The sequence below is a fragment of the Pseudonocardia tropica genome, assembly GCF_040105315.1.
GTDB lineage: Bacteria > Actinomycetota > Actinomycetes > Mycobacteriales > Pseudonocardiaceae > Pseudonocardia > Pseudonocardia alni.
Genome location: NZ_JBEDNP010000004.1, coordinates 281,231 through 337,476 on the forward strand (window position 1 = coordinate 281,231; position 56,246 = coordinate 337,476).

53 protein-coding genes and 1 pseudogene (2 of these 54 running past the window's edge) are annotated in these 56,246 nt (G+C 75.7%); 28 read left to right on the forward strand and 26 right to left on the reverse strand.

All coding sequences use genetic code 11. From position 1 onward, the window contains the following. Window positions 1–288, reverse strand: the 5' portion of a protein-coding gene (locus tag WHI96_RS09165; protein ID WP_345652167.1) for an AMP-binding protein. The gene continues 1,410 nt to the left of window position 1, outside the view; the window shows 288 of its 1,698 coding nt (coding positions 1–288); the start codon lies at window positions 286–288; its stop codon lies beyond the left edge, outside the window. A gap of 209 nt (window positions 289–497) precedes the next feature. Here WHI96_RS09165 and WHI96_RS09170 point away from each other — a divergent pair, with 209 nt between their 5' ends. Beyond that, entirely contained in the window at window positions 498–1,154 is a 657-nt protein-coding gene (locus WHI96_RS09170) for a hypothetical protein (RefSeq protein WP_345652164.1), read from the forward strand. A gap of 245 nt (window positions 1,155–1,399) precedes the next feature. Further along, window positions 1,400–1,825 carry an SsgA family sporulation/cell division regulator gene (locus tag WHI96_RS09175; protein ID WP_226357858.1) on the forward strand — a complete coding sequence of 142 codons (426 nt, stop codon included), beginning with the start codon at window positions 1,400–1,402 and terminating at the stop codon, window positions 1,823–1,825. 81 nt (window positions 1,826–1,906) lie between these two features. Here WHI96_RS09175 and WHI96_RS09180 read toward each other — a convergent pair whose 3' ends face one another. After that, complete coding sequence (locus WHI96_RS09180; protein ID WP_345652161.1) at window positions 1,907–2,476, reverse strand: DUF5709 domain-containing protein; 570 nt, start codon at window positions 2,474–2,476, stop codon at window positions 1,907–1,909. A 171-nt stretch (window positions 2,477–2,647) separates the two neighbouring features. On the opposite strand from WHI96_RS09180, the gene WHI96_RS09185 reads away from it, so the two are divergent. After that, complete coding sequence (locus tag WHI96_RS09185; RefSeq protein WP_345652158.1) at window positions 2,648–3,232, forward strand: TetR/AcrR family transcriptional regulator; 585 nt, start codon at window positions 2,648–2,650, stop codon at window positions 3,230–3,232. Here the strand turns inward: WHI96_RS09185 and WHI96_RS09190 are convergent. From WHI96_RS09190 to cobF, 4 genes are all read right to left on the reverse strand, one after another. Continuing rightward, on the reverse strand, window positions 3,222–4,205 hold the full coding sequence (locus WHI96_RS09190; protein ID WP_345652156.1) for an SDR family NAD(P)-dependent oxidoreductase: 984 nt from the start codon (window positions 4,203–4,205) through the stop codon (window positions 3,222–3,224). The genes WHI96_RS09185 and WHI96_RS09190 overlap by 11 nt on opposite strands. A 40-nt stretch (window positions 4,206–4,245) precedes the next feature. After that, entirely contained in the window at window positions 4,246–5,886 is a 1,641-nt protein-coding gene (locus WHI96_RS09195; protein ID WP_345652153.1) for a hypothetical protein, read from the reverse strand. A 403-nt stretch (window positions 5,887–6,289) separates the two neighbouring features. Further along, a complete protein-coding gene (locus WHI96_RS09200; protein WP_345652150.1) occupies window positions 6,290–6,781 on the reverse strand; it encodes an SRPBCC family protein in 492 nt (163 codons plus the stop codon). A gap of 30 nt (window positions 6,782–6,811) precedes the next feature. After that, window positions 6,812–7,618, reverse strand: a complete 807-nt coding sequence (gene cobF / locus WHI96_RS09205) for a precorrin-6A synthase (deacetylating) (RefSeq protein ID WP_345652147.1) — start codon at window positions 7,616–7,618, stop codon at window positions 6,812–6,814. Window positions 7,619–7,828: 210 nt separating this feature from the next. On the opposite strand from cobF, the gene WHI96_RS09210 reads away from it, so the two are divergent. Beyond that, window positions 7,829–9,016, forward strand: coding sequence for a glycosyltransferase family 4 protein (locus WHI96_RS09210; protein WP_251785173.1), 1,188 nt, complete (start codon window positions 7,829–7,831; stop codon window positions 9,014–9,016). Window positions 9,017–9,042: 26 nt separating this feature from the next. Here the strand turns inward: WHI96_RS09210 and WHI96_RS09215 are convergent, their stop codons facing one another. Then, window positions 9,043–9,813, reverse strand: a complete 771-nt coding sequence (locus tag WHI96_RS09215) for a fumarylacetoacetate hydrolase family protein (protein ID WP_345652142.1) — start codon at window positions 9,811–9,813, stop codon at window positions 9,043–9,045. A 4-nt stretch (window positions 9,814–9,817) separates the two neighbouring features. Next, window positions 9,818–10,834 (reverse strand): heterodisulfide reductase-related iron-sulfur binding cluster, encoded by a 1,017-nt coding sequence (locus tag WHI96_RS09220; RefSeq protein WP_345652139.1) that lies wholly within the window; start codon window positions 10,832–10,834, stop codon window positions 9,818–9,820. Between WHI96_RS09220 and WHI96_RS09225 the strand changes: the two genes are divergently transcribed. Then, entirely contained in the window at window positions 10,818–11,030 is a 213-nt protein-coding gene (locus WHI96_RS09225) for a hypothetical protein (protein ID WP_345652137.1), read from the forward strand. The genes WHI96_RS09220 and WHI96_RS09225 overlap by 17 nt on opposite strands. Further along, window positions 11,027–11,785 (forward strand): enoyl-CoA hydratase, encoded by a 759-nt coding sequence (locus WHI96_RS09230; protein WP_345652134.1) that lies wholly within the window; start codon window positions 11,027–11,029, stop codon window positions 11,783–11,785. The genes WHI96_RS09225 and WHI96_RS09230 overlap by 4 nt, the downstream gene beginning before the upstream one ends. Before the next feature lie 79 nt (window positions 11,786–11,864). Here the strand turns inward: WHI96_RS09230 and WHI96_RS09235 are convergent, their stop codons facing one another. Next, on the reverse strand, window positions 11,865–13,232 hold the full coding sequence (locus WHI96_RS09235; RefSeq protein WP_345652131.1) for a glycosyltransferase family 2 protein: 1,368 nt from the start codon (window positions 13,230–13,232) through the stop codon (window positions 11,865–11,867). Between the two features lie 742 nt (window positions 13,233–13,974). On the opposite strand from WHI96_RS09235, the gene WHI96_RS09240 reads away from it, so the two are divergent. Continuing rightward, window positions 13,975–15,099: a C40 family peptidase gene (locus tag WHI96_RS09240; RefSeq protein WP_251785181.1), complete on the forward strand. Its 1,125-nt coding sequence runs from the start codon at window positions 13,975–13,977 to the stop codon at window positions 15,097–15,099. 191 nt (window positions 15,100–15,290) lie between these two features. Here WHI96_RS09240 and galT read toward each other — a convergent pair whose 3' ends face one another. Beyond that, the gene (gene galT, locus WHI96_RS09245; RefSeq protein ID WP_425571710.1) at window positions 15,291–16,349 is read right to left on the reverse strand and encodes a galactose-1-phosphate uridylyltransferase; all 1,059 of its coding nucleotides are present in this window, start codon (window positions 16,347–16,349) and stop codon (window positions 15,291–15,293) included. Between the two features lie 35 nt (window positions 16,350–16,384). Next, a complete protein-coding gene (locus WHI96_RS09250) occupies window positions 16,385–17,176 on the reverse strand; it encodes a DeoR/GlpR family DNA-binding transcription regulator (RefSeq protein ID WP_208822112.1) in 792 nt (263 codons plus the stop codon). A 315-nt stretch (window positions 17,177–17,491) separates the two neighbouring features. Between WHI96_RS09250 and WHI96_RS09255 the strand changes: the two are divergent. From WHI96_RS09255 to WHI96_RS09275, 5 genes and pseudogenes are all read left to right on the forward strand, one after another. Then, window positions 17,492–19,176, forward strand: a pseudogene (locus WHI96_RS09255) (sodium:solute symporter family protein). 13 nt (window positions 19,177–19,189) lie between these two features. Beyond that, a complete protein-coding gene (locus WHI96_RS09260; protein ID WP_345652128.1) occupies window positions 19,190–19,483 on the forward strand; it encodes a hypothetical protein in 294 nt (97 codons plus the stop codon). 311 nt (window positions 19,484–19,794) lie between these two features. Continuing rightward, window positions 19,795–20,421, forward strand: a complete 627-nt coding sequence (locus WHI96_RS09265; protein WP_345652125.1) for an IMPACT family protein — start codon at window positions 19,795–19,797, stop codon at window positions 20,419–20,421. 4 nt (window positions 20,422–20,425) lie between these two features. Further along, window positions 20,426–20,911 (forward strand): GNAT family N-acetyltransferase, encoded by a 486-nt coding sequence (locus WHI96_RS09270; RefSeq protein WP_345652122.1) that lies wholly within the window; start codon window positions 20,426–20,428, stop codon window positions 20,909–20,911. A gap of 95 nt (window positions 20,912–21,006) precedes the next feature. After that, window positions 21,007–22,275, forward strand: coding sequence for an Nramp family divalent metal transporter (locus WHI96_RS09275; RefSeq protein WP_345652120.1), 1,269 nt, complete (start codon window positions 21,007–21,009; stop codon window positions 22,273–22,275). A 1-nt stretch (window position 22,276) separates the two neighbouring features. On the opposite strand, the gene WHI96_RS09280 is transcribed toward WHI96_RS09275, so the two are convergent. Both WHI96_RS09280 and WHI96_RS09285 read right to left on the reverse strand, forming a co-directional pair. Next, a complete protein-coding gene (locus tag WHI96_RS09280; protein ID WP_345652117.1) occupies window positions 22,277–23,080 on the reverse strand; it encodes a crotonase/enoyl-CoA hydratase family protein in 804 nt (267 codons plus the stop codon). Window positions 23,081–23,089: 9 nt separating this feature from the next. Then, complete coding sequence (locus WHI96_RS09285) at window positions 23,090–23,980, reverse strand: alpha/beta fold hydrolase (protein ID WP_345652114.1); 891 nt, start codon at window positions 23,978–23,980, stop codon at window positions 23,090–23,092. A gap of 129 nt (window positions 23,981–24,109) precedes the next feature. Between WHI96_RS09285 and WHI96_RS09290 the strand changes: the two genes are divergently transcribed. From WHI96_RS09290 to WHI96_RS09310, 5 genes are all read left to right on the forward strand, one after another. Further along, complete coding sequence (locus WHI96_RS09290; protein WP_345652111.1) at window positions 24,110–24,676, forward strand: hypothetical protein; 567 nt, start codon at window positions 24,110–24,112, stop codon at window positions 24,674–24,676. A 155-nt stretch (window positions 24,677–24,831) separates the two neighbouring features. Further along, on the forward strand, window positions 24,832–26,619 hold the full coding sequence (locus WHI96_RS09295; protein ID WP_345652108.1) for an SDR family oxidoreductase: 1,788 nt from the start codon (window positions 24,832–24,834) through the stop codon (window positions 26,617–26,619). A 24-nt stretch (window positions 26,620–26,643) separates the two neighbouring features. After that, entirely contained in the window at window positions 26,644–27,570 is a 927-nt protein-coding gene (locus WHI96_RS09300) for a metal-dependent hydrolase (protein WP_345652105.1), read from the forward strand. Beyond that, window positions 27,567–28,616 (forward strand): PDR/VanB family oxidoreductase, encoded by a 1,050-nt coding sequence (locus tag WHI96_RS09305; protein ID WP_345652102.1) that lies wholly within the window; start codon window positions 27,567–27,569, stop codon window positions 28,614–28,616. Before WHI96_RS09300 ends, WHI96_RS09305 begins: the two co-directional genes overlap by 4 nt. Window positions 28,617–28,643: 27 nt before the next feature. Then, a complete protein-coding gene (locus tag WHI96_RS09310; protein ID WP_246352729.1) occupies window positions 28,644–29,294 on the forward strand; it encodes a TetR/AcrR family transcriptional regulator in 651 nt (216 codons plus the stop codon). On the opposite strand, the gene WHI96_RS09315 is transcribed toward WHI96_RS09310, so the two are convergent. The 4 genes from WHI96_RS09315 to WHI96_RS09330 all read right to left on the reverse strand — a co-directional run bounded on the left by WHI96_RS09315 (window position 29,252) and on the right by WHI96_RS09330 (window position 34,442). Continuing rightward, window positions 29,252–30,508, reverse strand: coding sequence for a phosphodiester glycosidase family protein (locus tag WHI96_RS09315; protein ID WP_345652099.1), 1,257 nt, complete (start codon window positions 30,506–30,508; stop codon window positions 29,252–29,254). The genes WHI96_RS09310 and WHI96_RS09315 overlap by 43 nt on opposite strands. Before the next feature lie 235 nt (window positions 30,509–30,743). Next, window positions 30,744–32,108: an LLM class flavin-dependent oxidoreductase gene (locus tag WHI96_RS09320; RefSeq protein WP_345652096.1), complete on the reverse strand. Its 1,365-nt coding sequence runs from the start codon at window positions 32,106–32,108 to the stop codon at window positions 30,744–30,746. Next, window positions 32,105–33,442 carry an MFS transporter gene (locus WHI96_RS09325; RefSeq protein WP_345652093.1) on the reverse strand — a complete coding sequence of 446 codons (1,338 nt, stop codon included), beginning with the start codon at window positions 33,440–33,442 and terminating at the stop codon, window positions 32,105–32,107. Before WHI96_RS09325 ends, WHI96_RS09320 begins: the two co-directional genes overlap by 4 nt. A gap of 292 nt (window positions 33,443–33,734) precedes the next feature. Then, complete coding sequence (locus WHI96_RS09330) at window positions 33,735–34,442, reverse strand: DUF1990 family protein (RefSeq protein WP_345652090.1); 708 nt, start codon at window positions 34,440–34,442, stop codon at window positions 33,735–33,737. 104 nt (window positions 34,443–34,546) lie between these two features. On the opposite strand from WHI96_RS09330, the gene WHI96_RS09335 reads away from it, so the two are divergent. Genes WHI96_RS09335 through WHI96_RS09345 form a run of 3 tightly spaced genes read left to right on the forward strand, consistent with a single transcriptional unit; the run spans window position 34,547 to window position 35,956 of the window. Continuing rightward, on the forward strand, window positions 34,547–34,777 hold the full coding sequence (locus WHI96_RS09335) for a hypothetical protein (protein ID WP_062403384.1): 231 nt from the start codon (window positions 34,547–34,549) through the stop codon (window positions 34,775–34,777). A gap of 56 nt (window positions 34,778–34,833) precedes the next feature. After that, window positions 34,834–35,499 (forward strand): DUF1990 family protein, encoded by a 666-nt coding sequence (locus WHI96_RS09340; protein ID WP_345652087.1) that lies wholly within the window; start codon window positions 34,834–34,836, stop codon window positions 35,497–35,499. A 34-nt stretch (window positions 35,500–35,533) separates the two neighbouring features. Then, complete coding sequence (locus WHI96_RS09345; RefSeq protein WP_345652083.1) at window positions 35,534–35,956, forward strand: DUF5313 family protein; 423 nt, start codon at window positions 35,534–35,536, stop codon at window positions 35,954–35,956. Window positions 35,957–36,100: 144 nt separating this feature from the next. On the opposite strand, the gene WHI96_RS09350 is transcribed toward WHI96_RS09345, so the two are convergent. Continuing rightward, the gene (locus WHI96_RS09350; protein WP_345652889.1) at window positions 36,101–37,243 is read right to left on the reverse strand and encodes a Glu/Leu/Phe/Val family dehydrogenase; all 1,143 of its coding nucleotides are present in this window, start codon (window positions 37,241–37,243) and stop codon (window positions 36,101–36,103) included. Between the two features lie 323 nt (window positions 37,244–37,566). Here WHI96_RS09350 and WHI96_RS09355 point away from each other — a divergent pair, with 323 nt between their 5' ends. From WHI96_RS09355 to WHI96_RS09385, 7 genes are all read left to right on the forward strand, one after another. Beyond that, entirely contained in the window at window positions 37,567–38,517 is a 951-nt protein-coding gene (locus tag WHI96_RS09355; protein ID WP_345652080.1) for a LysR family transcriptional regulator, read from the forward strand. 124 nt (window positions 38,518–38,641) lie between these two features. Continuing rightward, window positions 38,642–40,180 (forward strand): molybdopterin-dependent oxidoreductase, encoded by a 1,539-nt coding sequence (locus tag WHI96_RS09360; protein ID WP_345652078.1) that lies wholly within the window; start codon window positions 38,642–38,644, stop codon window positions 40,178–40,180. Between the two features lie 132 nt (window positions 40,181–40,312). Further along, a complete protein-coding gene (locus tag WHI96_RS09365) occupies window positions 40,313–40,987 on the forward strand; it encodes a fasciclin domain-containing protein (protein ID WP_345652075.1) in 675 nt (224 codons plus the stop codon). A 69-nt stretch (window positions 40,988–41,056) separates the two neighbouring features. Beyond that, window positions 41,057–42,598, forward strand: a complete 1,542-nt coding sequence (locus WHI96_RS09370; RefSeq protein WP_345652072.1) for a sulfite oxidase — start codon at window positions 41,057–41,059, stop codon at window positions 42,596–42,598. A gap of 50 nt (window positions 42,599–42,648) precedes the next feature. Then, window positions 42,649–45,813, forward strand: a complete 3,165-nt coding sequence (locus WHI96_RS09375) for an arabinosyltransferase domain-containing protein (protein WP_345652069.1) — start codon at window positions 42,649–42,651, stop codon at window positions 45,811–45,813. Between the two features lie 48 nt (window positions 45,814–45,861). Then, a complete protein-coding gene (locus WHI96_RS09380) occupies window positions 45,862–46,296 on the forward strand; it encodes a VOC family protein (RefSeq protein ID WP_345652066.1) in 435 nt (144 codons plus the stop codon). Window positions 46,297–46,558: 262 nt separating this feature from the next. Further along, complete coding sequence (locus WHI96_RS09385) at window positions 46,559–47,047, forward strand: beta-class carbonic anhydrase (RefSeq protein ID WP_345652063.1); 489 nt, start codon at window positions 46,559–46,561, stop codon at window positions 47,045–47,047. A 31-nt stretch (window positions 47,048–47,078) separates the two neighbouring features. On the opposite strand, the gene WHI96_RS09390 is transcribed toward WHI96_RS09385, so the two are convergent. Then, window positions 47,079–47,915, reverse strand: coding sequence for a helix-turn-helix domain-containing protein (locus tag WHI96_RS09390; protein WP_345652060.1), 837 nt, complete (start codon window positions 47,913–47,915; stop codon window positions 47,079–47,081). 46 nt (window positions 47,916–47,961) lie between these two features. Between WHI96_RS09390 and WHI96_RS09395 the strand changes: the two genes are divergently transcribed. Next, window positions 47,962–48,882 (forward strand): TIGR03564 family F420-dependent LLM class oxidoreductase, encoded by a 921-nt coding sequence (locus WHI96_RS09395; protein ID WP_345652057.1) that lies wholly within the window; start codon window positions 47,962–47,964, stop codon window positions 48,880–48,882. A gap of 119 nt (window positions 48,883–49,001) precedes the next feature. On the opposite strand, the gene WHI96_RS09400 is transcribed toward WHI96_RS09395, so the two are convergent. From WHI96_RS09400 to WHI96_RS09430, 7 genes are all read right to left on the reverse strand, one after another. Then, window positions 49,002–49,205 carry a hypothetical protein gene (locus tag WHI96_RS09400; RefSeq protein WP_345652054.1) on the reverse strand — a complete coding sequence of 68 codons (204 nt, stop codon included), beginning with the start codon at window positions 49,203–49,205 and terminating at the stop codon, window positions 49,002–49,004. A 119-nt stretch (window positions 49,206–49,324) separates the two neighbouring features. Then, window positions 49,325–51,001, reverse strand: coding sequence for a dipeptide ABC transporter ATP-binding protein (locus WHI96_RS09405; protein WP_345652051.1), 1,677 nt, complete (start codon window positions 50,999–51,001; stop codon window positions 49,325–49,327). Beyond that, window positions 50,983–51,894, reverse strand: coding sequence for an ABC transporter permease (locus WHI96_RS09410; RefSeq protein ID WP_345652048.1), 912 nt, complete (start codon window positions 51,892–51,894; stop codon window positions 50,983–50,985). Before WHI96_RS09410 ends, WHI96_RS09405 begins: the two co-directional genes overlap by 19 nt. Then, window positions 51,891–52,841 (reverse strand): ABC transporter permease, encoded by a 951-nt coding sequence (locus tag WHI96_RS09415; RefSeq protein WP_345652045.1) that lies wholly within the window; start codon window positions 52,839–52,841, stop codon window positions 51,891–51,893. Before WHI96_RS09415 ends, WHI96_RS09410 begins: the two co-directional genes overlap by 4 nt. Further along, window positions 52,838–54,472: an ABC transporter substrate-binding protein gene (locus WHI96_RS09420; protein ID WP_345652042.1), complete on the reverse strand. Its 1,635-nt coding sequence runs from the start codon at window positions 54,470–54,472 to the stop codon at window positions 52,838–52,840. The genes WHI96_RS09415 and WHI96_RS09420 overlap by 4 nt, the downstream gene beginning before the upstream one ends. Beyond that, entirely contained in the window at window positions 54,469–55,848 is a 1,380-nt protein-coding gene (locus WHI96_RS09425; RefSeq protein ID WP_345652040.1) for an NtaA/DmoA family FMN-dependent monooxygenase, read from the reverse strand. Before WHI96_RS09425 ends, WHI96_RS09420 begins: the two co-directional genes overlap by 4 nt. Next, window positions 55,845–56,246 carry the 3' end of an LLM class flavin-dependent oxidoreductase gene (locus tag WHI96_RS09430; protein WP_345652037.1) on the reverse strand. 864 nt of this gene lie beyond the right edge of the window, so the window shows 402 of its 1,266 coding nt (coding positions 865–1,266); its start codon lies beyond the right edge, outside the window; the stop codon is at window positions 55,845–55,847. The genes WHI96_RS09425 and WHI96_RS09430 overlap by 4 nt, the downstream gene beginning before the upstream one ends.

Here is a 56,246-nt window from a genome sequence, read left to right on the forward strand (position 1 = left end):
GGCGACGCCCTGCTCGCGCAGCCAGTTCGCGACCCGGTGGGACCGCTCGGACAGCTCCGCCCACGTCCAGTGCGCCTGCGAGCCGTCCTGTTCGACGATCCACAGCGCCGTGCGCGCGCCCCGCTCGGGGTCGGCGGCGACGACGTCGAAGTGGTCGAGCGCGAAGTTGAACTCCTCGAGGTCCGGCCAGCGGAAGTCGCGGTAGGCCGTGTCGTAGTCCTCGCGGTGGGTCAGCAGGAAGTCGCGGGCGGCGAGGAACTTCTCCGTCGCCGGGCTGCCGGTCGCCATGGGGTGCACCTCGGTGGGCTCGTGCGGGGGGCCCGTGCCCCGGGCCCGTCGTGCGGGGCCGCCCCGTGCGGCCGTACCGCGACCCTAGTCACTCCGCCGGTGGGTCGGCAGGGTCCCGCGGGCCGGGCGCGGCCGGTGCGGCGCCGATCACGCGATGGTGGCGGCGAGGCCGGCCGTCCCGGACGGGCCGGTGATCGTAGGGTGCCCGCGTGACCGTGCCGAACCTGCCGAAGGTGACGACCCCCGACGTGTCGGTGTCCCGCCTGCGGGTGGGCCGGTACGGGCCGCGGCTGCTGCTGCGCGGCCTGCTCGTGGGGCTCGCGCTGGTGATCCTCGTACTGCTGCTGGCCGGCTGCGGCAACGCCGAGCTGCCCGCGGCGTGGCGCACCCCGTCGCCGGTCCCGACGACGTCGCCGACCGCCACCCCGACACCGACCCCGACGCCCACGCCGACGACGACCCCCACGCCGAGCCGCACCGCCGACCCGTCCCGCACGACGGCCGCGCCCGCACCCGGGCGCGGCGGCACCGACGGCGGCGGCACCGGGTCCGGCCGGACCGACGCCCCGGGGGCGGCCGCGGCGACCTCGCCGATGTGGCCCGCGGGCGACGCGGCGACCGCGCGGCGGATGCAGCAGCAGTCCGACGCCGGCGGCGACCCGTGGCTGCTCGACCCGGAGGAGGTCACGATCTCCTACGTCGGCAGCGAGCTCGGCTACCGGAACCCGACCGTCACCCGCCTCGGCAACGGCGTGTACGCCGCAACCGACGGCCGGTCGGCGCAGCGCTCGACCATCCGGCTCACCCAGCCGGTCCGCTCCGGCACCGGCGGGATCTGGGTGGTCGACCGCGTCGACCGCGGCTGACCCCGAGCGGACGCCACGCACCGGGACCCAGCGTCACCGGGACCCGCACCGGACGGTGCCGCTCGCCGGAACCCGGCCTCGCGTTACACCCTTTGCGCGCCTTGGGTACCGTGAGGTGAATGACAGTTGGCGCGAACGAGTGAAAACCGGCGCCGGGTGCAGCGTCCGGGCCCGTTCCGACGATGTTCCGTGTGAGGCCGTCGCGGTACCGCGGCGGTCGGGGGGTCCAGGAGAGGCGGAGCACGATGGCCAGCGAGTCGGTCCAGCAGGACGTCTTCACCGTGTTGCACGGGCAGGCGTCGCCGATCGTGAGCCGCTGGGCGTACCGCGCCTCGGACCCGTTCGCGATCTCGTTCTCGGTGCGCCGCTCCTCCGACCGCTGGATCGAGTGGCTCGTCGCCCGCGACCTCGTGATCGAGGGCCTGACCACTCCCACCGGCATCGGTGACATCCGGATGGCGCCGCGGCGGATCGACGGCTACGACGTCGTCGAGCTGGAGATCCGCTCCGACGGCGGGTCCGCCGTCCTGGAGGTCGACCGCGACCTGCTGGCCCAGTTCGTCGACTCGACGCTGGAGATCGTCGACCTCGGTGAGGAGCACGACCACCTCGACATCGACGGTGCCATCGCCCGCCTGACCGGCAGCGCGGCGGGTCCCACCACCCCCTGAGCACCGACCCCGACCGACGACGAGGGCCCCGGACCGCACGACGCGGTACCGGGGCCCTCGTGTCCGCGGGTGTCCCGGCGCTCAGCCGTTCTGCTCGGCCCACTCGGGGTCGGTCCTGTGCTCATACTCGTTCCGCAGGCTTCTCTCGGCGTCCCGCTCGGCGTCGGCCGCCGCCTCGTCGGCGTGGTCGGCGTCGCGCGCGAGCTGGTCGCTGACCTCCGGATCCCCGACCGGGGACTCGTCGACCACCGGCACGATGCCCTCGTCGACGTCGTGCACGGCGGCCTCCTCGGCGCTGGCCGCGCCGCCGTCGATGCCCACGTCGGTCCCGGCGCCGTCGACGGCCGGGTCGTCCGCGGCGGAGTCGGTGGCGGCCGTCAGCCGCCCGGAGCGGGCCGGGTCGCCCTCGGGCAGCTCGTCGGGCAGCTCCCGGGCCAGCCGCGCCTCGTGCGACTCGCCCTCCTCCTGGCCCGCCGCGGTCACCGCGTTGTCCTCGACGCCGTAGGGGCGGTCCGGCGGGACGTAGCCGGAGTCCAGCGGGTCGGTGTCCGACGGACCGGTCAGCGCCTCGTCGGTGTCCAGCTGCATCGCCGACGCCATGTCCGGCGCCTCCGGCTGGAACTCGTTCTCGTCACCTGAAGCGGATGCCATCGGTCGCGGGTCTCCTCGGTGTGGCCGTAGGTCGGACGGTGTTCGGTATCGACCGTGCGTACCCCGCGTCGTGCCGCGGCATGCGCCGACGACCGGACGCTACGGTCGCCGACACCGGGCCCGCCGTGACCGGTCCCCCGCCGCACCCGTCGTACGAAGGAGCACTCCCCCGTGACCGCCGCCCCGTCCGCCCGTTCCGGTGACAGCACCCGCAGCGCCCTGCTCGCCGCCGCCGCGGACCTGTTCACCGAGCACGGCTACGACCGCACCTCGGTCCGCGCGATCGCCGACCGGGCCGGGGTGAACCAGGCGCTGCTCTTCCGCTACTTCGGCAGCAAGGACGCCCTGTTCGCCCGCGTCGCCGCCGAGCGCGCCCTCGCCGTGCTGCACGACGGCCCGCCCGAGGAGCTCCTGACCCGCCTGCTGCGGTCGATCCTCGACGGCGGCGACGGGCCCGAGCGCGACCTGTTCGGGCCCGTCGTGCGCTCGGCCGGGACCTCGGAGGCGGCCGCGGCCGTGCGGGTGGAGCTGGCCGGGGCGTTCACCGAGGCGTTCGCCGCGCAGGCCGCCGGCGCCGCCGACCGGGCCGACGCCGAGCTGCGCGCCGAGCTGGTCCTGACCTGGCTGCTCGGGCTGAGCCTGGTCCAGCCGCTGCTGCCCGGGGGCGCGGTCGGGCGGGCCGACCCGGACGCGGTGCTGGACCACGTCACGCGCGCCGCCCGCACCCTGCTGGAGACGCCCGGGCTCAGCCGGTGAGCCGGCCCACCTCGGCGCGGAACCGCTCGCGCTGGGCCGGGGTCTCCCGGGTCCGCGACAGGTAGTGCGCCGGGCGCGGCGTGCGGTCGTGCCAGAACCGGCCGGTCCCGACCGCCGACGACGGCGCGGCCGCGAGCCACACCGCGGTGTCCGCGCCCTGGGCCGGGGTGCGCAGCACGGGGCCGACGACCTTGTCGAACAGCGGCAGCGACCCGGTGACGCCCGGGGTGCGGGCCCAGCCGGGGTGCAGTGCGTGCACGGTGACGTGCCGGGGGGCCAGCTCGTCGGCGAGCAGCCCGGTCAGGACGACCTGCATCCGCTTGGTGCGGGCGTAGGCCGCGGTGCCGCCGTAGTCACCGGTGCGGAACTGCAGGTCGTCGTCGCGCAGGGGCTGGGCGTACATGCCTCCCGACGACATGATGATCACCCGGGAGTCGGTGCCCGAGCGTTCGGCGCCCGCCGCCAGGGTGTCGGCGAGCAGCCGGGTCAGCAGCAGCGGTCCGAGGACGTGCACGGCCAGGGTCAGCTCGTTGCCCTCGGAGGTCTCGCTGCGCTCGGCCGGGAGCAGCCCGGCGTTGTGCACCAGCACGTCCAGGGCGTCGACCTCGGCGGCGAACCGGGTCGCGAACGCGCGCACGTCGGCGAGCTCGCCGAGGTCGCAGACCTGCACCGGGAGCCGGTCGCGGGACAGGCCCGGCACGGCGGCCAGGATCCGGTCCTGCGCCGCGACGCCCTTGTCCCGGGAGCGGACGAGCAGGTGCACCGTCGCGCCGAGCCGGACGAGCCCGGTCGCGATCGCCTCCCCCAGCCCGCCGCCCGCACCGGTGACGAGCGCGGTGCGTCCGGCCAGGGCGCCGCGGGGCGGGTCGGCGCGGTCACCGCTCCACCCCGGGCGCCGCAGGAGGTACCCGATCCGCGAGTAGCCGGGGACCAGGGTGCGGTCGAGGACGGTGTCGAGAGCGCTGCCGAGCACGGACCGATCCGACCACAGCGCCGCGCTGCCCGCGCGTCGATCAGCCCTGCAGACCCGGACCGGAGACGTAGGGGGTGCCGGGGACGTTCGCCGTCGGGAGCTTCGGGACGGCGTCGGTGACCGGGTCGGCGGTGGAGATCCGCTCCATGGCGCCGCAGCTGGACAGCGAGTACGACAGCGGGTTCACCGGCGGGGCGGTGGCCTTGTCGAAGCCGTGCTCGACCTTGCGGATCGACATGGTGCCGCCGGTCAGCTTGTACATGTTCCCCGACGGGTTGGGCGCCTCGAGGGTGCCGTTGCCGTTCTCGTCGACCTCCCACTCGCCGACGGTCTGGCCGCCGGGCAGCGGGTTGGTGCCGTCGAGGATGCAGGGGTTGTTGTTGGTGGCGCTGGAGGTCGCGCCGTAGAAGAACGACACGTAGCGGGCGTCCGGGTCCATGCCGGTCGCGGTACCGGACACGGTGTCGGAGTCGACGGTGGCGGTCCCGGCGACGCCGTCGGTGTTCTTCGACGCCAGGTCGACCTGCGTGGGCCCGGTGCTCGGCCCGCCGACGACCCCGGCCACGTCCGGCAGGCCGCCGAGCCCCGAGTAGTCGGGCAGGCCCGCCGTGCGCGCGACGCCGGACAGGTCCGGCAGCGGGCCGTCCCTTCCGGTCAGCGGGGTGGTGTCGGGCAGGCCCGCGATCTCGTTGAGGCCCTCCAGTGGGCCGCCCGCGGTGACGCCGGGGACGTCCGGGAGCTCGTCGGTGCTGCCGTCGGTGACGCCGGGGACCGACGGCAGCTCCGGCAGGACGTCGCCGAGGCCGGTGAGGGTGTCGGTCGGGCCGGCCGGCGGGCTGTTGCCGGTGTCGGTGCCGACGACGGTGCCCGCGGTGCCCACCGCGGTGTCGACCAGCGAGCCGGCCTGCCCGGCGCCGGGCACCGAGGCACCGGCGTCGGACAGGGTCTGCGCCGGGTCGGGCAGCGACGTCAGGGGCTTCGTGGGGGTGTTCAGGTCGACGCCCTCGCCGAGGCCGCCCGTGAGGTCGCCGAGGCCGGGGACCGCGTCGAGCGGACCGGTCGACGGGGCGGCGGCGTCCTCCGTGCCGGACGGGGCGGCGGAGTCCGTCGAACCGGACGAGCCCGCGGAGTCCCGGTCCGACCCCTCGGACTCCTGGTCCGACTTCCCGGAGCCCTTCCCCGACTTCCCGGAGGCCTCACCCGACTTCCCCGAGCCCGTGTCCGACTTCCGGGAGCCCTCGTCCGACGTGTCGCGGCCCGGGCCGTCGTCGGCCGAGGAACCCGAGGAACCCGAGGAACCCGGGGAGCCCGATCCCGCGCCGTCCGTTCCCAGCACCGAGCCGACGACGTCCGCCCCGGTCACCAGGTCACCCGGGCCCCCGGAGGAGGATCCCGACGAGTCCGCGGAGTCGGAGCAGGACCCGCCGACCGGACCGGTGCCCTCCGGGCAGTCCGCCGCGGCTCCCGGCGAGTCGTCGTCGGAGCCCGTCCCGGCGAACGCCGTCCCGGCCGTCCCCCCGGAGGTCAGCAGCAGTGCCGCGAGCGCGGCGGGGGCGGCGACCCGGCGCGCGGTGCCGGTGGAGGGAGCGGCGTGCCTGCGCCGCCCGCGGAGGGACCTGCCGGCGGCCACCGCCGCGGCGACGCCGGTCGAACGGTGGCCGGTCCGGGTGTGCTTGCCCATCTCGAGCGGTCCTTCCGCCTCGCCGCGGGCGAGGGTGCTGGGGAGCGGTGGAGGACGGCGCGGGCACCGGCGCGGCCGGGGTGCGGGGGGCACCCCCGGGGAGCGGCCGGATCGTGCCGGGTCACCCGGCTCGTCCGGTTCGGGACGTTACGAAACGGTGACCCGTCGAGGTTGCTTTCCTGAGAGGACATCGACGACCCGGGCGATCACGGGTCGGCTCCGGACGCCGAGTGACGGGCCAGCTGGACCGAACGGCTCAGCGATCTACGACGAACACGCTCCGTGTTCTCAGGATCGCCGGAGGACCCCTCCGTTCAACGAGCGGGCGACGCCGGCGTGACGGGTCGGCGCAGATCCGCCACCGCTCGTACTCGCGGCGCGTGGCCGCCGCCCGGACGGGGGACTAGCCGAGGCGCTCGCGGACGGCGTCGAGGTTGCGTTCCATCCCCGTCCGCCACTCCCGCAGCCGGCCCTCGACGATCCGCTCCTCCTTGTCCGGCCACCGCTCGATCGCCTGCGTGAGACCCGACGGCCCCGGGCCCATCCGGGCCCACTGGCGCAGCGCGGTGCCGTCGCCGTCGGGGGTGAGCTCGAACCGCCACACGGCGGTCTCCCCGCCGTCGGCATCGGCCTCGACGGTCCACTCGAACAGCCGCCCCGGCTCCCAGCCGGTCACGGTGGACACCGTGGTCCAGCCGCCGCGGGCCTCGTGGTGGTGGTGCCCGCGCAGCTTCGACCCGGGGCCCGGGACGTCGCCGTCGAGCCACTCGGCGCGCTGCATCTCGGTCGACACCCGGGCCAGGAACTCCGGGTCGGTCACCAGCTCCCACACCGCCTCGGGCGGTGCGGCGACCCGGGCGGTGGCCTCGGTGGTGGGTCCGTCGGCGTAGCGCATGCGACCTCCTCGTCGTCGGGCCGCGGCGGGTCAGCGCTCGTCGGCACCCCGGCGCAGCAGGTAGGTGTCCATGATCCACCCCTTGTTCTCCCGGGCCTCGGCCCGAACCTTCAGGATCTCGTCGGTCACCTCGACGAGCGGCCCGGCGACGAGCAGCTCGTCGGGCGTGCCCAGGTAGGCGCCCCAGAAGATGTGCAGCTCACGGCGCTGCTCGTCGGGCAGCGTGGCGAAGGCGGTGCGGCCGTCGAGCATCACGACGACGTCGTCGACGTCGGTGGGCATCCCCTCGGCGATCCGGCGCCCGGTGGTGATCAGGACGGGGCGCCCGACCCGGTTCAGGATCAGCCGGTGGGCGGCGGCGAGGGCGGCGACGCTGGAGATCCCGGCGACCGACTCGACCGACCACTGCTCCCCCGCGCCGGCGAGGACCCGGTCGAGCAGGCGCAGTGTCCCGTCGTAGAGGGAGGGGTCGCCCCAGACCAGGAACGCACCGGTCTGCCCGTCGGCCAGCTCGGCGTCGAGCATCTCGCGGTAGAGCCGGGCACGGCGGTCCTGCCAGTCGACCACGACGTCGCGGTACCGCTCGTCGTCGCGCTCGACCTCGGTGCCGCGGTCCCGGCCCACCTCGGGCGCGGTGACCAGCCGGTACCCGCCGTCCGGGCGGTGGCGGCGCAGGATCTCCGTGCGCAGGGCCAGCAGATCGTCCTGCGCCCCCCCGGCGTCGAGCCCCTTGTCGATGACGAAGACGACGTCGGCCTGCTGCAGTGCGTGGACCGCCTGGAGGGTGAGGTGGTCGGGGTCACCTGCCCCGATCCCGATCACGAGAACCGTGCGCACCGGTGTGACCGTAACGGACCCCGCGCACTCCCCGGCACTCCCCCGATCGGCTGGTACCCCCGCCCGGTGTCGCCCGATGCGCGCAGCGTCCGACCCCGTCACGCGGCGTCGTCACTCGGTAGTGTCATGGTGACCGGCGAGCCACGACCGGGTCACCGGCCGACCGCCGACGACCGACCCCGCAGCGCCACCCCGGGAGGCCACGTCACCGTGCCCACCAGCGAACACAGCAGGACCCTGACGATCGGACACCTCGTCGAGTCGCTCGACGACCGTGGCGTCGCCGCCGCGCTCGGTGACCTCGCCGCCGCGGCCCCGGACGCCGGGTTCCGGGTGGTGGTCGTCGCGCTGGCCCCGTCCGGGCACTCCGACGTCGCCGAGCGCATGGCCCGCGCCGGGGCGCCACCGGTCGAGCTGAACGTCGCGCCGTGGGACCCGCGTGCCGTGCTGAAGGTCCTCGCCGCGTTCCGGGAGCACGGTGTCGACCTGGTGCACACCCACGGCGCCCGGCCCGACGTCGTGGGCTCGGCCGCCGCGGCCCGGCTGCGGGTGCCCGCGGTGTCCACGCTGCACCACATCCACGAGCACCCCGCCGACCGCGGCGACCAGCTCCGGCGGACCGCGAAGACGTTGGCGCGCAAGCGGTTCATGAATCGCACGATCGCGACGTCCGCCCTGCAGCGCGACTGGTACCGCCGCGCCGCCGGGTCCACCGAGGGCCTGTCGGTGATCCCGGACGGCGCCGCCGACCCGGGCGAGGGCACGCCCGAGGAGCGGGAGCGTCTGCGGCGCGGGCTCGGCGTGGACGACCACGAGGTCGTCGCCGTCTCGGTCGCGCCGATGCGCCGCGGCCAGGGGCAGGACATGCTGCTCGACGCCGTCGCCGGGATCGGACCGGACGAGCCGCTCACCGTGGTGCTCGGCGGCGACGGGCCGCTGCGGCCGTGGCTGGAGTCGCGCGTCGCCGCCGACGAGGCCCTGTCCGGCCGGGTGGCGTTCCGCCGCAGCACCGACCCGGTCGCGCTGCTCCGCGCCGCCGACGTGCAGCTGCACACGACCCGGCACGACACGATGCCCCGCATGCTGTTGCTCGGCCACGGCACCGGGACCCCGGCGGTCGCGACGCGGGTCGGCGGGATCCCGGAGATCGTGACCCGCGAGACCGGGCTGCTGGCCCCGGTCGACGCCACCCGGATCGCCGACGAGCTGGTGCGGCTGACCCGCGACGCCGAGCTGCGCGCCCGGCTCGGGGCCGGGGCCCGGCGGCGGTTCCTCGACCGGTTCGCGGCGGCGCCGTGGGCGGCCCGGCTCGGCGACGTCTACCGCAGCGCGGCCGGGGTGGCGGGCGCGCCCGCTCCCGCCGAGCTGGACACGCCGGAGCCGGTGGGCCGGGGCTGAGCCGAGCTGCGGCGGGCCGGGCCGGCTCAGTGCGGGACGGGCGCGGGCCGGTCGGCGACCGGGTTCTCCAGGGTCCCGACGCCGTCGATCTCGACGGTGACCCGGTCCCCCGCGGTCATCGGCCCGACCCCGCCGGGGCTGCCGGTGAGCACGACGTCACCGGGCTGCAGCGTGATCCAGCGGGTCACGTGGGCGAGGATCCGCGCGACGTCGAAGATCATCGCCCCGGTGTCGGACTCCTGGACGGTGCGGCCGTTCAGCGTGGTCCGCAGCCCCCACGGCCCCGCGCCCGGCTCGGTCTCGATGCACGGCCCGAGCGGGCAGAAGGTGTCCGCGCTCTTCGCCCGCGCCCACTGCCCGTCGGCGCGGTAGTCGTGCGCGGTGACGTCGTTGGCGCAGGTCAGGCCGAGCACGTGCGACCAGGCGGTGCGTTCGTCCAGGTCACGGGCCCGGCGGCCGATCACCACCGCGAGCTCGCCCTCGTACTCCAGCCGCTGCACCCCGGCCGGGCGCAGCACCGGCTTCCCCGGTCCGACGACGGCATTGGGCGCCTTGAGGAACAGCGCGGGCCGCTCCGGGCGGGGGCGCCCCTTCTCGGCGAGCTGGCAGGGGTAGTTGCTCCCGACGCACACGATGGTGCGGGGGTCGCAGGGGGCGAGCAGGACGACCTCGGCGAGCCGCCCGGCGACCGCCCCCGGCCCGGACGGGCCCAGCTCGCGGACGACGTCGCCGTCGCCGCCGGTCTCGACCCGCCCCGTGCGGGGGCCCTGGCCGGAGTCGTAGCGGACCAGTCGCATCCGCTCACACCGTCCCGGCCGGGCCGAGTGCCTCGCGCACCAGCTCCAGCGGGTGCCAGGCGGTGCGCCCGGCGCCGTGGAAGATCTGCTGGCGGCAGGAGACGCCGGTCGCGGCGACCAGGGTGTCGGCGGACTCGGCGTCGATCGCCGGGAGCAGCCGGTCCCGCCCGACCTCCATCGAGGTCGCGTAGTGCTCGGCCTCGAAGCCGAACGAGCCCGCCATCCCGCAGCAGCCGGAGTCGATCTCGGAGACCTCCAGCCCGGGGATGCGGCGCAGCAGCGCGAGCGTCGCCGCGGTCCCGACCTCGGCCTTCTGGTGGCAGTGCCCGTGGTAGGCCACGCGCCGCCCGCTCAGCGCCGACCGCTCCGGCAGGACCAGACGGCCCTCGTCGAGCGCCTCGACGAGCAGCTCCTCGACCTGGCGGACCCGCTCGCCCACCGACCGGGCCTCGGCGCTGTCCGGGAGCAGGGCGAGGGTCTCGTCGCGCAGGGTGAACACGCACGACGGCTCGCAGCCGACGATCGGTGCGTCGGCCGGGGTGTCCCGGGCGAGCGAGGTGACCAGGCCGGTCGCCTTGCGGCGGGCGTCGTCGAGCAGTCCCTTGGACAGGCTGGACCGGCCGCAGCAGCCGCCGCCGGCCAGCTCGACCCGCCACCCGGCGCGCTCCAGCAGGCCGATGGCGGCCCGCCCGATGTGCGGCTCGGTGAAGGTGGTGAACGAGTCGGCCAGCCACACGACGGTCCCGGCCGGTGCCCCGGCCCGCGCGGGGTCACGGCGCCGGTACCACCGCACCAGGTTGTCCCGGTCGAAGCGCGGCAGCGGGCGGCGCGCGGTGATCCCGACGGTCCGCTCGGCGAGCCGGCGCAGCACCCCGACCCGGCCGGGCAGGTTGGACAGCGGCGCGGTCGCCGACCCGAGCCGGTTCAGCGTGCGGATGGCGCCGAACAGCCGCGAGCGCAGCGGCGTGCCGTGCACCGCGTGCTGCTGGTGGAGCGCCTCGGCCTTGGGCGAGGTCTTCACCGATCCGCTGCTCACCGGCCGGGACTTCTTCTGGGACGCCCCGCACCCGACCCTGCCCGCGGTCCGCCAGCTGGGGTCGCCGATGCGCTTCTCCCGCACCCCCGCGCGGCGGGGCACCGCCGGGCCCCCGCTCGGCGCGGCGACCGACGACGTCCTCGCCGAGCTGTCCGACCCCGCCCGCGGGGGCCACGCGTGAGCCCGGAGGTGACCGCGGAGCTCGCGGCCGGGGTGCTCACCGTGACCTTCCGCCGTCCCGAGCGGCGCAACGCACTGACCTGGGACATGTACGAGGGGCTGGTGGCGGCGTGCGAGCGGGCCGATGCCGACCCGGAGGTCCGGGCGCTCGTCGTGCGCGGCGAGGGCGGCCGGGCCTTCGCCGCGGGCACCGACATCGGCCAGTTCCGCGCGTTCGCCTCGGGCGCCGACGGGGTGGCCTACGAGCGCCGGGGCACCGCCGTGCTCGACCGGGTCCGCGCCGTCGGCGTGCCCACCGTGGCCGCGGTCGCCGGGTACTGCGTCGGCGGCGGGCTGGGCATCGCCTGCGCGGCCGACCTGCGCATCGCGACGCCCGGGTCCCGGTTCGGCGTGCCGATCGCCCGCACGCTGGGCAACTGCCTGTCCGCGCGGACCCTGGACCTGATGGTCGAGGCCCTGGGCCGACCGCTGACGGCGGACCTGCTGCTCACCGCGCGGATGCTGGAGACAGTGGAGGCCGCGCGGGTGCCGGGGTTCCTGCACGCCGTCGTCGACGACCTCGACGCGGGACTGGACGCGCTCACCGGGCGGCTCACCACCGGCGCACCGCTGACGATCTGGGCGACCAAACGGCTGCTGGACGACCGGTCCGCCGACGACACCGCGGTGGTCGACCGGGTCTACGGATCGACCGACTTCCGCACGACGGTCGCCGGGTTCGGGCAGGGCGGCACCCCGAGCTGGACCGGGACCTGATCCCGGGCTCCGGCCCGCCGTCGGACCGCCGACCCCGGGGCCGGCGCCCGGTGGCGGGCCCGCCGGGCCCGGACCGCGGTCAGCGCCGCCGCAGCGGCCGGGCCGGGCCGGTCAGCGGCGGGGTCGTCCCACCCTCGGCCTGCACCTGGCGGCGCGCCTGGAGGTAGAGCACCGGACCGGACACCAGCCCGCGCAGCTTGCGGGCGCCCGCGCCGCCCGGCAGCGCGGCGACGTCCTGCGGCGCCGGGCGCTCCTCGGTCGCGATCGGGGCCGGACCCGGGGTCGGGCCGGGCGCGCCGACCGCGGTGGGCGCGGGCTCCTGCCGGGCCCGCGCGACCGTGGCCGGCGTCGAGGACTCGCGGCGCACGATGTCGCGCAGCCGCCCCAGCGCGGCCGGGAACCGGCGCACCGCCAGCCGGCGCGCCCGCGGATCCAGCGCGACCTTGCCCAGGAACGCGCCCAGACCCAGCGCATAGCCGCCCATCTGCTCACGCAGCTCCCCCGGCGACGGCCGGTGGTGGTGCCACACCCAGGCCGAGGGCAGGTAGGCCAGGGTGCCGCCGTCGAGCACGATCCGGACCAGCAGCTCGATGTCCTCGCCTCCGCGGGTGGGCCGGCCCGGGCCGAGCGCCTCGTCGAACCCGCCGAGCGCACGGACCGGCTCGGCACGCACCGCCAGGTTGGCCCCGATCCCGAACAGGCCCGGGGAGAACGGGAACACCGGGGAGTCCGCGGGCGGGTCGTCGAGCCGGAACCGGCGCGGCAGGAAGCCCTTGTTCCAGGCCAGCGCGACGTCGGCGGCCCGCTCCTCGGGCGTCTCCAGCCGCGCGGCGAGCACCGGCCCGCTCAGCGCGGTGAGACCGGGGTCCTCGGCGAAGGACCCGGCGATCCGCGACGCCCACCGCGGGTCGGGCTCGGTGTCGTCGTCGGTGAACGCGACGACCGCGGTGCGGGCCTCGGCGAGGCCGCGGTTGCGCCCGACCGAGACACCGCGGCGCGGCTCGCGGACGTAGCGGACCCGCGGGTCCGCGCAGTCACGGACGACCTCGCGGGTGCGCTCGTCGGGCGGATCGTTGTCGACGACGAGCACGGTCACGTCCGGGTGGTCGCCTGCCAGCACCGCGGCCAGGCAGCGGCGCACGCTGTCCGGCCGCCCCCGCGTCGCGACCACGACGGTGAGCGGCTCGGCCGACACCGCAGGCTCCCCCGGCGGCTCACGCCCGGCGACGGCCGCGGCGGCCCGGGCCAGGTCGGCGGCGCGCGCCCGGCCCTCGTGCAGCGGGACGTCGGCCTGCCCGACGGGCACGCCGCCGTCGGTCACCAGCAGCCGGGCCGAGCCGAACCGCGGCGGGACGACGAGGTCACCGGCCACACGACCCGTGCCGTGCACGGCACGGTGGTGGGCGAGCTCGCCCACCCAGACGGGGCCGCCTGCTCGGTCCGGCACTGCTGCGACCTCCCGGGTCGTGGGTCCTCGTCGGTGGGTCCGTGTCGGTGGTCCGGCCCCGGGACCCGTCCGCCCGCGGACGTGACCCCGTGTGCCTACGTCGCGGACCGCCGCCCGGTTCACCGTGTGCGGCCGACGTCACGTTGCGCCGCACCGGGCACCGGACCACGGCGTCGAGCCGGCCGGTGCGCGCCGCACCGGTCACGGCCGGCACGCGCCCCGATCGTCCCAGAGCACCCGGCACCCGCGCTCACCAGGCACGGGACGCCTCCCGCGTGCTGCTCCGTCCGCCACGGTCCGGACCGCCTCCCGGCGCAGTCACCGGACGGGGTGCCGCCCGGGCGCCGCCGGCGGGTGTGCCGGGTTCGTGACGAGCTGGTCCGTCCGGGGCTTTTCCCGGTCACGGTGCGCACCGCGACACCGGCCCGGACGCACCGTTCGGCGCAGCACACCGACCGTACGACCCGAACGGCGCACCGCACCCACCGTTGGACGTGGGTCCGGTGCGTGGGTCGCTCCGGACCGGCCGTTCGCCGCACACCCGGCGAGCCCGGTCGGTGTGCGTGTCACGGAGCGGTTACGGTCCCTCCTGGCTGGTCGACGAGATGTCGGCTGGTGCGCCTGGTCGGTCCCCCGCTCCCCGCTGGCCGACACTCCCCCTGGCGCCCACCCAGCACGCAGCGGGCGGAGCCGTGTCCGGTCACGAGGACCGGGGCGGATCCGGGGTGGCGAGGACCCCCGAATGACCACTGCACTCACCCCGGACCTCCATACATCCGAGAGCGACGTCCCCCGGCGTCGCCGGGACCGTGACGCCGGCGCGGGCATCTCCGCCGCCGATCTGCTCGCGCGGTACTCCGAGGCCGGTTTCGACACCCCCGCGCCCGGCAGCCGCCGAGCCCGCCGTTCCGAGGCCCCCGGCCCGGACCTGGAGCGCATCGACACCCCCGCGACCGGCCTCCCCGCCGCGTCCGGCGTCGACACCGTCATCACCCGCGACGTGCCGGACACCCCCGCCGGCGTCACCTCGCGGACCGCCATCGGCCTGCTCCGCGGCACCTCGGACACCGGGCCGCTCGGGCGTCACCCGCGCGCGGTCGTCGCGACCATGTCGGCCACCCTGGTCGGCGCCACCGCGGTCATGGGCGTCGTGTCGACGCTCAGCTCGCCGGAGCAGTCCCCCGAGACCTCCGCGGACATGGACCTCACCGGCGCGGCCAACGAGGCCACGATGAAGCTGTCGGTCCCGGCCGCGGGCTCCGAGCACGGCGGCACCGGCACCAGCGACGCCGCGTCCACCCTGACCAGCGGTTTCGAGCACGTCACCGCGTCGGTCCCGCAGGCGTTCGAGAAGGCCGACGCGGCCCGCATCGCCGCGGTCGCCCAGAAGGAGGCCGCCGCGAAGGCGGCCGAGGCCCGTGCGAAGGCCGCCGAGGCGGCCGCCCGCAACGGCGGCGGCGGTGACGACGACGGTGACGGCGGCGGCCTCGGTGACATCGTCGGCGGTCTGACCGGTTCCTCGGACGGCGCCCAGGCGCTCGCCCAGGCCAAGCAGCAGCTCGGCAAGCCCTACAAGTGGGGCGCCACCGGCCCGAGCGCGTTCGACTGCTCCGGTCTGATGGTCTGGGCGTTCGAGCAGATCGGCGTCGACCTGCCGCGCACCTCCAGCGCGCAGTCGCAGATGGACGGCACCCCGGTCTCCAAGAGCCAGCTCAAGCCCGGCGACCTGGTGTTCTTCTACTCGCCGGTGAGCCACGTCGGCATCTACGCCGGCAACGGCAAGGTGCTCCACGCCTCCACCAGCGGCGAGCCGGTCAAGTACTCCGACATCGACGCGATGCCGTTCCACAACGCGGTCCGGGTCTGACCGACCGCGTCACCGACGTCCGAGGCCGGTGCCCCTGGGGAGGGGTACCGGCCTCGACGCACGTCGGGGCGGAGCACGTCCGCGGTCCACGTCCCGCTCGATGATCCGCGCGCAGATCCGCCGGACGCGCGCTTCCGGACGCGCGCGGACGACGGATCACCGCGCGTTCCGCAGCCGCCGTCCGACCCCGGCTACAGCGAACGCAGCCGCTCCGCGACCGCCTCGGGCAGCACATCGGAGATGAACGCGCCCGCGCCGGACTCCGATCCCGCCAGGTACTTGATCTTCCCGGGCGCCCGGCGGATCGAGTGCAGCCGCAGGTGCAGCCGGGCGTCGGAGCGACCGTCGGACTCCAGCACCGGGGCCTGGTTCCAGCCCGCGACGTAGGGCAGCTCGTCGTCGTAGAGGGCGTCGAGGCGGCGCAGCACGTCGAGGTAGAGGGTCGCGAACTCGGCGCGCTGGGCCTCGTCGAGGGCGGGCAGGTCCGGGGTCGGCCGGTGCGGGTACAGGTGCACCTCGACCGGCCAGCGCGCCGCCTGCGGCACGAACGCCGTCCAGTGCTCCCCCGCGACGACGACCCGCTCCCCCGCCCGCTCGGCGGCCAGCTGCGTGTCGAACAGGTTCTCCCCGGTCGCCTCCCGGTGCGCGGCGACGTGGGCGAGCATCCGCTGCGGGAACGGCGGGACGTAGGGGTAGGCGTAGATCTGACCGTGCGGGTGGGACAGCGTCACGCCGATCTCGGCGCCCCGGTTCTCGAACGGGAAGACGTAGCGGACCCCCGGCCGGGCGCCCAGCTCGGCGGTCCGGTCGGCCCACGCGTCCAGCACCAGGCGGGCGCGGTCGGGCGTCAGCCGGGAGAACGGGGTGTCGTGGTCGTCGGTGAAGCAGACGACCTCGCACCGGCCCGACGCCGCCTGCGGCACCGCGCCCGGCTCGGGAAGCGGGGCGCCGGGTGCCGACCCGAACGACGGGAACCGGTTCTCGAACGCGACGACGCCGTACTCCGGGCTCGGCACCTCGGTGTGGCGGCCGTCGCGGCTGGGACACAGCGGGCACTGGTCGGCCGGCGGTTTGTAGGTCCGGTCCTGGCGGTGCGCGGCGATCGTCACCCACTCCCCGGCCAGCGCGTCGTAGCGCAGCTGGGAGGCGGGCACGACCCGCGGGAGGTCGCGGGCGTCGACGAGATCGGCCGGGTCGCGGGGGGCGTGGTCGGGGCCGTCGAACCAGATGACCTCCCGGCCGTCGGCCATCCGGGTGGTCAGCTTCTGCACCTTCTGCACGGACGTCACCTTCCGGGGCGGGCAATGATCACGTGGTCGACCTCGCCCTCGAGGACCGCACGGTCGGCGTCGGCCAGACCGGAGTCGGTCACGAGGACGTCGGCCTCGGACAGCTCGGCGATCGTCGAGATCCCGACGGTGCCCCACTTGGTGTGGTCGGCGACGACCACGAGCCTGCTGCCGGACTCGATGAGGGCGCGGTTGGTGTCGCGCTCGGTGAGGTTCGGGGTGGAGAAGCCCGCCGCGGCGCTCATGCCGTGCACCCCGAGGAACACCGTCTCCAGGTTCAGCGAGCGCAGCGCGGTGATCGCGACCGGGCCGACCAGTGCCTCCGAGGGCGTCCGCACGCCCCCGGTGAGGATCACCGTGGTCCCGCGGGCGTCGGCACCACCGGTGTGGAACGCGTCGGCGACGGCGACGGAGTTGGTCACCACGGTCAGCCGCGGCACGGCGGCGAGCAGCTGGGCGAGCCGCCAGGTCGTCGTGCCCGCGGACAGGCCGATCGCGGCGCCGGGGGTCACCAGCTCGGCGGCCGCGGCGGCGATGGCGTCCTTCTCCTCCAGCTCGCACACCGACTTCGCGGCGAACCCGGGCTCGGAGGTGGTGTGCTCGCCGACGGCCGTCGCGCCGCCGTGCACCTTGTCCACCAGGCGTCGCCGGGCCAGCACGTCGAGGTCGCGGCGCACGGTCATCTCGGACACGCCGAGGTGGTCGGCGAGCTCGGACACCCGCACCGCGCCGCGGGTGCGGACCTGCTCCACGATCACCTCGCGCCGCTGCTCGGCGAGCAGGCTCATCGCGTCCGGGCCGGACACCGTCGGGACTTCACCCGCACAGAATGCAACACAACCGAACGTGCGGCAAGGGTCGACCCTGCGTGTCGAGACCCGGTCGAACCGTGCGCGGAGGTCACCGAGCGGTCTCGAATTCGAGCGAAAGTGTTCACTTCTGATCGAGTGCGGTCTAGCTTGTGCGTTGGTCCGCGCAACGTGCCGTCGTGCACCACCGGCCGGCGGACCGGCAGCACACGCACTCGACGGCGAGGAGCTACCCGAGATGGATCATCACGAGACGGCCCGGCGGGCCCCGGGGACGTCCCGGGAGGACGCGGCATGACCGCCCAGGAGGTCCTGCGCCTCAACCCGAACCTGGTCGACTACCTGCTGGTCGCGTTCTACTTCGTACTGGTGCTCGGCATCGGCTTCGCGGCGCGGCGCTCGGTGTCCTCCAGTCTCGACTTCCTGCTGTCCGGCCGGTCGATGCCGGCCTGGATCACCGGCCTGGCGTTCATTCGGCCAACCTGGGTGCGATCGAGCTGATCGGCATGGTGGCCAACGGGGCCCAGTTCGGCATCCCGACGGTGCACTACTACTGGCTGGGCGCGATCCCGGCGATGGTGTTCCTCGGCATCGTGATGATGCCGTTCTACTACGGCTCCAAGGCCCGCAGCGTCCCGGAGTTCCTGCTCAAGCGGTTCAACAAGACCACCCAGCGGGTGCAGGCGGTGATCTTCGCGGTCGCCTCGATCCTGATCGCCGGGGTCAACCTGTTCTCCCTGGGCCTGGTCCTGGAGGCGCTGCTCGGCTGGTCGCTGTACCTGGCGATCCCGGTCGCGGCCGTCGTCGTCCTGGGCTACATCTCCCTCGGCGGCCTGTCCGCCGCGATCTACACCGAGGTCCTGCAGTTCTTCGTGATCCTCGCGCTGCTGATCCCGCTGACCGTCGGCGGGCTCAACCGGGTCGGCGGCTGGGACGGGCTGACCCGCGCGGTCACCGAGGGCCCCAGCGGCGGCGCCGACCTGAACGCCTGGCCCGGCACCCCGCTCACCGAGATCGCGAACCCGTTCCTGTCGGTGCTCGGCATCGTGTTCGGCCTCGGGTTCGTGCTGTCCTTCGGCTACTGGACGACGAACTTCGCCGAGGTCCAGCGCGCCCTGTCGGCCAAGTCGATGTCCGCCGCGCGGCGCACCCCGATCATCGGTGCGTTCCCGAAGGCGCTGGTCGTGCTGGTCATCGTGACCCCGGGCATGATCGCCGGGATCCTGGTCCCGCAGATCGCCGCGGTGAAGTCCGGCGGCGGCGACGCCGTCGAGGGCATCACCTACAACAACGCGCTGTCGCTGCTGATGAAGGAGGTCCTGCCCAACGGGATCCTCGGCGTCGCGATCGCGGGTCTGCTGGCCGCGTTCATGGCCGGCATGGCGGCGAACATCAGCTCGTTCAACACCGTGTTCACCTACGACATCTGGCAGGACTGGGTGCGCCCGGGCCGCGCCGACCGCTACTACCTCGGCGTCGGCCGGCTGGTCACGATCGTCGGCTGTGTGCTCGCGATCGGCACCGCGTTCATCGCGTCCGGGTCGGCGAACCTGATGGACTACATCCAGTCGCTGTTCAGCTTCTTCAACGCGCCGCTGTTCGCGATCTTCATCCTCGGCCTGTTCTGGAAGCGGATGACCGGGCCGTCGGCCTGGATCGGCCTGCTCTCCGGCACCACCGCGGCGGTGCTGGTCGACATCCTGGTCCGCACCGACGTCTGGACGATGTCCAGCCAGGCGGGCAGCTTCGTCGGCGCCATCGCGGCGTTCGTCGTCGGTGTCGGCGTGTCCGCGGGGGTCTCGATGGTGACCACCCCGAAGCCGGACGCCGAGCTGGTCGGGCTGACCTGGAGCCTGACCCCGAAGGAGGCGCGCACCCACTCCACCGACGGTGACGACGCCGGCTGGTACCGCAGTCCGAACGTCCTCGGCGCGCTGGTGCTGGCCCTGACCGTCGTCCTCTACGTCGTGTTCGGCTGAGCGGAGACCTGCGATGAGCTCGAAGAGTGAGAACCACCCCGACCACGGGACCGACGCCCCGGTGTCCTCGACCGCGGCGAACCTGTTCGACCTGCGCTCGGTGATCGCCCTGCTGTTCGGGGTCTACGGCATCGTCCTGCTGGTCATGGGGATCGTGTCGGGCAACGACCCGGAGAACCTCGCCAAGACCGGCGGGACGAACCTCAACCTCGACACCGGCATCGGCATGCTGGTCATCGGGGCGTTGTTCGTGCTGTGGGTGTACCTGCGACCGCTGAAGCTGGCCGCGCCGGAGCAGCAGGACTGACCGCACTCCCCCGGCCGGGGGCGCCCTCAGCGCTCCCGGTCGGCGGGGGTCGGGTAGACCGGGTTGAACGCCGCGAGGGTGTGGTCGTCGATCCGGCGCGCCACGCGGGCCAGACCGGACAGCAGGACGCGGAGGGTGTCGCTCATGGGTGGGGGTCCCTTCGATGTCGGCGGTGGAACCGCCCGGCAAGGACGAGGGAGCCCGCCGGGTGAGGCGGGCGGCCTCGTCACCGGACGCCTCCAGGATGCACTGAATCGATCCCGATGCGCCGCCGATCGCGAGCGCGGTCACGGTGTGAGGCCGGTCGCGGCGTGCGGGTGATCGCCCGCGACGGGAGCGCGGAGACCGAGATCGCCCGGTCGCGCTTCCTCTGCACCGTCGCCCGGGTCGCCGACACCGACGCCGCCCGGGCCGTGATCGACCGCGTCCGCCGGGCCGGGCCGGACGCCACCCACCACTGCACCGCGCTGCGCATCGGCGACCCCGGCACCGGCGACCTCACCGCCCGCAGCAGCGACGACGGCGAGCCCTCGGGCACCGCCGGCGCCCCGATGCTGGAGGTGCTCACCCGCCGCGGGCTGACCGACGTCGTCGCCGTCGTCTCGCGCTGGTTCGGCGGGACGAAGCTCGGCGCGGGCGGGCTGGTCCGCGCGTACTCCGGCGCCCTGACCGCGGCCCTGGACGCGGTCGGCGAGCTGCGCCGGGTCCGGCACCGGGAGCTGCTGCTCGCCGTCGGCCACGACCGCGCCGGGCGCCTCGAGCACGATCTGCGCCACTCCCCGTACCGGCTGTGCGACGTCACGCACGGCACGGACGTCACGCTGACCGTGGCCGTCACCGAGCCGGAGACCGGCACCTTCGCCGACTGGCTCGCCGAGCACACCGGCGGCGACGTCGAGGCGCTCGACGCCGGCCCGCGCGACCTGTACCTACCCTGAGCGCGTGCACATCCGCGCCGCCACCGACGACGACCTCCCCGCGATCCTCGACGTGCTCCGGCCGATCTTCGCCGAGGGCCGCACCTACACCGTCCCGCCGGACGCCGACGACGCCTGGATCACCCGGATGTGGATGCTCCCGCCGCCGGCGCGGATCGTCGTGGCGGTGCGGGACGGCCGGGTCGTCGGCACCGCGAAGACCGGTCCCAACCAGGCCGGGCCGGGCTCGCACGTCGCGACCGCGAGCTTCGCCGTCGACGCGGGCGAGGCCGGGCGCGGCACCGGCCGCGCGCTCGGCGAGCACGTGCTGGCCCTCGCCCGCGCGGACGGGTACGCCGCGATGCAGTTCAACGCCGTCGTGGCGACCAACACCCGCGCGGTCGCGCTGTGGCACTCGCTGGGCTTCGCCACGGTCGGCACGGTGCCCGACGCCTTCACCCTGCCCGACGGCACGACCACCGGCCTGCATGTGATGCACCGCTCCGTGTGAGCCGCACGGCCTGCACCGTTGCAGCTCTGTACCAGCGGAGTTAGTCGTGCCTACACTGCGTCTTCGCCGGACCTCATCACCTCGCGGGGGCGCACATGACGAGCACGGACACGGCCGCAGCGGCGGCACCGGTCAGCGTGGAACAGCTGCGCCGGCGCGGCTGGCGCGGCAGGCTCGCCGTCCTCGGGCCCGCGTTCGTCGCCGCCGTCGCCTACGTCGACCCGGGCAACTTCGCGACGAACTTCTCCGCCGGTGCCGGCTACGGCTACCTGCTGGTCTGGGTGATCGTCGTCGCCAACCTGATGGCGATGCTCATCCAGTCGCTCTCGGCCAAGCTCGGACTCGCGACGGGTGCGAACCTGCCCGAGCTGTGCCGCGAGCACCTCACCCCGTGGCGGAACCGCTTCATGTGGGCCCAGGCCGAGCTCGTCGCGATCGCGACCGACCTGGCCGAGGTGATCGGTGGCGCGGTCGCGCTGCACCTGCTGTTCGGGATCCCGCTGTTCACCGGCGGGGTGATCACCGGCGTGATCGCCTTCGTGCTGCTGGGCCTGCAGTCGCGCGGGCACCGGCCGTTCGAGCGGGCGATCGTGTTCCTGCTCGCGATCATCATGGTCGGGCTGGTGTCCACCGTGGTGCGCACCGACGTCGACGGTCCCGCGCTGGCCGCGGGCCTGGTCCCCGGCTTCGACGGCGTCGGCTCGCTGGTGCTCGCCACCGGCATCCTGGGCGCCACCGTGATGCCGCACGTGATCTACCTGCACTCCGCGCTGGCCCAGGGCCGCCTGGTCGCCCGCAGCCCCGAGGACACCCGGTTCCTGCTGCGGGTCGGGCGCACCGACATCGCGCTCGGGATGGGCGTGGCCGGGCTGGTCAACCTGTCGATGCTGGTCGTGGCGGCCGCCCTGTTCGCCGGGACCGACGTGCCCGGCACCGACACCCTGGAGGGGATCTTCGCCGGGCTGGGCACCGAGCTCGACGCCGTCGCCGCGTACGGGTTCGCGATCGCGCTGCTCGCCTCGGGGTTCGCGTCCTCGGGCGTGGGGACCTACGCCGGGCAGGTCATCATGGCCGGGTTCCTGCGCCGCCGGATCCCGCTGCTGCTGCGCAGGCTGCTGACCCTCGCGCCCGCCCTGGTCGTGCTCGGCGTGGGGATCGACCCGACGCAGGCGCTGGTGCTGTCCCAGGTCGTGCTGTCGTTCGGCATCCCGTTCGCGCTGGTCCCGCTGGTGTGGCTGACCGCCCGCCGCGAGGTGATGGGCGACCTGGTCAACCACCGCGCCACCACGACCGCGGCGGTCGTCGTCGCCGCGGTCGTGGTGGGGCTGAACGCCTTCCTGATCTGGGAGGCCTTCGTCGCCTGAGTCAGCGGCCGCGCCAGACCGGGTCGCGCTTCTCGGCGAACGCGGTCGCGCCCTCGCGGGCGTCCTCCGAGGTCAGGACCGGGCCGATGATCGCGTCGTGGCGCTCCCAGCGGTCGGCGCCCCAGTCCGGGCTCTCCCGCACGATCCGCTTCGACGCGGCGACGCCGAGCGGCCCGTTCACCGCGATCCGCGCGGCCAGCTCCAGCGCGGCCTCGAGCGCGGTGCCGTCGTCGACGACGGAGTTGACGAGCCCGGCGGCCTCGGCCCGCGCCGCGTCGATCGGGTCGCCGGTCAGCAGCATCTCCAGCGCCAGCGCCCGGGGCACCCGGTTCGCCAGCTCCAGCGCTCCGCCCGCGGCGGCGACCAGGGACCGCGTGACCTCCGGCACCCCGAAGCGGGCACCGCGACCGGCGACGACGAGGTCGCAGGCCAGCATGATCTCGAAACCGCCGGCCAGGGCCCAGCCCTCGACGGCGGCGATCATCGGGGTGACCGGCGGGACCCGGGTGATCCCGCACAACCCGCGCCCGGGCACCGACGGACGCTCGCCGCGCAGGAACGCCTTGAGGTCCATCCCGGCCGAGAACACCCCGCCCGACCCGGTCAGCACACCGACCCGCAGGTCCGGGTCGGCGTCGAGCTCGTCGACGGCCGCGGCGACCGAGCGCGCGACGTTCTCGTTCAGCGCGTTCCTGGCGCGGGGCCGGTTGATCGTGATCAGCAGGACACCGTCCCGCCGCTCGACCAGCACCTCCTCCTCGGACGCGCCGGGGCCGGGAGGAGTCAGCTCTGACCGCTCGGTCATGGGGCCACCCTAGATCGCGGGGGCGACCACCGGAACCGAGTGCTCCCAGTCCGCGAGCAGCGTCCGCAGCGCGGTCACCAGTGCCAGCGGCTGGTCGATCATCACGTGGTGCCCGGCCCCGGGGATCTCGACGACCGGCGCCGCCCGGCCCATCCGGTCGACGACCATCTCCCCCATGTCGGCCGGGACCAGGCCGTGCTCGGCCCGGAACAGCGCGATCCGGCAGCCGGGCCGCCCGAGGTCGCCGGGGGTCAGCGAGATGCCCGCGAAGATGGCCGGGTCGAACTTCCAGCTCCAGCCGCCGTCGACCGCGCGGACGCTGTGCTCGGCGATGTGACGGCGCACGTAGGGCAGATCGCCGGACTGCTCGGGGATGGTGCGGAACCGCGCGATCAGCGCCTCGCGGTCGGGGTGCACCTTCGCCGGGCCGAACGCCCGCTGCTCACGGGCCGCCCGCTCCTCCGGCGACCGGTCCCGGACCGGGGAGTCGACGGCGACGGCGCCGGCCAGCTCGTCGCCGTAGCGCAGCGCCGCGGTGAGCGTCACGAACCCGCCCATGCTGTGCCCGATGAGCGTCGGCCGGGGGCCGAGGCCCGAGGCGTCGACCACGGCGCGCAGTTCGACGGCCCAGCGGTCCAGGTCGTAGGACGGTGCCCGACCCGAGTCGCCGTGCCCGGACAGGTCGACCGCCACGACCCGGCGCGTGCCCTCGGCGAGCAGCGGAGCGATGTGGTCCCACCAGTGCAGGTGCGCCGCACCGCCGTGCACCAGGAGCACGCCGGGCCCGCCCGGGGTACCCCAGCTGCGGAAGCGGACCTCGACGCCGTCGCTCTCGGTGCGGCCGGGCTCCCCCGGCTCGGCGAGTGCGTCGGTGAACCAGGCGGGCGGAGCGGTGGACACGCGGGGACCTCTGTTCGTGGGACGGGGACGACCGTTCGAACCTACGCCTCTCCTCAGTTCTGACCACGCCGGGTAACGGGACGCGGGGGCCGGGCGACCTGCGTCACCGAGGGCCGACGAGGAGGCGCGATGACCGGAACGGCGACGGGGACGGTGGTGCGGGCCGTGCCCCGCGACCCCGGGGGGTGGGACCGCACCGACCGGCTCCTGGGGTGCGCACTGGTGTCGCTCGCGCGTGACGCGGACGCCCCGGCGGGGACCGCGGACGCGGTGCGCGGCTGGCGCCGGATGGCCGGTCCGCTGGGCGCCGCCCAGCACCGCCCCGGGTACGGCCCCGGGCCGTGCCCGGACCTGTGCCTGGTCCCGGTCGGGCCGGCCGACGTCGCCGCGCTCGGCCGGCTCGCCGCCGCCCTCGGCGCCCGGACGCTGCCCGGCGCCGACGACGGGCCGCTGCGCCGGGCGGCCGCCGCGGCCGGTACCACGGCCCCGGCGCTGGTGCTGGAGCTCGCCCGGGTGCACGGCGTCCTGGACCTCGACCTCGGCGCCGACGGGGAGCTGCTCTACGCGCTGGCCGGGGTCCGCACCGCGGGGACCACGGCCGCGGCCGCGCACGACGCGGTGGCCGCCCGGGTCGGGGCGATGTGGGCGGCCGGTCGGGCGCCGCACCCCACCCGCACCGACGACGACCGGGGCTGACCCGCCGGCACGGTGATCGTCTTCTGCGAGGGGTGCGGTGCCGGATCCGGCACCGCACCCCTCGTTCGTCGCGATCACCGGGTCCCGCCCGGCCACCCGGGACGGACGACGCGTCAGGGGTGGCGTCTTGTTGACACGTTTTCTACGATGACGGTGTGTCTCACAACGAGGTGGAGTCCGCGAGCCGCACCCGGACGGTGACCACGCAGGACGGCCTGGAGCTGGTCGTGGAGGACCGGGGCGACCCGTCGCACCCGACGGTCGTCGCGGTGCACGGCTACCCCGACGACCGGCACGTGTGGGACCGCGTCGCCGCGGACCTCGCCGCCGACCACCACGTCGTCACCTACGACGTGCGCGGCCACGGTGGCTCGGCCGCCCCCGGCGCCCCGGCCGGCTACGACCTGGAGCTCCTCGCCGCGGACCTGCGCACGGTGGCCGACGCCGTCTCCCCCGACGCCCCGGTGCACCTGCTCGCCCACGACTGGGGCTCGATCCAGACCTGGCACGCCGTCACGGGCGAGGACGGCACCCCCTCGGCGATGGACGGCCGGGTCGCGTCGTTCACCTCGATCTCCGGCCCGTGCCTGGACCACGTGGCGCTGTTCCTGCGCCGCCGCGGGCTCCGCGACCTGCGGCCGGTGCTCATCCAGGCGCTGCACTCCTGGTACACCCTGGCGTTCCGGGTGCCGGTGCTGCCCGAGCTGATGATCCGCAGCGGGCTGCTCGGCGCGATGGTGGCGCGGACCGAACGGATCCCGCGCCCCTCGGTGCGCGACGCGGTCAACGGCCTGGAGCTCTACCGGCGCAACCTGCCGCGGCGGCTCGGCCGCCCGCAGCCGCGCCGCACCGACGTCCCGGTGCAGATCCTGGCTCCGCAGGGCGACGCCTACGTCACCCCCGCGATGGCGACGAGCGCCGCCGGGTACGCCCCCGACCTGCGGGTCCGCTACCTGCCCGGCGGGCACTGGATCGTCCGCACGCGCGCGGGCGTGATCGCCCGGTGTGTCCGCGAGCTCGTCGCCGAGCGCAGCGGCGGGACCGCCGCGCCCGCGCTGGCGCGGGCGGGGGCCCGGGGCGCCGCCCTGGTCCGCACCGGCGGACGGCCGGGCCGGGCGTCGCGCTGGGAGGGGTCGCTCGCCGTCGTCACCGGGGCGGGCAGCGGGATCGGCCGCGAGATCGCCCGCCAGGTCGCCGACCTGGGGGGCCGGGTCGTCGTCGCCGACGTCTCCGGGACCGGCGCCGCGGAGACCGTCGACCTGGTGACCCGGCGGCACGGGCCCGGGCGCGCGGTGGCCGCGGTCGTCGACGTCGCCGACGAGGCCGCGCTCGCCGCGCTCGCCGAGCGGGTCGCCGCCGAGCACGGGGTGCCCGACCTCGTCGTCAACAACGCCGGGATCGCCGTCGCCGGGTCGTTCGCCGACACCACGGCGCAGGAGTGGCAGCGGATCGTCGATGTGAACCTGTGGGGCGTCGTGCACGGCTGCCGGCACTTCGGCGCGCTGCTCGCCGCGCACGGCGAGGGCGGCACGATCGTCAACACCGCCTCGGCGGCGGCGTACCTGCCGTCGCGTTCGCTGCCGGCCTACGCCACGACCAAGGCGGCGGTGCTGATGCTGTCGCAGTGCCTGCGCGCCGAGCTGGCGGGCGCCGGGGTCGGGGTCACCGCCCTGTGCCCCGGGTTCGTCGACACCCCGATCACCGGGGCGACCCGCTTCGCCGGCACCGACGACGCCACCCAGGCCGCCCGCCGTCGCGACGCCGCGGCCGCCTACACCCGGCGCGGGTACACCCCGCAGCGCGTCGCCGCCCGGCTGGTCCGCGCCGTCGAGCGGGACCTGCCGATCGCCCCGGTCACCGCCGAGGCGCACGTCGGGCTGCTCGCGTCCCGGCTGTCCCCCGGCCTCGTCCGCGCGCTCGCCCGCGTCGACGGCACCCGCTGAGAACCGTCCGAGAGGAGAACCGCCGTGAACAGCCCCGCCGCCGGTGACCCGGCCGCCGACCGCATCGCCCTGCAGGCCCGCGACGTCCGCTTCGACTTCGCCGAGCTGCGGACCGACTGGATCCCCGACGAGCCGTTCGCCTCGCACCTGATCGACGTGCTGCACCTGCTGCTGCCCGAGGGCGAGCGCTGGTTCGTGGAGGTCTTCTCCCGCGCGCTGCCGATGGTCCGTGACGAGGCGCTGGCCGAGGACGTGCGCGGGTTCATCGGCCAGGAGGCCGTGCACGCGACCTCGCACCAGGGGGCGCTGGACCACCTCGTCGAGGCGGGCGTCGACGTGACCCGCTTCGTCGAGCAGGTCGAGTGGATCTTCAAGGAGCTGCTCGGCGACCGCGGCCTGAACGGCGACGCGGCCCGGGAGTGGCTGGTGGAGCGGGTCGGGCTGATCGCGGCGATCGAGCACTTCACCGCCGTCCTCGGCTCCTGGATCCTCGACTCCGCCGCGCTGGACGCGGCCGGGGCCGACCCGCACATGCTGGACATGCTGCGCTGGCACGGCGCCGAGGAGGTCGAGCACCGCAACGTCGCGCACGACCTCTACACCCACCTCGACGGCCGCTGGCTGCGCCGGATCCGGGCGATGGCGGTGGCCGGCCCGGCGCTGGCGAAGCTGTGGGTCGACGGCACCCGGCACCTGTGCGCCCGCGACCCGCACCTGCGCGGGACACCGCAGCGCCGGGCCCGGCTGCGCGACTACCTGCGGGACTCCCGGCGCGGGCTGGTGCCCGGACCGTGGCTGTTCACCCGCGCCGTCCTGACCTACCTGAGCCCGCGGTTCCACCCGGCCGCGCACGGCGACACCGACGCCGCGGTGGCCTACCTCGCGGTCTCCCCCGCCGCCCGCGCCGCCGAGGCGGGCCACGCCGGCCCGGCCGGGGGGTCCGCGGCATGAGTCCCGCGCTGCTGCCCGGCACGGGCTCGACCGCGCCGCCGCCGCACCCGAACCGCGGGGCCACCGCGCTGTCGGTGCTCACCGCGGTGACCCAGACCCTCGCGACGGCCGGTGCCCGGCGCCGCCGCCCGGTCACCCCGGTGGACCGCACCCTGCTCGTCGAGGTGCACGCCGTGCGCCGTCCCTGCCCCGACGTCGCCGAGCTCGACCTCGTCCCGGCGGGCACCGAGCCGCTGCCGGGCTGGCGCCCCGGCGCGCACGTCGACGTCGAGCTGCCCTCGGGGGTCATGCGGCAGTACTCGCTGTGCGGCGACCCGGACGACCGATCGGTGTACCGGATCGCGGTACGGAGGGTGCCCGGGGGCACCGGCTCGCACGAGATGCACGCCCTGCGCCCCGGGGTGCGGCTACGGCTGCACGGCCCGCGCAACGCCTTCCCGCTGGCCACGGCGCCGTCGTACCTGTTCGTCGCCGGCGGCATCGGGATCACCCCGATCGCGCCGATGGTCCGGGCCGCGCACGCCGCCGGGGTGGGGTGGCGGCTGGTGCACACCGGCCGGGACCGGGCGTCGATGCCGCTGTCGGACGCACTCGCCGCGCTGGCCCCGGAGCGGGTCCTGCGCCGCCCCGACGACATCGCGGGTGTCCCGTCGGCGGCCGAGCTGCTGTCCGGGACCGACGCCGACGCCGCCGTCTACTGCTGCGGCCCGCCGCCGATGATCGAGTCGCTGCGCCGGGCGCTGCCCGCCGGGCAGCGGTTCCACTCCGAGCGGTTCTCCCCGCCCCCGATCCCCGACGGCCGCCCGTTCACCGTCCGGATCGCCGGTGGCCCGGACGTCGCGGTCCCCGCCGACCGCACCGCGCTGGACGCGGTCCGCGCGCTGCGCCCGGACGTGCCGTACTCGTGCCGGCAGGGGTTCTGCGGGACCTGCCACGTGCGGCTCGTGGAGGGCACGACCGTGGGCGACCCGGCCGGGCCGGGCCTGACCGCACTGTGCGTCGGGCGGGCCGCGGACGGGACGATCGTCGTCGATCTCGGGCGCTGAGGCGTGGGATCCGTACCCTCGTCGGTGATGACCTCACCCGCACGTCCACCCCGGCGCATGACGCCCGAGGCCCGCCGCGCACAGCTCGTGTCCGCCGCGCTCGACCTCTACGGCGCCCGCTCGCCGGAGGAGGTGGCCGTCGAGGACGTCACCCGGGCCGCGGACGTGTCCCGGGCGCTGTTCTACCGGTACTTCTCCGGGATGGAGGAGCTGCACGTCGCGGCGCTGGGCAGCGTCGCCGAGGAGCTCATCGACCGGGTCGCGCTGCCCACCGACGGTCCGCTGGACGGGCAGCTGGCCGACGCGCTGGACGTGTTCCTCGACGTCGTCGGCCGGCACTCACGGGCCTACATCGCGCTGCTGCGCAGCGGTTCGGTCGTCTCCACCGGGGAGACCGACGCCATGGTCGACGGCGTGCGCGACCACATCGTGGACCTGCTGTGCGTGCGCGGCGGCGTCCCCGACCCGACCCCGCTGCAGCTGATGACCCTGCGCGGCTGGGTCGCGCTGGTCGAGGGCTCGGTGCTGGTGTGGCTGGAGGCGGGCCGGGTGCCCGCCCACGCCGAGCTGCGGGACTGGCTGGTGGAGCAGCTGTTCGCGATGCTCGGGGTCACCGTCGCCCGCGACCCGGACGCTCAGTTCTCCACGACGCCGAGCGCGTTGGGCACCAGCCGGTAGGCGTCCTCGGACGGACTGTTCACGACCTGGTCGCGGAACACCATCGTCGAGGAGCCGCCGCCGTCGAGGTTGACGCCGTCGACGGCGCCCGCCCGGCGCAGCTGCTCGGCGGTCTCGGCCAGGGTGATCCCGACCGAGGTCGACTCGCGGCCGTCGGCGGTGAGCAGGATCAGCCGTCCCTGCGCGGTGAGGCCCGCGGCGCTGCGCGGGTCGCGCGAGCGGGCGTCCAGCCCGGCGACGGGTGCGCCGTCGCGCAGGATCGGTGACGCCCCGACCGCGGTCCGCGGCACGGTCCCCGACGCGGCGGTGAGCGCCTGCCGCACGGCGACCCGGTCGCCGACGGCGAGCCCGCGCAGCGCGGCGGCGCCCTGGTCGCGGCCGGCGAGGACCTGTTCCCCGGCCGGGACCGCTCCCCCGCCGGGCGGGCCGACGGCGGTGACCGCGCCGTCGCGGACCACGACCTCGACCCGGTCCGGTGCGCACGGCGCGTCCCGGTCGGTGTCGCTGCCGCACAGCGTGGCGGCCCGGTCGCCCGCCCAGTCGGGGGTGAACAGCCCGATCCCGCCGACGGGCACGGCGTAGGCGTTGAGGGTGTCGATGCGCAGGCGGCCCTTCGGCCCGGTCGCGGACGCGTCGAGGGTGAGCCGGTCCAGGCGGGGGGTGCCGTCGTCGTCGATCGCGAGGACGTCGCCCTGCCGGGCGCCGGGGACGCCCGGGGCGAGCCGCCGCCCGGGCGGCACGGCGGAGGTGAGCGCCCGGCCGTCGCGGACCGAGGGGCCGGCCGGGGCGTTGCTGCGGGCCAGGTCGAAGAAGTCGCCGTTGATCGCGGCGACGGCGCCGCCGCGCCGGGCGTGCGCGGGCACCGAGGACCGCTCCCCGACCGTCGCGCCGGTGAGCAGGGTGGCGCGCAGCTCGGCCCGGTCCAGGTCGGCGACGACGATGTCGACGGTCACCGGCCCGGCCGGGGTGTCGACCCGCTCCTCGCGGTGGGTGACCGCCGGGGCCTGCGGGCCCGGGGCGACGGGCGCCGCGGCCGTGCCCGTGGCAGGGGCGGCACCGGGTCCGGCGGAGGCGGGACCGGCCGCCGCGGACGCCGCGACGGGGTGCGCCTCCCGGGCGGGGGCCGCGGACGCCTGCTGGGTGACCGGCACCAGTACCCCGACCACGACCGCCGCCGCCACCGCCGCGCCCCGGCCGCCCGTCCACCCCACCATGCCCGCACTCCCCCGATCGTCACCCCGGCCGGGACCGAGGTGAACACGGCGGTACGGCGACGGCGCGGGGCGTCACGCGTCGGTGGTGCAGGGCCACCCGGTCGGGGTCGGATCGTCCCCCTGCGGGGGCCCGACTCCGCGCAGCGCGACCGTCGGCGCCGTGATCACCGGGAGTGGAGCGGCCGGGTGAGGGAGCTGCTCCCCGCGCCCCACTCCCGGTGGTCGTGACAGGGGGTCAGAGCGTGCGGTGCGCCGCCCCGGGGTGGTCCTTCGCGAGCCGGGCGCCGTCGCCGGTGCCGTAGCGCTCGCGCAGGGTGGGGCCGCCCGCGTCGGCGGTGGGCATCCGGCCGCGGCGGCGCAGCTCGGGCACGACGTGGGTGACGACGTCGGCCATCGTCCCCGGGGTGACGGCGTAGGCCAGGTTGAAGCCGTCGAGGTCGGCCTCCTCGGCCCAGCGCTCCAGCTCGTCGGCGACCGTCGCCCCGGACCCGACGACGAGCGGCCCGCGCCCGCCGACGGTGATGAACTCGGCGAGCTCCCCCACCGTCCAGTCGCGGTCCGGCCCGGTGAACGAGGCCAGCGCCGAGCGGGTCGCGTCGGTCTGCACGTACTCGAGCTTCTGCTCCGGCGACGCCCCGGCCAGGTCGACGCCGGACCAGCCGCCGAACAGCGCCAGCGCCGCGGACGGGTCGGTCAGCTCCAGGTACTCGGCCAGCGTCGCGCGGGCGGCCTCGTCGGTCTCCCCGGCGATCGCGGTGAGCATCGCGAAGACCTTCACCGAGCGCGGGTCCCGCCCGGCGCGGGCGGCCTCGGCGCGCACCGCGTCGACCGAGCGGCGGACCACCGCGGGCGACGGGCCGGACACGAACACGGCCTCGGCGTGGGTTCCGGCGAACCGAGCACCGCGCGGCGACGCGCCCGCCTGGAAGATCACCGGGGTGCGCTGCGGGGACGGCTCGGACAGGAACGGGCCGGGCACGTCGAACCAGCGGCCGTGGTGGGCGATGTCGTGCACCCGCTCCGGCTCGGTGAACACGCCGCGGGCGCGGTCGCGGACCACGGCGTCGTCGTCCCAGGAGCCCTCCCACAGCTTGTAGCAGACCTCCAGGAACTCCTCGGCGAGCTCGTAGCGCTCGTCGTGCGGGATCTGCCCGGACCGGCCGAGGTTGCGCGCCGCGGAGTCCAGGTAGGACGTGACGACGTTCCACGCGACCCGTCCGCGGGTGAGGTGGTCGAGGGTGGTGAGCCGCCGCGCCAGCGCGTAGGGGTGCTCGTAGGCGACCGAGACGGTCACCCCGAACCCCAGCCGCGAGGTCACCCCGGCCATCGCGGGGACGAGCAGCAGCGGGTCGGCGAGCGGCACCTGCGCGGCGGCGCGGACGGCGGCGTCGCGGGAGCCGCCGAAGACGTCGTAGACGCCGAGGACGTCGGCGAGGAACAGCGCGTCGAAGCCGCCGTCCTCCAGCATCCGGGCCAGCGAGGTCCAGTGGTCGAGGTCGGTGTAGCGGTGCCCCTCGTCGGAGGGGTGGCGCCACAGCCCGGCGGACTGGTGGCCGACGCAGGCCATGTCGAAGGCGTTGAGCAGGATGCGGCCGGTCATGCCGACACCTTCTCCCGGGCGGTGCGCAGCCCGCCGCGGTGGGTCTCGGGGAGCAGGACGGTGGAGACGACGCAGATCGCGAACAGCACCCCGAAGTACCCCCAGATCAGCCATGGGGTCCCGCCGCCCGCGTAGAGCAGCGCGGTGGCGACCAGCGGCGTCGTGCCGCCGATGACCGACCCGATCTGATAGCCCAGCGACGCCCCGCTGTAGCGCAGCCGGGTGTCGAACAGCTCGCCGTACCAGGCGGCCTGCGGGCCGTACATCGCGTCGTGGAAGAGGTTGACCAGCACCACCATGCCGACCACGACCAGGGCGGTGGACCCGGTGTCGAGCAGCAGGAAGAAGGCCCCGAGGAACAGCGGCGCGCCGATCGCGCCGACCAGGTAGACCGGCTTGCGGCCGACCCGGTCGGACAGGACCGCCCACAGCGGCGTCGAGAACAGCCCGATCGCCGACGCGATGATCACCGCGGTCAGCCCGGCGCCCTCGGCGGCGCCGGAGTCGCCCTGGGCCAGGTAGGTCAGCGCGAACGTCGTCGCCAGGATGTAGACGGAGTTCTGGGCGATCCGGCTGCCGACGGTCAGCAGCACGGTGCGCCACTCGGTGCGCAGCACCTCCAGCACCGGGCGGCGGGACAGCGTCCCGGCGTCGCGGGCGGCGGTGAACACCGCGGGGTCGGCCAGGGTGAGCCGGATGGCCAGCCCCACCACGACGAGCACCGCGCTGAGCAGGAACGGGATCCGCCAGGCCCCGGCGAGGAACGCCTCCTTGCCGGCGATCGCGAGCACCGCGGTGTAGACGCCCGACGCGAGCAGCATCCCGGCCGAGGAGCCGATCTGCGGGAAGCTGCCGAACAGGCCGCGCCGGCGCTCGGTCTCGGCGTGCTCGACGGCCATCAGCACCGCACCGGCCCACTCCGCGCCCACGGCGAGCCCCTGGGCCAGCCGCAGCACCACCAGCAGCACCGGGGCCAGCAGCCCGACGGTCGGGTAGGTCGGCAGCAGCCCGATGAGCGTCGTCGCGACGCCCATCAGCACCAGCGACCCGACCAGGACGGCGCGGCGGCCGATCCGGTCGCCCAGGTGCCCGGCGACGACGGCGCCGACCGGCCGCGCCCCGAACCCGGCGGCGTAGGTCGCGAACGACGCCAGCACGCCGGTCGCCGGGTCGGCGTCGGTGAAGAACAGCGGGGCGAACACCAGCGCCGCGGCGGTGGCGTAGAGGTAGAAGTCGTACCACTCGATGGTGGTCCCGACGAGGCTCGCGACGGCGGCGCGGCGCGGGGTGGCGCCGGACGCCGGGGCGGGGTCGGACACGGCGGAGCTGGACACGGGACCTGCCGGTGGGTGAGGCGGAGCGGGGAGTCGGTGCGCGGGGTCGCCGGTCAGCGACAGGCGTGCGACGACAGGCGGCCGTGGTCCAGCCACCGCCGGCGGGTCAGCTCCGAGTGCTCCACCTCGCCCACCCGAACAGACGACGCCCGCCCGGCGCAACGGTGCGGGACCGGGGTCACCTCCGCCCCGGCCACCCGGGTCGGTCCGTCAGGTCCGCGGGCGGAGCGGGCCGGTGCGGCGGGACGTGGCCGGGTGGTCGTCCGAGACGATGTCGGTGAGGTCCGCCGCGTCACCCGGCGGTCGCGAACCGCCGGGTGCGCACCGTCACACCGCCGTCCGGGCGGCCGCCCGCGATGGCGGCCGCCCGGATGCAGGCGTGCGTCCACATGTTGAACTGCACCTCCTTGGCCACCCGCAGGGTGTTGTAGAGCACGTGCGACAGGCGGTCCCCGGGCCGCGCCCAGGACTCGATGTCGAAGCGCAGCATCTCCGGGTGGTCCGGGTCACGACGGGTGCGGAACTCGATCCGGCCGGCCTCCAGGTGCCCGTCCAGGGTGACGAAGGAGAACTCGGTCGGCCCGGCGGCGGCCACCCGAACCGGACCGTCCCACGGGCCGGGCATGCGGATCAGGAACTCGTCGCCGACGGCCATCCCGCCGGCCTCCCCGCGGGTGCGGCGGAACACCGCGAACTCCGGTGACCAGCGGTCGGGGTCCGCGGCGAGGCGCGTCATGAGCTCCTCGGGGCCGAGCCGGGACCCGCGGATGCGCACGGTGTAGCGCCGGTGCAGCAGGGTGCCGTACCCGTCCGACGGGCGCTGCACGTCGTCGGCGCCGGCGCCCTGCGGCGAGGCGGGCGGCAGGTCCCCCAGGTCCCCGACGACGTCGCTGCGGTGGATCGGTGTGGTGCGCCAGAAGTAGCGCCACGACACCAGCAGCAGACCCGCCGGCCAGCGCAGCAGCGCCGACACCCGCCGGGACCGCCGGTCACCGGTCACCGGGGTGGACCGTTCGGTCGTCGTGGCCCTCGTCGAAGTCCGCACGGCGTACGCATACCCCCTGTGCGGGGATTACATCCGCCCGGAGCGGGGAACGGACCGCCATGACGGTCGGACGTGTCCTGCACCGGGTCGGGTTGCGCGGTGCCCAGCTCCAGTGGTTCTCCCTCGGCTCGGTGGGCTTCTCCATCGCGCTGTGGCTGCGCGCGAAGACCGTGGACCAGGACGAGCGCGGCAACGCCGAACGCCGCGCGGTCTTCGTCGGCCTGTGGCCGTCGATGTTCTGGCTGATCGGCGACTCGATGCGGCGCGAGGAGAAGGGCCGTCGGTCCTGAAGCGCCCCGCACCCGGGGACCGTCGCACCGACCTGGACGGGCTCGCCGCACGCGGCGTGAACTTCGACGACGCCGAGACCCCCACCGACACCCACGACCCGCGCTGGCACGTCGACCACGGCCGGGCCCTGATCGGCACCGAGCCGCCCGGCGACCCGGTCCCCGACGGCCCCTGGGAACGTGCCTGCGCGGTGCTGCGCGACTACCAGTTCACCGCCCCGAACCGGCTGCGCGGCGTGTTCCGCCCGTCCGACCCGCTGCTGGGGCGGGACATGCTGCTGGAGGGCCGGTTCGGGCCGATGCGCTTCCACCTCGGCGTCCGCGTCACCGGGCTGGTCGACGAGACCGTCGACGGCCGGCGCGTCTGGGGCTGGACCTACGAGACCCTGCACGGGCACCTGGAGGAGGGCCGGCTCACCTACGAGGTGGTCAAGGACCTCGCGACCGGCGACGTCGAGTTCGTCATCCGCGCGTTCTCCCGGCCCGCGCGCATTCCGAACCCGCTGTTCCGGCTCGGCTTCGGACTGTTCGGCCGCGCGGTGCAGCTGGAGTTCTACCATCGGGCCGGGCAGCGGGTCCGCGAGCTCGTGGCCGACGCGGCGGCGGGCAGGCCGCCGCCGCAGCCGCTGCCGGGTGCCGACGGCGTGACCGTCGCCCCGCAGAACGGCGGGCGGCACTGGACTGACCCGTTCGCCGTACTCGTCCGGCACCCGGGTGTCTGACCCGGGTGCGCGATCCGGTGAGGGGGAGTTTCCGATGGACGAGCAGATCCGACGTCCCAACCCGTTCCGCTGGGTGGCCTACGCCTTCGGTGCCCGGCTGCCGGCCCGGAACCGGCGCTGGGTGCTGCACGACGTCACGACCCGCACCTGGGTGCTGCGCCACCTCGTCCGCACGACGGTCCAGCTGATCCCGCTGCTGGTCCTGCTGTACCTGGTGGTGCCCGGCCCGGCGTGGGTGCGGCTGGGCGCCATCGCCTCCGGCGCGGTGATCGGCTACTTCTACTCGCTGGTCTACGTGGTCGAGGCGTGCGAGACCCGGGTGCTGAAGGCCGGCTACCCGGTGGGGGCGGCCGCGTCGACCCGGGAGGCGCGGCGCGCCGAGCAGCACGTCGACGCCCGGCTGCGTCACGACCGGGAGTTCGGGACGGACCGCGACCGGGACGACCGCCGGGGGTGAGCACCCCCGCCGCGGCGCGCCCCGGCCGCGGTCACGCCGCGCCGTCGAGCCGGTCCCCGCACGCCGCGGCGCCCCGTCCCGACGCGCGGCCCCCGGTGCCCGGGGTGCCGCGCGGCGTCACGGGGCGCCCCGGGTGGAGCGGGGTCAGGGGATGACGACCGGCCCGGTGGTCGGGGCGGGGTCGTCGGCCCAGCGGTGGCCGGTCTCGCGCGGGGTGACGCCGTCCTCGGACCACGCGGCCAGCAGCTGCGCGACCTTGGCGTGCATGACGGTGCGCAGCCGGTCGAAGGAGTTCTGCGGGTCGTCGTCGACCTCACCGAGCAGCAGCCACCAGGCCCAGGCCACCGCGCCGGCGTTGGCGACGAAGTCCGGCAGCACCGGCACGCCGCGGGCGGCGAGCATGGCCTCGGCCTCCGGGGTGGTCGCGGCGTTCGCGGCCTCGACGACCACGCGGGCGCGGACGTCGTAGGAGTTGTCCGGGGTGATCGCGTAGGAGATCGCGGCCGGCACCAGGATGTCGACCTCGGCGGAGAGGATCGCGGTGCGCGGGAGCTGCTCGACACCGGCGGGCAGCCGGGTACGGTCGATCTCGCCGAAGCCGTCGCGCAGGTCCAGCAGCGCGGGCACGTCGAGCCCGTCGGCGCAGTGCAGGGTGCCCGCGGCGTCGGCCAGCGTGGTGACCTTCATCCCGGCCTCGTACAGGTAGTAGGCGGCCGCGCCGCCCATCGTGCCGACGCCCTGGATCGCGACCGTGGTGTCGGCCGGGATCTGGCCCCAGGACACCGCGGAGGCCAGGCAGGCGTGCGCGACGCCGTAGCCGCCGATCACGTCGCCCAGCTCGAACCCGCCGTCGACCTCCGCGGTCAGCCCGGTGCGCACCCGCTCCAGGGTGGCGGCCGGGTCGGCGGCGCGGCTGATCGCGGCGTGGTAGCTCTGGCCGAGGCCGATCTTCTCGAAGACCTCGTCGATCAGGTGCTGCGGGACGCCGAGGTCCTCCGCGGTCACCCAGTGCGCGTCGATCCAGGGGCGCATGGCCTCGCAGAACCGCTCAAGCACCTCGACGGCGCGCGGGTCCTTCGGGTCGAAGTCGATGCCGCCCTTGGCCCCGCCGATCGGCAGGTCGAAGGTGGCGGTCTTGTTCGCCATGCCGCGTGCGAGGTCCTCGACCTCGGACAACGTACAGCCGGCCCGCATCCGGGTACCGCCGGTGGCGAGCCCCGCTCGCAGGGTGTGCACGACCAGGTAGCCGACGGCGCCGGTCACGGTGTCGTTCCACTGCAGGCGCATGTACGGCTCGGGGCGGCGGACGACCGGAGCGACGGTGTGCGCCGGGGCGCCGGAGACGTACGGGGCCGCGGCCGCCGTCTGCGGGGTGCTCCCGGTCGGGTTCTGCATCGTCGTCATGGCGACCCACCTCCTGCTCGTGCTGCACCGGTCGTCGCCGCCAGGGGCCGTTCCGGTCTCGTCGACATCGCGGACCTCGTCGTCCCCCGGCCGCAGTCGTTCCCGACCGGTGGCCCCAGGTTGCGGTCGCACCCGGCCCCGCGTCCATTTACGGATCATTCACGGCGCTGTTCACCGTTCCTGCACAGCGCAATAGGCTCAGCCACATGGAGCTGTCCCTGTCTCGGCTGCGGATGCTGCGTGAGCTGCACCGGCGGGGAACCATCACGGCGGCGGCGACGGCGCTGCACTACACGGCGTCGGCGGTGTCCCAGCAGCTCGCGCAGCTCGAGCGCGACGTCGGGACCCGCCTGTTCGAACGACGAGGTCGCCGGGTCCAGCTCACCGACCTCGGGGTCCTGCTGGCCGAGCACGCCGAGGAGATCCTCGCCTCGGTCGAGCGCGCCACCCAGGCCCTGGAGGAGGCGGGCGAGACCGTCGCGGCCAAGCTCACCGCCGGGGTGTGGGCCTCGGTCGCCTCGGGCCTGCTGCCCGACGCGCTGACCGCGCTGGCCCGCACCCACCCGGGTGTCGAGGTCCGCACCCGCGAGCTCGCCCCGGAGGAGACCGCTGCCGCGGTGCGCGACGGCGAGCTCGACCTGTCGTTCGTCATCGACTACTCGAACTACCCGATGACGTGGGACAAGGGCCTGGAGCGGGCGGTCATCGCCGTCGAGCGGGTCTACGCGGCGGTGCCCGCCGGGGCGGTGCCGGCCGCGAGCGTGATGTTGTCGGAGCTGGCCGAGCACCCGTGGATCGTGTCGCCCGCCCGGTCGCACTTCGGGCAGGCGGCCCGGCTGGCCTGCCAGAGCGCGGGCTTCGAGCCGCGGATCGACCACGAGGTCGAGGAGCAGGCCACCGCGATGGCGATGGTCGCGGCCGGGCTCGGCGTCACCCTGGTGACCGACCTGGGCCTGGCGCTGCGCCCGCCGGGGGTCGACATCGTCGCGCTCGGCGACGCCCTGACCCGCACGGTCTCACTGGCCTACCGCACCACCACCGCACGACGCGCCGCGCTGCCGCTGGTGATCGAGGCGGTCCGGACCGCGGCGGCGCAGAAGGGGCTCGGCGCCGACGCCCCGATCCCGGTGCAGCCGGAGTCGCTCGGCCTGGCCTGACCCGTTCCGCGGCGGAATCGTCGGAACCCGGTCGAACCGTTTCCGCCGCCGGTTCCGAAGAACGGTCGTGCTGACCGAGAACCGGACCGAGGGAAACGGGCACCTGGCCCTTCCGTCGCGTTCCGTGGCGATCCTGGTGGAACTGCTGGCGATCGCCGCGGCGGTGGCATCGGGGCACCTCGTGGCGGCCCTGGTGGCGCCGGCGTCGTCGCCCTTCGTGGCCGTCGGCGACGCGGTCGTGCGGCTCTCGCCGCAGCCGGTCGTGGAGTTCGCCAAGTCCGCGTTCGGGACGGCCGACAAGCCGGTCCTGCTCGCCGGGATCGGCGTGCTGCTGGTGCTGCTCGGCGCACTGGCCGGGCTCGCGGCGCGACGACGGCCCGCGGTGGGGACCGCGGCCGTCGCCGCGCTGGGGCTGCTCGCGGTGGCCGCGGTGCTGACCGGTCCGGTGCCGACCGCGACCGACCTGGCCGCGCCGGTCGTCGCACTGGTGGTGGGCGTGGCGGTGCAGCGGGGGCTGGACCGCCTCGCCCGCCGTCACGGTGGGACCCGCACCGGGAGCGGCGGGAGCGGTGACGGGGTCCCCCGGCGCACCGTGCTCGCGGGGGCCTCGGCCGCCGTCGCCGCCGGGACGCTCGTCGCGGGCGGGGCCGGCCTGGCGCTGTCCTCCTCGGGCAGCGGGATCGCGGCCTCGCGGGTCGCACTGACCGGCAGGCTGGCCGCGGCGACGCTCGCCGAGACCGCCCCGCCGGTACCCGCGTCGGCCGCGTTCCCCCAGCTCGGCACCGTCCCGTTCGTGACGCCGAACGCCGACTTCTACCGCATCGACGTCGCCCTCACGATCCCGGCCGTGCGGGCCGAGGACTGGTCGCTGCGGGTGCACGGCCGGGTCGGGCGCGAGCTCGTCCTCACCGTCGACGACCTGCTGCGACGGCCGCTCGTGCAGCGCACGATCACGATGACCTGCGTGTCCAACACGGTCGGCGGGAACCTGGTGTCCACCGCGGACTTCGTCGGCGTCGAGCTGGCCCCGCTGCTGCTGGAGGCCGGGGTCGACCCGTCCGCGGACCAGATCGTCTCCACCAGCCGCGACGGCTGGACGGCGGGCACCCCGACCGCGACCGTGCTCGAACCCGGCCGGGGCGCGCTGCTCGCACTCGGCATGAACGGCGAGGCGCTGCCGGTCGAGCACGGCTTCCCGGTGCGCATGGTCGTCCCGGGGCTCTACGGCTACGTCTCGGCCACCAAGTGGCTCGCCGACATCGAGCTGACGACCTTCGCCGAGCGCAGCGTGTACTGGCGCGACCGTGGCTGGGCCGAGCGCGCCCCGATCAAGACCCAGTGCCGCATCGACGCCCCGGTCGGCTTCTCGAAGCTCCCGGCCGGACGTGTGCAGGTCGCCGGGGTCGCGTGGGCGCAGCCGGTCGGGATCACCGCCGTCGAGGTCCGCGCCGACGACGGCCCGTGGGTGCGGGCCGAGCTGGCCACCGAGGTCAACCCGAACACCTGGCGGATGTGGCGGGCCGAGCTCGACCTCTCCCCCGGCAGCCACACCCTCACCGCCCGCGCCACCGACCGCCGCGGGCTCGTCCAGACCGACGTCCGCGTCGAACCGATCCCGGACGGCGCGACGGGCTGGCCCAGCACCATCGTCACCGTCGTCTGAACCGATTCCCGAGGCTCTCGGAAAAAAGATCCGGAAATCTCCCGGAAACCCCGAACCGCCCGGCCCCACAGCCCGAACAACTCATCGACAGTCCACACAGGACAGACAGTTTCCTCGAAAGGGAATTCAGCCATGCGCGCCTCTCGCACCCTCGCCACCGTCGGCCTGCTCGCCGCCCTCTCGCTCGGCCTCACCGCCTGTGGCGGCGGCAGCGACTCCTCCACCCCGCCGGCCGCGGCCCCCGCCTCCTCCTCGGCCCCGGCGACCACCGCCGCCGCCGACGGCGTCACCACCAACGACGACGTCTTCGGCCCGGCCTGCAGCCAGCTGCCGCAGGGCGACGAGCCCGGCTCGCTGAACTCGATGGGCCCGCAGCCGGTCGCCACCGCCGCGAGCACCAACCCGCTGCTGACCACGCTGGTCACCGCCGTCGGCAAGGTCCCCGGCCTGGCCGACACCCTGAACCAGCAGCAGGGCATCACCGTCTTCGCCCCGGCGAACGACGCCTTCACCGCGGTGCAGAAGCAGCTCGGCGAGGAGAAGTTCAACGCCCTGCTGGCCGACACCACCGCGCTGCAGGGCCTGCTCTCCTACCACGTGACCCCGGAGCGCCTGGACGCCGCGGGCATCGTGGAGAAGAAGACCCTGACCGAGCTGGCCGGCGGTGACCTCACCATCGGCGGCACCGCCGAGGCCCCCACCGTCACCGACGGGCAGGGCAACACCGCCAACATCCTCTGCGGCAACATCCCGACCGCGAACGCCACCGTATTCGTGATCGACAAGGTCCTCATGCCCAAGAGCTGACGACCGACAGCACGACACGACGGGCCCGGGGTGCGAACCCCGGGCCCGTCGTCGTACGAACACCCTGGTGTGACCGCGACCCCGATCCGCCCCGCCGAGTCCCTCACCCGGCCGCGGGCGGTGGTCACCGGCCTGCTCGGCGTCGGCTCGGCCCTCGCCGTGGGCGACCTCGTCGCGGGGCTGGCGGCGCCGGCGTCGTCGCCGTTCCTCACCGTCGGCGACCAGTTCGTCCGGCTGACCCCGGAGTGGCTGAAGCAGTTCGCGATCGCCACGTTCGGCACCGCCGACAAGCTCGCGCTGCTGACCGGGATGGCGCTGGTGATCACCGGGCTGGCCGTGGCCGCCGGGCTCCTGGCCCGGCGACGACCCGCCCCGGGCGTGGCGGTCGTCGTCGCGATGGGGGTGACCGCCCTGATCACCACGGTGCTCGCGCCCGCGGTCCGGCCGGTCGACCTGCTCGCCCCCGCCGTGGCGCTCCTCGTCGGGCCGACGGTGTTCCTCGCGGTGCACGCCGCGTTCACCCGGGCGGCCCGGGACGGCCTGGGCGCCGCCGCGCCGCTGTCGCGCCGGCGGGCCCTCTCGCTGGCCGGCGGGGTCGCCGTCGTGTCGCTGGGGGCGACCGTCGCCGGGCGGCTGCTCGCCGCCGCGCCGTCGACGTCCGGGCCCGCGGCACTCGCGCTGCCGCCCGCCCCGCCGGTACCGGCGCTCCCGCCGGACGCGACCCTGCCGGGCGCACCGGCCTGGCTGACCCCGACCGCGGACTTCTACCGGATCGACACCGCGCTGCAGGTCCCGCGGGTCGACACCGCGTCGTGGACCCTGCGGGTGCACGGCATGGTCGAGCGCGAGCTGACCCTCTCCCTGGACCAGCTGCGGGCCCGCCGGGTCATCGAGGTGCCGATCACGATGGTGTGCGTGTCCAACCCGGTCGGCGGCGCGCTGATCTCCAACGCGCGGTTCACCGGGGTGCGCCTGGCCGACCTGCTCGCCGAGGCCGGGGTCGGACCCGGGGCCCAGCAGCTGCTGTCCACCAGCGTCGACGGGTTCACCACCGGCACCCCGGTCGACGTCGTCACCGACGGCCGCGACGCCCTGCTCGCGTTCGGCATGAACGGCGAGGCGCTGCCGGTCGAGCACGGCTTCCCGGTGCGCATGGTCGTCCCCGGCCTCTACGGCTACGTCTCCGGCTGCAAGTGGATCACCGACATCGAGGTGACCACCTGGGACGCGGCCACCCCGTACTGGGCCGAGCGCGGCTGGGCCCGCGAGGGCCCGGTGAAGACCCAGTCCCGCATCGACACCCCGGCGGCCGGGGCGTCGGTCCCGGCCGGGCGGGTCGTCGTCGCCGGGACGTCGTGGGCGCCGCACGTCGGCATCACCCGGGTCGAGGTCGCCGTCGACGGCGGGACCTGGGTCCCGGCCCGCCTCGGCGCCGACGTCGCTGCCGACACCTGGCGGATGTGGCGCACCGAGATCGAACTGGGACCCGGCGAGCACACCCTGCGCGTGCGCGCGACCGACCGGACCGGCACGGTGCAGACGGAACGGGAACAGGTCTCGATCCCCGACGGCGCGACCGGCCGGCACACGGTGCCGGTCACCGCGGTCTGACGGGCGGGCCGGCCCCGCCGCGCTCCCCCGCCGAGTCGATCCGGAAGTCGATGCACCCCTCAGACCACCCCGCCCCGCCGTCCGTCCCCCGCCGCCTGGTGGTCGCGACCCTGCTCGCCGGCCTGCTCGCGGGCCTGCTCGCCGCGCTGGTGCCGTTCGCCCCCGTCGACACCCGCAGCACGACCGTGACCTGGCCCCGGGCGGGCGAACAGCCGGTGTCGACGACGGCGGCGTTCCAGCCCTACGCGCCGGAGGCGGTGCGCGTCGACGTCGGCTGCCGGGTGCTGCGCACCGCGCTGGCCCGCTCCGCCGACACCGGGACGGCGACGACCGTCGTGGCCTCGGAGCGGCCCGGTGCCACCGGGATCGGGTTCGCCGTGCTCACCGGACCGGGCGGGGAGCTGCGGGTCCTGGTCGGGGGCCGTGAGCTGCTGCGCGCCCCCGTCCCGCCCGGCGACGCCTGCGGGCTGGTCCTCGACACCGACGAGGCCGGGTCCCGGGTCACCCTCGGCGACGCCGCCCCGCGCGCCTTCCCCGGCGACGTCGTGCGCGCGGTCGCCGCGTTCACCACCCAGCTCTCCCCCGCCGACGCCGACGGCCTGCGGGTCACCGCGCGCACCGCGGACTGGTTCGCCGCCGCGTCGTCGCCGGCCAAGACCGTGCTGCTCGGGTTGCAGTGGCTCGCCGCCGCCGTCGCCGCGGTGCTGCTGGCCCGCCTGGCCGGTGACCGGTTCCGGCGCCGCCGGGGCGCGGCCCGGCTCCGGCGGGCCCGGCTGGCCGCGGTGGGCACCCCGGCCGGGATCGGGCGGGCCGCCGCGGACGTGCTCGTCGTCGGCACCCTCGCGGTGTGGACGGTGCTCGGGCCGCTGTCCACCGACGACGGCTTCACCGAGGCGATCGCGCGCAACGCGACCGGCACCGCGACGGGCGACTTCGGCAACGTCTACCGCTGGGGCAACGCCTCGGAGGCGCCGTACACGCTGGTGATCCGCCTGGTCCGGGCGCTGGCCGAGACCGGGGTGGGGCCGCTGGCGCTGCGCGTGCCCTCGGTGCTCGCCGGGATCGCGGTGTGGCTGCTGCTGTCGCGGGTCGCGCTGCCCGCGGTGCTGGCACGCCACCACCGCCGGGCCCGGGTGCGGGGCACGCTCGGCGTGGCGCTGCTGGCGTGGTGGCTGCCGCTGAACCTCGGGGTCCGGCCGGAGCCGTTCGCGGCGCTCGCGACGACCGCGGCGCTGTGCTGTGCGCTGCGCGCCGCCGCCCGGCCCGGGCGCCGCGGCGGGACGTGGACCGCGGCCGCCGCACTGGCCTCGGGGCTGGCGCTGGCGGTGACGCCGTCGGCGGTGACCGTCGCCGGTCCGCTGGTGCTGCTGCTCCCGGCGCTGTGGCGGCGGGTCACCCGCCACGGCGGCGGGGGGCTCGCCGTCGGGGTCGCGGCGACCGTCGCCGCGGCCGGGATCGCCGCGGCCGGGCTCACCCCCGTCTTCACCGGGCAGAGCCTGTACACGGTCGCGCGGGCCACCGAGATGCACCGGTTCTACGGCCCGGCCACACCGTGGTTCCAGGAGCTGCGCCGCTGGAGCTACCTGCTGGGGTTCGGCACCGAGCAGGGCGGCCTCGGCCGCCGGGTGCCGGTGCTGCTCGCCGTCGCGATGCTGGTCGCGGCGCTGCCGCTGGTCGCCCGCGGCGCGCACCGGTGGCGTCCCGGTCTGCGGTGGACACCGGTCCCCCTGGCCGGGCTCGCACTCGGGTTCGTGCTGCTCACCCCGGCGCCGTCGAAGTGGACCCACTACTTCGGGACGCTCGCCGGGACCGGGGCGCTCGCCGTCGCCGCGGGGGCGGTGCTGGTGGTGACCGCGGCCCGGCGGCCCGCCGACCCGACCGTGCGCGGCGCGGCCGCCGCCGGGACCCTGGCGGCGGTCGCGCTGGCCGCGTCGGCCTTCGCCGGACGCAACGAGTGGTTCCTGTGGTCGGGCTGGGGTGTGCCGCGCGCCGCCGGGCCGTTCGCGCCGCTGGACTCGCCCGCGGTGTGGGCCGTGGTGGCCGTCGCGGGGCTGACCGTGTCGGCCGTCGCGGTGCACCGGGCGGGCCGCGGGCGACACCGGACGCGGCGGGACTCCACGGCCCGGGCCGCGGCGGCACTGCCCGCCGGGATCGTCGTGGCCGCCCTGGTCACCGGGGTGTCGGTGGTGGTGGCGTCGTTCGTCGTCGCCCCGGTGCACCAGGGCGGGGGCTACAGCGTCGGCGGACAGATGTGGAGCGAGCTGACCGGCCGCGACACCTGCGGGATCCTCGACCACGTCACGGTCCCGGTCGACGCGGGCGCGCTGCCCGCCGCGGGCGGCGTCGACACCCTCACCGGGTTCACACAGGGCCGCGGCTGGGTCGACGCCCCGCCACGCGGCGGGCTCGCCTGGGGCAGTCTCGACGGCGGACCGGGCACCACCGGCGAGGTTCGGACCCGCTGGTTCGCCGTCGCGCCGGGACCGGGCGACCGGGTGCTGTCGGTCGACGTCGCCGGGCGGACCGGGCAGGGCAACACCCTGGAGCTGGAGTACGCCCGCGCCGGGTCGCCGGGCCCGGACGGTCGGGTGTCGCTCGACGACACCGCCACCGGTGCCCGCGGCACCTACCCCACCGAGCGGGTGCAGGAGGCCGTGCCGCTGGACCGGCCGGGCTGGCGCACCGTGCGGGTGCCCGCCTCCGCGTTCCCGGCGGACGTCGACCGGGTGCGGGTGCACGCCGTCGACACCGCCGTCGGGCCGGGCGGCTGGGTGGCCGCGGCCGCCCCGCGGATGCTCACCCCGGCGCCGGTCGTGCCGATGCTGCGCGACGCCGACGGCCCGGTCTACGTCGACTGGTCGATCCTCTGGTCGGCGCCCTGCCTGCGCGACCTGCCCGCCGTCCGGGCCGGGCTCGTGCAGACCCCGCGCTACCTGGTGCTGGGCCCGTCGTCGCTGGGGTTCGCCGTGGACGTGTCGTTCGCCGACGTCGCCGGGGGCAGCTTCGCGGCGATGCGCCGCACCACCACCGAGCAGGTCGTCGCGACCCGGGTCGACACCGCCGACGACCCGGACCAGGCCGACTGGGGCTCGGTCACCCGGATCGACACCGACCTCGCCGTCGACGCCTACGACGTCACCTCGGTCCCGGTGCGCCGCTGGGGCTGGGAGGGCGACCGGACCCCGCTCGGGTACCCGGCTCTCCCGCCGCCGTGACCACCCTCCGGTCGGAGGGGCCCCGCGACGCGTCCGGCTGATAGACACATGCGGACACCCGCACGCAACGAAGCGAGGGACACCGTGGCCTTCCCCGGTCTGCAGCACGTCGCCCTGACCGTGAGCGACCTCGACCGCAGCACGCGCTGGTACGCGGCGCTGTTCGGCGCGGAGCCCGTGCTGGACGAGGACGAGGAGGGCGGCCGCTTCCACCACACCGTCTTCGCCCTCGACGGCGGGATGCTGTTCGGTCTGCACACCCACCAGGGCCGCGAGTCGGGCGAGCCGTTCAGCGAGGAGCGCACCGGCCTCGACCACGTCGGATTCGCGGTCGGCTCGCACGCCGAGCTGGAGCAGTGGGCGCAGAAGCTCACCGAGCTCGGCATCGCCCACGAGGGCGTCAAGAAGGCGCACTACGGCAGCGGCGTCTCCTTCCGCGACCCGGACAACATCGCCCTGGAGTTCTTCACCGGGCCGGAGTGAGCCGGCGCGGGGCGTGTCCGGACACGCCCCACCGCACGCCCACCCGGTGGACGGCTCCTTGCCCTTGACCGGGTATCGCGATCGAATCATGCGGTGATGCGCACTCTGCTGGAGCCGTTCTGGCCGGGCCGGCGTGTCGTGGCGTTCGACGAGCTGTGTCGGTGGGCCGCGTAGCGACCCCGAGGGGTCGCCGCGTGGCCGCCCCGTGCCCCGTGCGCGGGTACGACGCCCGCGCCACCGACCACCCACCCCGGAGGACCCCGTGTCCGTCACCGACGACCTGCTCGAGAACAACGCCCGCTACGCCGAGAGCTTCTCCGGCCCGCTCCCGCTGCCGCCGGCCCGCAAGGTCGCCGTCGTCGCCTGCATGGACGCCCGGCTGGACGTGTACCGGATCCTCGGCCTGGCCGAGGGCGACGCCCACGTCATCCGCAATGCCGGCGGTGTCGTCACCGACGACGAGATCCGGTCGCTCGCGATCAGCCAGCGGCTGCTGGGGACCGAGGAGATCATCCTCATCCACCACACCGACTGCGGGATGCTGACCTTCACCGACGACGCGTTCAAGGCCTCGATCCGCGACGAGACCGGCATCAAGCCGCAGTGGGCCGCCGAGGCCTTCGACGACCTCGACGCCGACGTCCGCCAGTCGGTCGCCCGGATCCGGGCGAACCCGTTCGTCCCGCGCACCGACGCCGTCCGCGGCTTCGTGTTCGACGTCGCGACCGGGCGGCTCAACGAGGTCAAGTAGCCCCCGGCACGCGGGGCGCGGCTGCCGCGGGTCAGGACGGCAGCAGCACCAGGACCGCCGCGCCCGGCACCCCGGCCTCGCCCAGCAGGTAGGCGGTCCGGTCGACGCCGCCCAGACGCACCCGGGGCCGCCCGAACGCGCCGACACCGCGGCACTCCCACAGCGGCGCCCGTTCCGGCGCGTCGGTGCGCAGGGCGTCGCGGACCCCGCGCGTGCCCGGGTCCGTCGGGTCGAGGTCCGAGGCCATCCGGAACCGGCGGTGCAGCGCGGCGAGCAGCTCGTCGGGACCGGGGCCGGGGCACGTCAGCACCGACGGGCCGGGGCCCGGCTCGAACCGGGCCCGCGCCGCGGGGTCGGCCGCCAGCTGCCACAGCACGTGGCGCCGCCCCGGGTCGCCGTCGGCGGGACGGCCGACCGCCACCTCCCACGTGTCGTTGGCGGCGACGACGCCGAGCCGCGCGTCGAGCAGCACCGCCGGGTGGCCGGGCCAGCTCGCGAGCACCGGGGCCAGCTCCTCCGGCGCGGTGCCCACGGCCGGACCGTCGTCGCGGGACAGCCGGGTCAGGTGCGCGACCCCGGGTGCGTCGATGCCGAGCACCCGGCCGACCGCGGTGAGGACCTCGTCGGAGGCGGTGACCCGGCCCTGCTCGAGCCACGTGTACCAGGTCAGGCCCACTCCGGCGAGCGCCGCGACCTCCTCGCGACGCAGCCCCGGCGTGCGCCGCCGACCGCGGTCGGGCAGTCCCAGCGTCGCCGGGGCGACCCGCTCCCGGTACGAGCGCAGGCAGGCGCCGAGTTCACGGCGGCGGTCGGCCGTCGCGGCCCGGGGCCGGGCCGTCGCCGATCCTGTCACCACGGGTACCCCCATCGGTTCGCTCCTGGTCCGGGCCCGGCCGTCGTCGCACGGTGGGCCCATGATCGGTATCGGTGTCAACCTCGCGGCCGGGCTCGAGGATTCCGGGTCGGCGAACCTGGTCGAGGAGATCGTGGGTCGCGCCCGGGCGGTCGCCGCGGCCGGGCTGCGGTCGGTGTGGCTGCCCCAGGGCTACGGCTACGACGCGCTCACCCTGTACGCCGCCGTCGCCCGGGAGGTCCCGGACGTCGAGCTGGGCGCGTCGGTCGTGGTCGTGCAGCCCCGGCACCCGCGGGTGCTGGCCGCGCAGGCGCTGACCGTGCAGGCGGCATCGGGCGGGCGCCTCACGCTGGGGCTCGGGGTCAGCCACCCGGGGCTGCTGGAGGTGTACGGGCTGCCGTTCGCACGGCCGGTGTCGGCGCTGTCGGAGCACCTCGACGTGCTGGCCCCGCTGCTGCGCGGCGAGCGGGTGCCCGGCGCGTCCGGGCCGGGGTCGGACCCGGCGGACACCGCGGTGCCCGGGTCGGAACCGGAGGTCCCGGTGCTGCTGGGCGCGCTGGGGCCGCGGATGCTGCGGCTGGCGGGTGAGCGGACCGCGGGCACGATCACCTTCCTCACCGGGCCGCGGACGGTGTCCGGGCACGTCCGGCCGCTGCTCGACGCCGCCGCGGCCGGACGGCCGTCGCCGCGGGTGGTGGTCGGGGTGCCGGTGTCGGCGACGGCCGAACCGGACCGGGTGCGGGCCGCGGCGGCCCGCGACTACGCAGGCTACGCCCGGCTGCCGTCCTACGCGGGGGTGCTGGAACGGGAGGGGCTGAGCTCGCCGGGCGGGCTCGTCGTCGCCGGGGACGAGGACGTGATCGCCGCCGGGATAGCCCGCTACGCCGACGCCGGCGCCACCGACCTGCTCGTCAGCCCGCTGGGCGACGCCGCCGAGCGGGCCCGCACGGTGGCCGTCCTCGGCCGGCTCGCGACGTCCTGAGCGCCGCGCCGAGATGCAGCCCAGCGGGCGCACGGGGTCACCCCGCACCCCCTGAGCTGCATCTCGGCGTCACCGGTCGGCCGGGACACGGCGGGTGTGCCGCGTCCCGGCGGAACGGGTCAGGCGACGCGCGGGCGGCGGCGCAGCGCCGTCCGGGCCGCCGCGAGCTGCTGGGCCACCTCGGCGGTGATCAGCTCGGCGTGCAGGGCGTCGTTGCCCGGGTCGCCGCCGCCGCGCAACGCGCGGTGCCGGCGGACGAGGGCGTCGAGCCCGTCGAGCAGCTGGGTGCCCGGATCGGCGGAGGGCAGGGTCGGAATGCTCATCGTGTCTCCTGGTGACGAGGGTGTCGGTGTCGATCCGTCGGGTCGATCGACCGGCCGACACAGCGTCGAGGAGATCCGCACGTAGTCGATGTGACGCCGCCGGGACAGGACGGTGCGGGTCACTGCACCACCCCCGCCCGTCTACCGGCGATCGCAGCGAGCAGCTCTCGGGTGTAGTCGTCCCGCGGGTCGTCGAACAGCTCCGCCGTGGCCCGCAGCTCGCGGAGCCGGCCGTCGCGCAGGACGCCGGTGCGGTGCGCGACCCGCCGGACCACGGCGAGGTCGTGCGAGATGAACAGGTAGGACAGGCCGTCGCGCTCCTGCAGCTCGGCGAGCAGCTCCAGCACCTGGGCCTGCACCGCGACGTCGAGCGCGGACACCGGCTCGTCGGCGACGACGAGGTCCGGCGACAGCGCCAGCGCCCGCGCGATCGCGACGCGTTGGCGCTGCCCGCCGGACAGCTCCCCGGGCCGCCGGTCGAGCATCCCGGACGGCAGCGCGACCCGGTCGAGGAGCTCCGCGGCACGGTCGGCCCGCTCGGCGGCCGAACCGACGGAGAACGCGCGCAGCGGCTCGGTGACGATCTCGCGCACGGCGAACCGCGGGTCCAGCGAGGCGTAGGGGTTCTGGTAGATCAGCTGGGCGCGACGGCGCAGCGCCCGCCACGCCTCACCGCGGACGCGGGTCACGTCGTCGCCGCCGAGCAGCACCTGCCCGGAGGTGGGGTCCTCCAGGCGCAGCAGCAGCCGGGCCGTCGTCGACTTGCCCGATCCGGACTCCCCGACCAGCGCGACGGTCTCGCCGCGGGCGATCGTGAACGACACCCCGTCGACGGCGCGGTGGGTGCGCCGGGTCCAGGAGCCGCGGGCCCGCGGCAGCGGGAACTCCTTCACCAGGTCGCGGACCTCGGCGACCGGGGTCCCCGCGGTGTCGACGGGCGGCAGCACCGGCGGGGCGGTGCCGGCGTGCGGCGCAGGCGGAACGCGCATCGGTAGCGCGAGGCCGGGGGCGGCGGCGAGCAGCTCCCTGGTGTAGGGGTCCCGGGCGCCGGCGAGCAGCTCGGCCGGGGTGCCCTGTTCCACGACCCGCCCGTGCCGCATGACGACGATCCGGTCGGCCCGGTCGGTGGCGACGGCGAGGTCGTGGGTGATCAGCAGCAGCGCGGTGCCGAGGTCGCGGCGCAGCGCGTCGAGGTGGTCGAGGATCCGCCGGGCCACGGTGGCGTCCAGCGCGCTGGTCGGCTCGTCGGCGACGACCAGCGCGGGCCCGGCGGCGATGGCGACCGCGATGAGCACGCGCTGGCGCATCCCGCCGGACAGCTGGTGCGGGTACTGCCCGGCGCGGGTGTCCGGATCGTCGAGACCGGCCTGCCCCAGCAGCTCGACGGCGCGGGCCGGTGCGGTGCGGCGGTCGGCGAGCCCGTGGGTGCGCAGCACCTCCGCGACCTGCACACCGACCTTCTGCACCGGGTTCAGCGCGACGCCCGGGTCCTGCGGGACGAGCCCGATCCGGGCGCCGCGCACCGACCGGTACGCGCGCTCGGGCAGCCCGGTGAGGGTGGTGCCGTCGAGGGAGACGGTGCCCGCGGTGACGGCGCCGGCGGCGGGCAGCAGCCCGAGCACCGCGGCGGCCAGTGTGGTCTTGCCCGACCCGGACTCCCCGACGACGGCGACGACCTCCCCCGGCGCGACGGTCAGGTCGACGCCGCGCACGGCGTGCACCGTCCCGCCGCTCCCGGTGTAGGTGACGGTCAGCTTCGCGACCTGCAACAGCTCGCTCACTGTGTCCGCTCCCATCCTGACCGCCCCCACTCGCCGTCCAGGGCGCGGGAGATGCGGTTGACCGACAGCACGGTCGCGGCGATGACCAGGCCGGGCATCGCGCACACCCACCAGGCGACGGCCAGGTAGTTGCGGCCGTCGGCGACCAGCGAGCCCCACTCCGAGGCCGGTGGCGCGGCGCCGTAGCCGAGGAAGCTCAGCGCGGACACCGCGAGGATCGCCAGGCCGAACTCCAGCACCGCGAGCACGACGACCGGTCCGGCCGCGTTGGGGAGCACGTGCCGCCACAGCGAGACGTACCAGCGGGTGCCGACGGCGCGCGCGGCCTCGACGTAGAGCGCGCGGCGCACCCGCAGCGTCTCGGCGCGCATCACCCGGGCGAAGCTCGCGACGCTCGCCACCCCGACCGCGATCGCGACCTTCACCGTCCCGAAGCCGAGCGCGGTGATCAGCGCGAGCGACAGCAGGATCGCGGGGATGGCGAGCAGCACGTCGACGCCGCGCATGAGGACCTCGTCGACCCAGCCGCCGGCGAACCCGGCGAGCAGCCCGATCAGTCCGCCCGCGACGAGCGCGACGGCGACCGCGATCACGGTGGCCTGCAGCGAGAGCGAGGCGCCGTGCACGACCCGGGTCCACACGTCGCGGCCGAGGTGGTCGGTGCCGAACCAGTGGCCGGGCCCGGGCGGGGAGAGCCGGCGCGCGGTGTCGCCGACGGCGGGGTCCCCGGGGGCGAGCAGCGACGGCACGAACGCCGCGGTCAGCACGAGCAGCACGACCGCCACGGCGAGCACCAGCCCGGGCCGGGACCGCAGGAACCGTCCGAGCCGGGCCCGGGGGCGGACGGGCGGGGGCGGTGTGTCGCGGACGCCGGGCGCGGCGAGGGGGGCGCGGTCGAGCAGGGTCATCGGGAGCTCCCGGAGGCGACGGCGACCCGCGGGTCGAGCAGCGGGTAGGCCAGGTCGACGAGCAGGTTGACCACGACGAAGGCGAGCGCCGCGAACAGCACGATCCCCTGGACCACGGGGATGTCCTGCGCCCCGACCGAGGCGACGGTGAGCCGGCCCAGCCCGGGCCGGGTGAACACCGTCTCGACGACGACGGACCCGGCGAGCAGGTTCCCGACGACGTAGCCGAGCACGGTGAGGGCGGGGATCGCGGCGTTGCCCAGCGCGTGGCGCAGGTGCACCGCGGCCTCGCCCACCCCCTTGGCGCGGGCGGTGGTCACGTACGGCGAGTCGAGTGCCTGGGTGAGGCTCTTGGCCAGTACCTGGGCGACGAGCGCACCGGTCGGGAGCCCGAGGGTGACCGCCGGGAGGATCAGCGACTCCGGACCGCGGTCGCCGACCGAGGGCAGCCAGCCCAGGGAGAACGAGAACAGCTGCACGAGCATCAGCCCGACCCAGAACACCGGCAGCGACACGGCCAGCGACGGCAGCGACGACAGCACCTGCCGCAGCCACGGCGACCCGGCCCAGGTCGCGGCGAGCGCGACCGCGGTGCCCCCGACGACCGCCACGACCAGCCCGGCGGCGGCGATCTGCAGGGTCGGCGGAAGTGCTTCGGCGACGGCGGTCCGCACGTCCTGCCCGGTGGCGAACGAGGTCCCGAGGTCGCCGTGCAGCGCCGCCCAGAGCTTCGTCACGTACTGCACCGGCAGCGGCTGGTCGAGGCCGTAGCGGGCACGCAGGGCGTCGAGCTCGGCCACGCTCGGCTGCTCGCCGTCCCCCCCGGCCGTCATGGTGGCGACCGGGTCCCCGGGCAGCAGGTAGAGGACCACGAACGACACCGTCCACGCGGCCCAGAGGACGACGGCGGCGAGCCCGAGGCGTCGCAGCAGGTACTGCAGGGTCATCGCGAGTCCGACTTCCAGGTGTCGTGCAGCTGGATGCGGGACGATGCGTCGAAGGCGATGTCGTGGGTGCCGGGCCCGACCGCCAGCACAGTGGTCAGCTCCACCACGGGCGCGGTGACGAACTGCTCGGTGAGCAGTCGCTGGGCCTGCGCCACCGACCGGGCCCGCTCGGCCGGATCGACGGCGGCCGACTGCCCGGCGAGCGCTGCGTCCAGCGGTCCCGGCTTCAGCCGGTAGTAGTTGTTGCCACCGGTCCAGTAGCTGGTGCGCAGGATGTCCGGGTCGGCCCGGGTGATGTTGCCCCACAGCGCGACGAAGTCACCGTTCTGCTGGGTCGACGGCACGTCGGCGATCGGGATCTCCCGCAGCTGGAGGTCGATGCCGATCCGCCGGAGCTGCTGCTGGATCAGCTCCAGGCTGGGCTTGGCGGTCGCGATGTTCTGCGCGAAGGTCAGCGGCAGGGTGAGCCTCTGTCCGTCTCTGACCCGGACGCCGTCCGGGCCGGGGGCCCAGCCGTCGCGGTCCAGCACCGCGGTCGCGGCGGACGGGTCGTAGCCGACCTGTGCGGACTGGTCGACGTAGGACGGTGTCGTCGACGCCAGCGGCGCGGTGGCCGTGCGGGTCTGGCTGGGGTAGACGGCGGTCACGACCTCGTCGCGGTCGATCCCCCGGCTGACCGCCTCGCGGACCGCGGGGTCGGCGCCCAGGGGGGTCGCCTGGTTGAAGCCGAGGCCGAACGGGATGCCCGGGTTGGAGCGGGCGACGAGCTGCGCGCCGGCGCCGGTGAGCGGAGCCTCGTCCTGCTGGCCGACCGAGGCGATGGCGTCGACCTCCCCGGACTGCAGACTGCCCGACCGCACGCCCGACTCGGGAACGACGCGGAACTCGGCCCGGTCGAGCCAGGCCTCGCCGGGATGGGTGAACAACGAGGAGCCCCAGTCGTAGCCGACCCGCTTCGCGAGCACCGTGACGTCGTTCTTGGCGTAGCGCTCGAGGGTGAACGGTCCGGACCCGACGACACCGGCGCAGCGCTGCTCGTCGGTCTCGGCGACGCTGGCGGGCGAGAGCAGACCGAGACTGTGCGTCGAGGTGGCCTGCAGGAACTGCGCGTTCGGACGCTGGAACCTGACGGTGAACTCGGTCGGACTCGTGACGTCGGTGCCCGCGTACCCGCTGAGGTATCCCTTGGGCAGCACGCCACGCGCGCCGAGGGAGGGGATCCGGTCGAGGTTCGCCTTCACCGCGGCCGCGTCGACGGGGGCGCCGTCGGAGAACGTGGCGCCCGGTCGCAGGGTGAAGGTCCAGGCGGTGCCGTCCGGGTTCGACGACCAGCGGGTCGCCAGCCACGGGACGAGCTGCCCGGTCTCGGGATCCTGGTCGGTGAGCGAGTCCACGACCTGACGCAGGGAGTAGATGGAGTCGTTGGACCCGACCTGCTGCGGGTCGGCGCAGCCCTGGTCGGAGGAGACGGCGAACACCAGTGTCCCGCCGGGACGGGGCGGGCCCGCGTCGGCGGTGGTGCCACCGGCTCCGGAACCGCAGGCGGTCAGGGTGAGCGCGGTGGCGGCGAGCAGCACCGCCGACCGTCCGTCGGGCAGGTCCCGCCACCATCCGAGACGACGGCGCTTCACGAGGCCACCGCCGGCCGGCGCTCGCCGAACCGCGACGGGCTCGCGAGACCGAGGTTGTCGCGCAGCGTCGCCCCCGGGGTGTAGTCGGTCCGGAACACACCGCGCTCCTGCAGGATCGGGACGACCTTCTCCACGACCTCGTCGAGGCCGGACGGGCTGACGTGGGAGCCGAGGATGAACCCGTCGGAGGCGTCGTCCTGCACGTAGCGGTCGATCTCGTCGGCGACGTGGGTCGGGGTCCCGACGAACACCGCGCGGTCGACGACGTGCTTGACGGTGTCGCGCAGCGAGTACCCGTGGGCGGCGGCGAGCTCGCGCCAGGCGGCGACGGTCGCGTGGGCGTCCTGGGTCAGCGGGGCCCGGCCCTCGATCCACTTCGGGGCGTCGGGGGTGGGCTCGACGTCGGGCAGCGGGCCGTCCGGGTCGTAGGCGGACAGGTCCCGGTTCCACACCATCTCGGCGAGCACGATCGAGGTCCACGGGTCGACCTGCAGGTCGTGGATGTGCGCGTGGCGCTCGCGGGCCTCGGCGGCGGTGTCGCCGAGGACGACGCCCGCGCTGGGCAGGATCCGCACCTCGTCGGGGTCGCGGCCGGCCCTGCGGACGCGGGCCTTGACGTCGTCGTAGAAGGCGCGGGCCTCGTCGAACTTCTGGTAGCGGGAGAAGATCGCGTCGGCCGACGCGGCGGCGAAGTCGCGCCCGGCCGGGGACTCGCCTGCCTGCAGCACCACCGGGTGGCCCTGCGGGCTGCGCGGGGTGGTGAAGCGCCCGGCGATGTCGAACTGGTTGCCGGACACGGCGAAGTCGCCGACGTGGCCGTCGCGCAGGAAGGTCCCCTCGGCCGGGTCGGCGACGACCGCGTCGGAGCCCCAGGAGTCCCACAGCGCGCGGACCGCGGCGAGGGCCTCCCCCGCGCGCTCGTAGCGCTGGTGGTGGCCGAGGTAGGCGCCGCGGCGGAAGTTCTCCCCGGTCGGGGCGTCGGAGCTGGTGACGACGTTCCACGCGGCGCGGCCACCGGAGAGCAGGTCGAGCGTGGCGAACTTGCGGGCCAGCTCGTAGGGCTCGTTGAACGTCGAGTTGACGGTGCCGGCGAGCCCGACGTGCTCGGTGACCGCGGCCAACGCGGCGAGCACGGTGAAGGTGTCCGGGCGCCCCACGACGTCCTGGTCGAACACCTCGCCGCCGCGGGTGCGCAGCCGCAGCCCCTCGGCGAGGAACAGCAGGTCGAGCTTCCCGCGCTCGGCGGTGCGCCCCCAGTGCTCGAAGGACTCCCAGTCGATGTGGCTGCCGGAGGCGGGGTCGCTCCAGACGGTGTCGTGGTTGACGCCCGGGAAGTAGGCGCCGAGCACGATCTGCTTCCTGCCGGTGCTGGTCATGCGGTCGCTCCGGAGAGTGCGGGGTTGAACGCGGTCACGGCGTCGACCCGGGCTCCTGCGGCGTAGCGGCTGACCGGGCGGGTCAGCCCGAAGCGCGCACGCAGGGTGGTCTCGCCGTAGGCGGTGCGGAAGGCGCCGCGGGCCTGCAGCTCGGGCACCAGACCCTCGACGACCGCGTCGAGGTCGGTCGGGAGGACGGCCGGGCGCAGGCGGTAGCCGTCGAGGCCGGCACGGCGCCAGGACAGCAGGGTGTCGGCGAGGCCGGCCGGGGTGGTGGCGAGGACGGCGGCGTCGGAGGAGAGCGGGTCGAGGGCGTCGAGGCGGGCGAGCCGGTCGCGGGCGGCGCGCTCGGTCGCCTCCAGGACCACGACGACGTCACCGAGGATCCGCAGCGGCGG

Bases quoted from the DNA above. Each gene is read 5' to 3' on its own strand.
- WHI96_RS09175 (WP_226357858.1), top strand. From the start codon at position 1,400: ATGGCCAGCGAGTCGGTCCAGCAGGACGTCTTCACCGTGTTGCACGGG.
- WHI96_RS09180 (WP_345652161.1), bottom strand. From the start codon at position 2,476: ATGGCATCCGCTTCAGGTGACGAGAACGAGTTCCAGCCGGAGGCGCCG.
- WHI96_RS09195 (WP_345652153.1), bottom strand. From the start codon at position 5,886: ATGGGCAAGCACACCCGGACCGGCCACCGTTCGACCGGCGTCGCCGCG.
- WHI96_RS09200 (WP_345652150.1), bottom strand. From the start codon at position 6,781: ATGCGCTACGCCGACGGACCCACCACCGAGGCCACCGCCCGGGTCGCC.
- WHI96_RS09215 (WP_345652142.1), bottom strand. From the start codon at position 9,813: ATGCGACTGGTCCGCTACGACTCCGGCCAGGGCCCCCGCACGGGGCGG.
- WHI96_RS09240 (WP_251785181.1), top strand. From the start codon at position 13,975: ATGACCACTGCACTCACCCCGGACCTCCATACATCCGAGAGCGACGTC.
- galT (WP_425571710.1), bottom strand. From the start codon at position 16,349: ATGGCCGACGGCCGGGAGGTCATCTGGTTCGACGGCCCCGACCACGCC.
- WHI96_RS09250 (WP_208822112.1), bottom strand. From the start codon at position 17,176: ATGAGCCTGCTCGCCGAGCAGCGGCGCGAGGTGATCGTGGAGCAGGTC.
- WHI96_RS09260 (WP_345652128.1), top strand. From the start codon at position 19,190: ATGAGCTCGAAGAGTGAGAACCACCCCGACCACGGGACCGACGCCCCG.
- WHI96_RS09275 (WP_345652120.1), top strand. From the start codon at position 21,007: ATGACGAGCACGGACACGGCCGCAGCGGCGGCACCGGTCAGCGTGGAA.
- WHI96_RS09280 (WP_345652117.1), bottom strand. From the start codon at position 23,080: ATGACCGAGCGGTCAGAGCTGACTCCTCCCGGCCCCGGCGCGTCCGAG.
- WHI96_RS09290 (WP_345652111.1), top strand. From the start codon at position 24,110: ATGACCGGAACGGCGACGGGGACGGTGGTGCGGGCCGTGCCCCGCGAC.
- WHI96_RS09305 (WP_345652102.1), top strand. From the start codon at position 27,567: ATGAGTCCCGCGCTGCTGCCCGGCACGGGCTCGACCGCGCCGCCGCCG.
- WHI96_RS09310 (WP_246352729.1), top strand. From the start codon at position 28,644: ATGACCTCACCCGCACGTCCACCCCGGCGCATGACGCCCGAGGCCCGC.
- WHI96_RS09315 (WP_345652099.1), bottom strand. From the start codon at position 30,508: ATGGTGGGGTGGACGGGCGGCCGGGGCGCGGCGGTGGCGGCGGCGGTC.
- WHI96_RS09320 (WP_345652096.1), bottom strand. From the start codon at position 32,108: ATGACCGGCCGCATCCTGCTCAACGCCTTCGACATGGCCTGCGTCGGC.
- WHI96_RS09335 (WP_062403384.1), top strand. From the start codon at position 34,547: ATGACGGTCGGACGTGTCCTGCACCGGGTCGGGTTGCGCGGTGCCCAG.
- WHI96_RS09345 (WP_345652083.1), top strand. From the start codon at position 35,534: ATGGACGAGCAGATCCGACGTCCCAACCCGTTCCGCTGGGTGGCCTAC.
- WHI96_RS09350 (WP_345652889.1), bottom strand. From the start codon at position 37,243: ATGCGCCTGCAGTGGAACGACACCGTGACCGGCGCCGTCGGCTACCTG.
- WHI96_RS09355 (WP_345652080.1), top strand. From the start codon at position 37,567: ATGGAGCTGTCCCTGTCTCGGCTGCGGATGCTGCGTGAGCTGCACCGG.
- WHI96_RS09365 (WP_345652075.1), top strand. From the start codon at position 40,313: ATGCGCGCCTCTCGCACCCTCGCCACCGTCGGCCTGCTCGCCGCCCTC.
- WHI96_RS09375 (WP_345652069.1), top strand. From the start codon at position 42,649: ATGCACCCCTCAGACCACCCCGCCCCGCCGTCCGTCCCCCGCCGCCTG.
- WHI96_RS09380 (WP_345652066.1), top strand. From the start codon at position 45,862: ATGCGGACACCCGCACGCAACGAAGCGAGGGACACCGTGGCCTTCCCC.
- WHI96_RS09390 (WP_345652060.1), bottom strand. From the start codon at position 47,915: ATGGGGGTACCCGTGGTGACAGGATCGGCGACGGCCCGGCCCCGGGCC.
- WHI96_RS09395 (WP_345652057.1), top strand. From the start codon at position 47,962: ATGATCGGTATCGGTGTCAACCTCGCGGCCGGGCTCGAGGATTCCGGG.
- WHI96_RS09400 (WP_345652054.1), bottom strand. From the start codon at position 49,205: ATGAGCATTCCGACCCTGCCCTCCGCCGATCCGGGCACCCAGCTGCTC.
- WHI96_RS09405 (WP_345652051.1), bottom strand. From the start codon at position 51,001: ATGGGAGCGGACACAGTGAGCGAGCTGTTGCAGGTCGCGAAGCTGACC.
- WHI96_RS09410 (WP_345652048.1), bottom strand. From the start codon at position 51,894: ATGACCCTGCTCGACCGCGCCCCCCTCGCCGCGCCCGGCGTCCGCGAC.
- WHI96_RS09415 (WP_345652045.1), bottom strand. From the start codon at position 52,841: ATGACCCTGCAGTACCTGCTGCGACGCCTCGGGCTCGCCGCCGTCGTC.
- WHI96_RS09425 (WP_345652040.1), bottom strand. From the start codon at position 55,848: ATGACCAGCACCGGCAGGAAGCAGATCGTGCTCGGCGCCTACTTCCCG.